The sequence below is a fragment of the Aeromonas sp. genome (genome assembly GCF_050633025.1).
In the GTDB taxonomy this organism is placed as follows: Bacteria; Pseudomonadota; Gammaproteobacteria; order Enterobacterales; family Aeromonadaceae; genus Aeromonas.
The window spans coordinates 1-45968 of record NZ_JBODRQ010000013.1; the positions used below are offsets into that span (position 1 = coordinate 1).

The 45968-nt window shown below is 59.4% G+C and carries 40 protein-coding genes and 1 pseudogene; 13 read left to right on the forward strand and 28 right to left on the reverse strand.

From position 1 onward, the window contains the following. The 3 genes from ACRAUW_RS03360 to yciA all read left to right on the forward strand — a co-directional run. Positions 1 to 280: hypothetical protein (locus ACRAUW_RS03360; protein WP_431361153.1), on the forward strand; the 280-nt coding region annotated here is incomplete at its 5' end. Between the two features lie 131 nt (positions 281 to 411). Further along, positions 412 to 1260 (forward strand): NAD-dependent epimerase/dehydratase family protein, encoded by an 849-nt coding sequence (locus ACRAUW_RS03365; protein ID WP_431361154.1) that lies wholly within the window; start codon positions 412 to 414, stop codon positions 1258 to 1260. 59 nt (positions 1261 to 1319) lie between these two features. Next, positions 1320 to 1724 carry an acyl-CoA thioester hydrolase YciA gene (yciA, locus tag ACRAUW_RS03370; RefSeq protein ID WP_005337875.1) on the forward strand — a complete coding sequence of 135 codons (405 nt, stop codon included), beginning with the start codon at positions 1320 to 1322 and terminating at the stop codon, positions 1722 to 1724. Here the strand turns inward: yciA and ACRAUW_RS03375 are convergent, their stop codons facing one another. After that, positions 1725 to 1949, reverse strand: a complete 225-nt coding sequence (locus ACRAUW_RS03375; protein WP_431361155.1) for a hypothetical protein — start codon at positions 1947 to 1949, stop codon at positions 1725 to 1727. It lies immediately after the preceding gene. A 106-nt stretch (positions 1950 to 2055) separates the two neighbouring features. Between ACRAUW_RS03375 and ACRAUW_RS03380 the strand changes: the two genes are divergently transcribed. Next, positions 2056 to 2901, forward strand: coding sequence for an endonuclease/exonuclease/phosphatase family protein (locus ACRAUW_RS03380; RefSeq protein WP_431361156.1), 846 nt, complete (start codon positions 2056 to 2058; stop codon positions 2899 to 2901). Between the two features lie 122 nt (positions 2902 to 3023). Here ACRAUW_RS03380 and ACRAUW_RS03385 read toward each other — a convergent pair whose 3' ends face one another. From ACRAUW_RS03385 to ACRAUW_RS03425, 9 genes are all read right to left on the reverse strand, one after another. After that, positions 3024 to 3320: a GrxA family glutaredoxin gene (locus ACRAUW_RS03385; RefSeq protein ID WP_223849348.1), complete on the reverse strand. Its 297-nt coding sequence runs from the start codon at positions 3318 to 3320 to the stop codon at positions 3024 to 3026. Positions 3321 to 3414: 94 nt separating this feature from the next. Next, positions 3415 to 4854, reverse strand: a complete 1440-nt coding sequence (gene dacB / locus ACRAUW_RS03390) for a D-alanyl-D-alanine carboxypeptidase/D-alanyl-D-alanine endopeptidase (protein WP_431361157.1) — start codon at positions 4852 to 4854, stop codon at positions 3415 to 3417. A gap of 115 nt (positions 4855 to 4969) precedes the next feature. Continuing rightward, positions 4970 to 6730: a DEAD/DEAH box helicase gene (locus ACRAUW_RS03395; protein WP_431361183.1), complete on the reverse strand. Its 1761-nt coding sequence runs from the start codon at positions 6728 to 6730 to the stop codon at positions 4970 to 4972. Between the two features lie 114 nt (positions 6731 to 6844). Then, entirely contained in the window at positions 6845 to 7882 is a 1038-nt protein-coding gene (locus ACRAUW_RS03400) for an HlyD family secretion protein (protein ID WP_431361158.1), read from the reverse strand. Between the two features lie 3 nt (positions 7883 to 7885). After that, positions 7886 to 8224: a DUF3302 domain-containing protein gene (locus ACRAUW_RS03405; RefSeq protein WP_127006840.1), complete on the reverse strand. Its 339-nt coding sequence runs from the start codon at positions 8222 to 8224 to the stop codon at positions 7886 to 7888. 209 nt (positions 8225 to 8433) lie between these two features. Beyond that, complete coding sequence (locus tag ACRAUW_RS03410; RefSeq protein ID WP_431361159.1) at positions 8434 to 9855, reverse strand: carbon starvation CstA family protein; 1422 nt, start codon at positions 9853 to 9855, stop codon at positions 8434 to 8436. 140 nt (positions 9856 to 9995) lie between these two features. Then, positions 9996 to 10700 (reverse strand): two-component system response regulator BtsR, encoded by a 705-nt coding sequence (btsR, locus tag ACRAUW_RS03415; RefSeq protein WP_431361160.1) that lies wholly within the window; start codon positions 10698 to 10700, stop codon positions 9996 to 9998. Further along, the gene (locus tag ACRAUW_RS03420) at positions 10697 to 12367 is read right to left on the reverse strand and encodes a LytS/YhcK type 5TM receptor domain-containing protein (protein WP_431361161.1); all 1671 of its coding nucleotides are present in this window, start codon (positions 12365 to 12367) and stop codon (positions 10697 to 10699) included. Before ACRAUW_RS03420 ends, btsR begins: the two co-directional genes overlap by 4 nt. Before the next feature lie 353 nt (positions 12368 to 12720). Beyond that, positions 12721 to 13956 (reverse strand): HD-GYP domain-containing protein, encoded by a 1236-nt coding sequence (locus ACRAUW_RS03425; RefSeq protein ID WP_431361162.1) that lies wholly within the window; start codon positions 13954 to 13956, stop codon positions 12721 to 12723. A gap of 230 nt (positions 13957 to 14186) precedes the next feature. Here ACRAUW_RS03425 and ACRAUW_RS03430 point away from each other — a divergent pair, with 230 nt between their 5' ends. Then, positions 14187 to 15803, forward strand: coding sequence for a phosphoethanolamine transferase (locus tag ACRAUW_RS03430; protein ID WP_431361163.1), 1617 nt, complete (start codon positions 14187 to 14189; stop codon positions 15801 to 15803). Positions 15804 to 15868: 65 nt separating this feature from the next. Here ACRAUW_RS03430 and nagC read toward each other — a convergent pair whose 3' ends face one another. From nagC to nagB, 3 genes are read right to left on the reverse strand one after another with little or no spacing between them, the layout of a single operon-like run. Next, entirely contained in the window at positions 15869 to 17083 is a 1215-nt protein-coding gene (gene nagC, locus ACRAUW_RS03435; RefSeq protein WP_431361164.1) for a DNA-binding transcriptional regulator NagC, read from the reverse strand. A 4-nt stretch (positions 17084 to 17087) separates the two neighbouring features. Further along, on the reverse strand, positions 17088 to 18233 hold the full coding sequence (gene nagA / locus ACRAUW_RS03440; protein ID WP_431361165.1) for an N-acetylglucosamine-6-phosphate deacetylase: 1146 nt from the start codon (positions 18231 to 18233) through the stop codon (positions 17088 to 17090). Positions 18234 to 18242: 9 nt separating this feature from the next. Further along, the gene (gene nagB / locus ACRAUW_RS03445) at positions 18243 to 19043 is read right to left on the reverse strand and encodes a glucosamine-6-phosphate deaminase (RefSeq protein WP_431361166.1); all 801 of its coding nucleotides are present in this window, start codon (positions 19041 to 19043) and stop codon (positions 18243 to 18245) included. A 273-nt stretch (positions 19044 to 19316) separates the two neighbouring features. Between nagB and nagE the strand changes: the two genes are divergently transcribed. The 3 genes from nagE (at position 19317) to glnS (ending at position 25575) form a co-directional block, all read left to right on the forward strand. Next, positions 19317 to 20774 (forward strand): N-acetylglucosamine-specific PTS transporter subunit IIBC, encoded by a 1458-nt coding sequence (gene nagE / locus ACRAUW_RS03450; RefSeq protein WP_431361167.1) that lies wholly within the window; start codon positions 19317 to 19319, stop codon positions 20772 to 20774. Positions 20775 to 20895: 121 nt separating this feature from the next. Beyond that, positions 20896 to 23559, forward strand: coding sequence for a beta-N-acetylhexosaminidase (locus ACRAUW_RS03455; RefSeq protein ID WP_431361168.1), 2664 nt, complete (start codon positions 20896 to 20898; stop codon positions 23557 to 23559). Between the two features lie 354 nt (positions 23560 to 23913). Beyond that, entirely contained in the window at positions 23914 to 25575 is a 1662-nt protein-coding gene (gene glnS, locus ACRAUW_RS03460; RefSeq protein ID WP_431361169.1) for a glutamine--tRNA ligase, read from the forward strand. 115 nt (positions 25576 to 25690) lie between these two features. Here glnS and fur read toward each other — a convergent pair whose 3' ends face one another. Then, entirely contained in the window at positions 25691 to 26119 is a 429-nt protein-coding gene (gene fur, locus ACRAUW_RS03465) for a ferric iron uptake transcriptional regulator (RefSeq protein WP_431361170.1), read from the reverse strand. A gap of 242 nt (positions 26120 to 26361) precedes the next feature. Between fur and ACRAUW_RS03470 the strand changes: the two genes are divergently transcribed. Then, entirely contained in the window at positions 26362 to 26835 is a 474-nt protein-coding gene (locus ACRAUW_RS03470) for a DUF4442 domain-containing protein (RefSeq protein ID WP_431361171.1), read from the forward strand. A gap of 90 nt (positions 26836 to 26925) precedes the next feature. Here ACRAUW_RS03470 and fldA read toward each other — a convergent pair whose 3' ends face one another. Genes fldA through ACRAUW_RS03490 form a run of 4 tightly spaced genes read right to left on the reverse strand, consistent with a single transcriptional unit; the run spans position 26926 to position 28841 of the window. Next, positions 26926 to 27450, reverse strand: a complete 525-nt coding sequence (gene fldA, locus ACRAUW_RS03475) for a flavodoxin FldA (RefSeq protein WP_431361172.1) — start codon at positions 27448 to 27450, stop codon at positions 26926 to 26928. Positions 27451 to 27482: 32 nt separating this feature from the next. Continuing rightward, on the reverse strand, positions 27483 to 27779 hold the full coding sequence (gene ybfE / locus ACRAUW_RS03480; protein ID WP_005334297.1) for a LexA regulated protein: 297 nt from the start codon (positions 27777 to 27779) through the stop codon (positions 27483 to 27485). A gap of 20 nt (positions 27780 to 27799) precedes the next feature. After that, entirely contained in the window at positions 27800 to 28021 is a 222-nt protein-coding gene (locus ACRAUW_RS03485; protein ID WP_005334296.1) for a DUF2788 domain-containing protein, read from the reverse strand. Positions 28022 to 28076: 55 nt separating this feature from the next. Further along, positions 28077 to 28841, reverse strand: coding sequence for an alpha/beta fold hydrolase (locus ACRAUW_RS03490; protein WP_431361184.1), 765 nt, complete (start codon positions 28839 to 28841; stop codon positions 28077 to 28079). Positions 28842 to 29133: 292 nt separating this feature from the next. Here ACRAUW_RS03490 and seqA point away from each other — a divergent pair, with 292 nt between their 5' ends. Together seqA and pgm are read left to right on the forward strand one after the other, a co-directional pair. Continuing rightward, a complete protein-coding gene (seqA, locus tag ACRAUW_RS03495; RefSeq protein WP_431361173.1) occupies positions 29134 to 29643 on the forward strand; it encodes a replication initiation negative regulator SeqA in 510 nt (169 codons plus the stop codon). Between the two features lie 58 nt (positions 29644 to 29701). Next, positions 29702 to 31351 carry a phosphoglucomutase (alpha-D-glucose-1,6-bisphosphate-dependent) gene (pgm, locus tag ACRAUW_RS03500; RefSeq protein ID WP_431361174.1) on the forward strand — a complete coding sequence of 550 codons (1650 nt, stop codon included), beginning with the start codon at positions 29702 to 29704 and terminating at the stop codon, positions 31349 to 31351. A gap of 103 nt (positions 31352 to 31454) precedes the next feature. Here the strand turns inward: pgm and mltB are convergent, their stop codons facing one another. The 10 genes from mltB to ACRAUW_RS03550 all read right to left on the reverse strand — a co-directional run bounded on the left by mltB (position 31455) and on the right by ACRAUW_RS03550 (position 41300). Next, positions 31455 to 32537 carry a lytic murein transglycosylase B gene (mltB, locus tag ACRAUW_RS03505; RefSeq protein WP_431361175.1) on the reverse strand — a complete coding sequence of 361 codons (1083 nt, stop codon included), beginning with the start codon at positions 32535 to 32537 and terminating at the stop codon, positions 31455 to 31457. Positions 32538 to 32668: 131 nt separating this feature from the next. Beyond that, positions 32669 to 33283 carry a CDP-alcohol phosphatidyltransferase family protein gene (locus ACRAUW_RS03510; protein ID WP_106843189.1) on the reverse strand — a complete coding sequence of 205 codons (615 nt, stop codon included), beginning with the start codon at positions 33281 to 33283 and terminating at the stop codon, positions 32669 to 32671. Between the two features lie 16 nt (positions 33284 to 33299). Continuing rightward, positions 33300 to 33950 (reverse strand): ATP-binding cassette domain-containing protein, encoded by a 651-nt coding sequence (locus ACRAUW_RS03515; RefSeq protein ID WP_431361176.1) that lies wholly within the window; start codon positions 33948 to 33950, stop codon positions 33300 to 33302. Positions 33951 to 33973: 23 nt separating this feature from the next. Then, positions 33974 to 35608, reverse strand: coding sequence for an ABC transporter permease (locus ACRAUW_RS03520; RefSeq protein WP_431361177.1), 1635 nt, complete (start codon positions 35606 to 35608; stop codon positions 33974 to 33976). Positions 35609 to 35685: 77 nt separating this feature from the next. Further along, positions 35686 to 36882: an ABC transporter substrate-binding protein gene (locus tag ACRAUW_RS03525; protein ID WP_431361178.1), complete on the reverse strand. Its 1197-nt coding sequence runs from the start codon at positions 36880 to 36882 to the stop codon at positions 35686 to 35688. 17 nt (positions 36883 to 36899) lie between these two features. Continuing rightward, positions 36900 to 39053, reverse strand: coding sequence for an FAD-dependent oxidoreductase (locus ACRAUW_RS03530; RefSeq protein WP_431361179.1), 2154 nt, complete (start codon positions 39051 to 39053; stop codon positions 36900 to 36902). Beyond that, the gene (locus tag ACRAUW_RS03535) at positions 39053 to 39634 is read right to left on the reverse strand and encodes a carboxymuconolactone decarboxylase family protein (RefSeq protein ID WP_431361180.1); all 582 of its coding nucleotides are present in this window, start codon (positions 39632 to 39634) and stop codon (positions 39053 to 39055) included. The genes ACRAUW_RS03530 and ACRAUW_RS03535 overlap by 1 nt, the downstream gene beginning before the upstream one ends. Positions 39635 to 39659: 25 nt before the next feature. Next, positions 39660 to 40334 carry a DUF1499 domain-containing protein gene (locus ACRAUW_RS03540; RefSeq protein ID WP_431361181.1) on the reverse strand — a complete coding sequence of 225 codons (675 nt, stop codon included), beginning with the start codon at positions 40332 to 40334 and terminating at the stop codon, positions 39660 to 39662. 179 nt (positions 40335 to 40513) lie between these two features. Further along, complete coding sequence (locus tag ACRAUW_RS03545; protein WP_033136755.1) at positions 40514 to 40792, reverse strand: peptidylprolyl isomerase; 279 nt, start codon at positions 40790 to 40792, stop codon at positions 40514 to 40516. 133 nt (positions 40793 to 40925) lie between these two features. After that, positions 40926 to 41300, reverse strand: coding sequence for a hypothetical protein (locus tag ACRAUW_RS03550; RefSeq protein ID WP_058056020.1), 375 nt, complete (start codon positions 41298 to 41300; stop codon positions 40926 to 40928). Between the two features lie 514 nt (positions 41301 to 41814). On the opposite strand from ACRAUW_RS03550, the gene tamA reads away from it, so the two are divergent. Together tamA and ACRAUW_RS03560 are read left to right on the forward strand one after the other, a co-directional pair. Then, positions 41815 to 43590, forward strand: coding sequence for an autotransporter assembly complex protein TamA (gene tamA / locus ACRAUW_RS03555; RefSeq protein WP_431361182.1), 1776 nt, complete (start codon positions 41815 to 41817; stop codon positions 43588 to 43590). A 61-nt stretch (positions 43591 to 43651) separates the two neighbouring features. Continuing rightward, positions 43652 to 45968 (forward strand): annotated as a pseudogene (locus ACRAUW_RS03560) (translocation/assembly module TamB domain-containing protein); the annotation flags it as partial.

Sequence of the window (45968 nt, forward strand, 5' to 3'; positions counted from 1 at the left end):
TATTAATGTAGCTAATCCAAGACTGCTGGATGCAGTAATTAGTAAGCGTGCAGGTAGTCAAGAACTATTGGAGTCTCTCCAAATGTCTGAAAGTTCAAATTACTCTGATAAGTATGCTATTGAGCGCTTGGCTGCAGTGATAGAGTTTGATCTCGCCTCGGAGGAACGTAGGAAGGTCATGCAGGATACCAGATTGGTAGAGTTCAGATTCGGACGGTTGCCGAGTCAAGTATTCGACTATTTCTATCGACTTTTAAACAACATTCAACCTGTGCGATGAGTTACACAGTTAGTAATTCGAGATATGTCGTTTAGAAGGAAAATGCTTTTAGACATATGTGGCCAAGGCTTTCTTTTCCTTTCAAGGCAGGTAAGCTGCGGGGCAAATAGCGTCAAGCAGGAGAAGGGACGATGACAGAGCAACATTTCGCCGGGACGATCGGCATTCTGGGGGCAGGGTGGCTGGGGCTACCGCTGGCGCGGGCCCTGCTGGCGGCAGGCAAGCAGGTGGCGGTGACGGTCAGCAGCGCCGAGAAGGCGGCCCGTTTGCAGGGGGAGGGGATCGCTGCCCATCCGCTGACCATCTCTGCCAACATGGGCTCTGCCGAGATGCCCGTAGCTGATCAACAAGCGCCGTGGCCCATCCCCTGCGAGAGTCTGGTGATCTGCGTACCGCCCAGCAAGACCGATGACTATCCGCAGGCGGTGGCAAAGGCCTGTCAGCTTGCCAAAGCGAGCGGCACCCGGCGAGTGCTGTTTGTCAGCGCCACCTCGGTATGGGGCGCAGGGCAGCAGGAGGGGGAAGAACCCCAACCCCGCCATGCCCGTGGCGAGCGGATGCTGGCGGCGGAGCAGGCGGTGCTGGCGGCCGGTTTCGAGGCGGTGATGATAGTGCGCCCCTCCGGCCTTTATGGCCCGGATCGCCACCCCGGCCGTTTCCTGGCGGGCAAGACTCTCGATGGCGGCGCTCAGTCGGTCAATCTGGTTCATCTGGACGATGTTGTGGCGGCCTGCATCTTGCTGCTGGAGCGGGGCAAGGACGGGGATGTCTTCAACCTGAGCGCGCCGGTGCATCCGCGCCGCGAGCAGTTTTATCCCTTTGCGGCCCGCCAGCAGGGGCTACCTGCGCCTGTCTTTATCGAGCCTGCCGGTGAATTTCAGCCCATCGACGGTCAGCTGATTTGCCAGCAGATGGGATTCAACTATCGCTGGCCCGATCCGGCCCACTGGTTTGCCGAGCTCGCCGCCTCGGGCAATTGAGGTTTGCCAAGGGGGTGATCGCCCCCTATCATGCCGCCATCCATGAGAGAGAGGCGGTAATGATGGTAGATACAAAACGTCACCCCGATGGGGAGTTGTTGCTGAGAACCCTGGCAATGCCAGCCGATACCAACCCCAATGGCGACATCTTTGGTGGCTGGATCATGTCCCAGATGGATATAGGTGGGGGCATTATGGCCAAGGAGCTGGCAAAAGGACGTATTTGTACCGTATCCGTCGAAGGCATGACCTTTCACAGTCCGGTCAAGGTGGGCGATGTGGTCTGCTGCTACGGCCGCTGCATGAAGATCGGCCGCAGCTCCATGAAGCTCAAGCTGGAGGTGTGGGTCAAGCCGGTACTGCGGGAAAACGATGCCCAGCGCTACTGCGTGACCGAGGGGATCTTCACCTATGTCGCCATCGACGAGCAGGGCAAATCCCGCCCGGTTCCGGTGAGTGCCTGATTAAATCAGCCGGGCATTGATGATGGATATTTCCTGCTCAAGCCCGGTTTTTTGCCGTATCATGCGTTCCAGCATCTCTTCCGAGCCCACATATTGCAGGGTGTCAAACAGGCAGAGATCGCATTGAGGGTCCCGTCTTATCTGATAGACGGTGGACAGCTCCACTTGATGACAATTTCCTTGTTGATCATAAAACGTCACGTTGTACCGAAGTTCTCTCGCCATTGACAGGCTCCTTCTGGTTGGGTGGAACAGGGACTATCAGCTTAGTCGGCGTGGATGACGTTTGTGATGGTCGCAACAAAAAGCAAAGGCGGGCGGTTGTTAGCCGATGAAAAATAGTTATCGCATTCTTGGTACCTCCCTGCTGACCCTGGGGTTGGTAGGCTGTTTCGAGGTTCCGGATCAGAACCATCTGGTCACAGCTCAAGGGATTGTGCCGGGTATCGACTGCCAGCGTCCGCCGCTGGTGGCGCTGGCGACCACGGCGCTGCCCCGTGAATTCGGCATCACGGTCTGGAACCTCTATAAGGGACAGCGCAAGAACTGGCGTGAAGGGATGGACAGTTATGCCAAGGGGCAGGATCTGGTGCTGCTGCAAGAGTCTGCCACCCGTCCCGACATGCTCGACTGGCTGCGCGCCGGTGATTTCCAGTGGCAACAGTTGCAGGCCTTCACCCAGGGCGGCGTGTCGTTCGGGGTGATGACGGTAGCCAAGACCCCGCAGGCGTTCGTCTGTGGCGTGCGCTCCCCAGAACCCTTGCTGCGCATCCCCAAATCCGGGCTGGTGAGCCTCTATCCGCTGCAGGGCGATCCTGACGGCGTGATGGTCATCAATATCCATGCGGTCAATTTCGAGCTGGGGATGGCCACCTTCCGCGAGCAGCTCAACGATCTGACTGCCTTGGTGCGCCGTCATCAGGGGCCGGTTATTCTGGCCGGTGATTTCAATACCTGGAGCGACAAGCGCCAGTTCTGGTTAAGCAAATTGGTGGACGAGCTGGGCCTGCAAGAGGCCGTGCCGGTGCCTGATCTGCGCCGCACCGCCTTCGGTCGCCCGCTGGATCACCTCTACTACCGCAATCTGGACCTGGTCGAGGTGAGTTCACCGGCCACCGACAGTTCGGATCACAACCCCATCATTGCGCGCTTTGCCGCTCAGTCTGTGACTCCCTGACCCCAGTCTGTGGCTCCCTACAAGGGATGGTGCGAGTTCCGCGTATAAAAAATCCGGCGCCTGATGGCGCCGGATTTTTTATATGCTCTGGCGGTCAACCCGCTCGGGATGACCCGCAGGCATTACTGGTAGAGACCCAGATTCGCTTTGGCGTAGGCTTCAAAATCAGTGCAGCCACCGATGTGCTGCTCATCCAGGAAGATCTGCGGCACGGTATTGACCGGCTTGCCGGCGCTCTTGGCCAGATCTTCTTTGGTGATCCCTTCTGCATGGATATCCACGTAGCGGAATTTGAAGTCATCGCGCTGTTCGGTCAGCTGCTCGGCGATCTGTACGGCACGGACACAGTAGGGGCAACCCGGGCGACCAAAAATCACTGCAAACATATTTTCTCTCCGTTTTTTAAGCCGTTTATGTATGGCCGTTGATATGAGGCAGGCAACAGCATAGCCCTGCCTCGTGGCGACTTGAAGCCGAAATTATCGATACCCTGATTCGAGTGGGCCTATTGGCTCAGCTCTCATCGGCGATCTGGATCGGCTGCTGCTGATAGATGCTCTCCAGCACCCCCTTCTCGAATACGGTCCAGGGCCACGGCGCCTTGCTGGCACGGTAGCGCTCATGGGTGGCCGGATCTTGGGACAGGCCGCGCTGGAACATCACGAACGCCTTGCGCTGGCCGCCTGCCGTGTCGATAAAGCCCACCAGATTGGAGGTGCCGGTGATGGTGCCGGTCTTGGCATGCACCTTGTTCTTCATCATGGGGGCGGTGACGCTGCGCCGCCACGCCAGGGTGCCATCCACCTGGGAGCTTGGCAGCAGCTTGATCAGGCCAAGCTCGGCATCATTTTTCTGGATGAAGTTCAGCACCGACATCATCTGACGGGCGCTGATGAGATTGTGAGCGGAGAGACCGGAGCCGTCTGCCAGAGTGGCGTTGCCCAGATCGATGCCGTTCTTGGTCAGGATGGCGCGCACCGCCATGGTGCCGCTGCGATAGCTGCCCGGCTTGTTGTAGTAGTGGCGGCCCACGGTTTTGAGGAAGGTATCGGCATAGAGGTTGTCCGATTTCTTCAGCATCTTGGCGAGCATTACCGGCAGGGAGACCGAGTAGTGGGTGCCGAGGGTCTCAGCCCCTTCAGGGGCCTTGTGAGTGACCCGCAGCAGGCCATCATGCTTGATACCGGCACGGTTCATCGCCCAGCGGATGTTGTCCCAGCCCCAGGCTTCCACGTCGTGGATGGCGAAACGCAGTCCCTGCGGCTCCTTGTTCGGGGTGATGCAGCCCTTGAGCTCGTAGAAGTTGCCCTTGGCCATGTCCACTTCCAGTGCGCAGAACTGGCGTGCCATGTCGCCATAGCTCATCACCTCCACGTTGTCGGCACCGATGCCGATGGGGACGCCGGTAGCCACATTGCCGACCGCCGGTTTGCCAATCTGGGTGGCAGTGATGGTGCCGTAGGCGCAGTTCTTGTCGATGATGACCGAGGAGACAGGAGCGGCGAAGCAGAGGGTCTGATCCCCCCACGACCAGCCGTTGCCGCGCTCGTAGCCGTTGTAGGCGCCGGTGTTGACGTAGACATTGCCCTTGATGCTGGTGACGCCGAGTTGCTTGAACAGGGCCAGCAGATCCATGCGGGAGAGGGTGGGGTCGCCGACGAAGTTGATCCAGATATCGCCGTTGATGGTGTCACCCTGTTTGGCACCGGGTTGGGCTTGAATGTCAGTGGCGAAGCGGAAATCGGCACCCAGCTCGAGGCGGGCCGCCAGCGCGGTGAGCACCTTCATGGTGGAGGCGGGGGCGATCATCTGATCCACGTGGCGGGCGAACTCGACGCCGTTATTGCCCTGCACCATGATGGCGTACTGGCCACCCTGAGGGGGCGTCAGCGGGGCGGCGTGAGCCGCCAGAGAAGAAAAGAGAGCACAAAAACCAATCAACAGCCGCTGCATAACATCCTCTAACGTGACGAAGGGGCCAGACCGATAGCACTGGCCCTGATAATTCAACCAGCCGATGCGGGATCGACGGGGGTAATGCAATTCATGCCATGTATGCCGGTCGCCATCACGCCAGCGAGTTGGCGGTGCGATAGCGACCCTCATAATCAAAAATCTTCTCTTTTATCTGCCAGAAGCGCCCCGATTTGCGGGCGATGACAAAATCCGGATGGCGAAACTGGCTTTGCGCGGCCAGCACGCTCGCCAGGGTGGCAAATTCGGGCTCCAGACCCGGGGCGGGCCAATGATGACGCACAAAGTGCTGTTGAAACAAGCGCCGCGCGCCCTCGGAGTGAAATCCGAAGTACTCATTGAGGGTGAGACCATCCTCATCGTGATAGATCACCTCCAGCCGCTCCCCCTGTCTGCCGCGTCCTGCGGTGAGGGTCAGCCCGGCGCAGCGGATCACCATGCAATCCTTGAGATTGAGCGCCTCTTTAAGCTTGTCGTCAGGGTCCACCAGCAGCTGATCGCAGCTCTGGCAGCGGCGGGCGGCAATGTCGTTCTCCGCGCCGCAGCAGGGACAGATCTTGGCGCGAAAGCGGTAGTCGCACTCCTCGCGGTTGCCCTCATCATCTTCAAACAGCCCCTGACAGCGGCGGCCGTAGTGCTCGATCACCTTGCCATCCTCGTCGGTCTTGCCCCAGAAGGTGTTGGCAAAACCGCAGGCAGGGCAGGGCACCTGCACCGGCTCTGTACCGGCGTGGGGGCGAGGCTCCCCCACTTCGGGGGCGAACAGGTTGAAGTTGTTGCCCGCATAGTCGAGCACCAGACAATCGGTCTTGCCCGGCGAGAGGCGCAGGCCCCGCCCGACGATCTGCTGATAGAGCGAGACCGACTCGGTGGGGCGCAGCATCACGATAAGGTCGACATGAGGGGCGTCAAAGCCGGTGGTGAGCACCGCCACGTTGACCAGAAACTTGAGCTCGCGCGCCTTGAAGGCGTTGATGAGGGCATCGCGCTCCGGCCCCGGCGTTTCGCCGGTGATAAGGGCTGCCTGCTGGCCTCTGGCACCCAGCAGACCGTGAATTTCACGGGCATGCTCGACAGTGGCGGCAAAGATCATCACCCCCTGCCGGTTGGCGGCATACTCCAGCACCTGACTCAGAATATGTGGGGTGACCCGCTCCTGCCGCTTTAGCTCGCCGTTGAGATCCGCCTCGCTAAAGAGGCCGTTCTCCCGCGGCACCAGCTTGCTGAAGTCGTAGTGGACTATGGGGGCATCCACCATGTGCGGCGGCGTCAGGTAGCCGTTTTTGACCATAAAGCGCAGGGGCAGCTCGAACACGCAGTCACCGAACAGTCGCTCACCGTGGCTTTTGACCATGCCGTGGTAGTGGCGCCGATAGATCCAGCCCAGCCCGAGCCGATAGGGGGTGGCGGTGAGGCCGAGGATCTTGAGGGCCGGATTGGCAGCCTTGAGATGGTCGATCACCTGATGGTACTGGCTGTCGTCATCCAGCGAGACCCGATGGCACTCGTCGATGATAAGCAGCGAGAACGCCCCGTCGAAGGCATCCAGATTGCGCGCCACCGACTGCACCGAGCCAAACACCACCTGGGCGCTCGCCTCCTTGCGATCCAGACCGGCAGCGAAGATATCGGCCTTGAGCCCCCACGCCTCGTACTTGGCGTGGTTCTGCTCCACCAGCTCCTTGACGTGGGCCAGCACCAGTACCCGACCACGCGCCTTGCGGGCCAGCTCGGCAATCACCAGACTCTTGCCGGCACCGGTTGGCAGCACCACCACGGCGGGATCCGGGTGTTTGCGAAAGTGGTTGATCACGGCGTTGACGGCGTCGGTCTGATAGGGTCTGAGAACGAACATGGGGGCGTGGAGTTTGGGCATGGTGCGGCGCAGGGTGGCGCCATTATAGGGTGCTTGCCGTCACAAAAACAGCGGGCCGGCATGATGCCGGCCCGCAGGGTGCTTGGGTGCTGATCAATGGAACGGGAAGATGTAGTTCATCCAGCTTGCCATGCGCAGCAGTACCTTGCGCATTACCGAGACGTGGTGGAAGTACTCGGTATAGACGGCGGCCTGGCCGCTGGCACCGGCAATCACCTGATACTTGGCCCACTCGGGGTCGGTGATGGAGATGAGCACTGGCATGCGGCCTGGGCGGATAGCGCTGGTCTGATCCAGCAGCATGGCGTTTGCCTGCACGTTACCGGCGGCGATGGCCGGGATCACTGCGGTCACCTTGCCCTTGAAGATCTTGCCGGGGATACCGTCGATCACCACTTCGGCCTCGTCACCCACCGCCAGACGCTGCATGCTGTTCTGCCAGAACCAGCCGACATAGGCGGTCTCATCCTTGTGGATGAAGGTCATCACCGGACGATACATGAAGGGGGTGGCGATCATGCCGGGACGCAGGGCCAGCTGCACCACATGGCCATCGCTTGGGGCATAGACCACGGTCTGGGCCAGCTGGTATTTGGCTTCATCGAGTTGGGCTTGCAGATCTTCCAGCATGGCGCGTTGCTGATCCATCTGGGCGGCGATCTCGTCCACACTCGCCTGGGTGACGTCGAGGTCGCGCTGCTTGCCGACGCCACGGCGCATCAGGTCGCTGGCGCGATCCCGGTCCAGCTTGGCGGAGCGCAGTCTGGCATCGATCGACTTGAGTTGATCCTTGTTGGCATTGAGCCGTGCAGTCAGGCTTTCCACTTTCAGTCTGAAAGGCTCGTCATCAAGGCGAAACAGTACGTCGCCCTTTTTCACCGGCTGGTTGGCTTGTACCGGCACCTCGACCACCCGGCCTTTGACCAGCGGCACAATCGGGGTTGAGAGGTAGTAGTTGCGCGCCATCTCGGAGTAGGGGTGGTTGTAGTTCATCAGCATGATGAGGGTGCCGATGAGCACGACGCCGCCGAGAGCTGCGGTCGGAACTGTCCACTTGTTGAGCGGGATCCGGAAGATTTTGAAGATGGCCACGCAGAGTGCCGTGTAGGTCAGGATCAGTAGCAGGTCCATGATTTATCCCTGTTGCTCTTGCTGTTCGATATGGTTGAGGCGGCCTTTCAGCTCGGCCAGCTCCTCTCTGAGGGCCGCGATATCATCTTCATCTTTTTGCAGGCGCTGGTTAAAGCCCCAGCCCCGATCGGGGCGATAGATGGTTGCCCAGATCCAGAGGAAGGGCCACAGCACATGCAGGGTAAACAAGCTGACCCAGCCGGCAACATGGATGGCATCCTGATGAGGGTGATTCCGATGTTTGGCGATTTCGTAAGGAATATCGTGGATCACGATGACTCCGTAGAAGATGACCAGCGCGACAAAGACGAGCAGGCCAAGGGCAAAGTAATCAAGGAACATGTATAACCTCCACTGGCTTTAAGCACAGCTTTATCATTAATTCATATATTCGGGAAATCAATTGAAAATCACATATTTATCGTCAGGCCACACGGAATCTTAAGGGCTTGTGCTGTATAGGAGCTTAAGGGAATAACGAGTTGTTTTATTGGTTTTTTGTCAATGTTAAAGGGGCCAGATGGCCCCTTTTTTATAACCGGATACCGGCATCACCCTTCGCTGGCATTGCTGACCAGCGGCTGGCGGAACTTCATCAGGAAGGCCACGGTAATGGCCGCCGTTGCTGTCAGGCCAATGATGGTGGAGATCCCCATCTCCAGTCCGAACCCGATGGGGGCATTGGCTAGATAGGTGAACACCACGGCAGTCATGAACATGGCGGGAATGGTGCAGACCCAGTGCAACTTGCCCTCTTTGATGAGGAAGGCGGCTGCGGCCCACAACATGATGACGGCGGTGGTCTGGTTGGCCCAGCCGAAGTAGCGCCAGATCACCCCGAATTCGGCCTTGGAGATGATGAAACCAAGGATAAACATGGGGATGGCGATTAGCAGACGCTTGGCCATCGGCTTCTGGGTCAGGTTCAGAAAGTCCGCCACAATGAGGCGAGCACTGCGAAACGCGGTATCACCGGAGGTGATGGGCAGGATCACCACGCCGAGGATGGCCAGAATGCCGCCCACTGTGCCGAGCAGGCTGGTGGAGACTTCGTGTACCACGGCAGAGGGGCCGCCATTTGCCAGGGTGGCGTTGAGCGCTTCGGGACTGTCGTAGAAGGAGAGGCCCAGGGTGCACCAGATAAGGGCGATGATCCCTTCACCGATCATTGCGCCGTAGAAGATGAAACGGCCGGACTTCTCGTTTTGCATGCAGCGCGCCATCAGCGGTGACTGGGTGGCGTGGAAGCCGGATACGGCACCACAGGCGATGGTGATAAAGAGCAGCGGCCAGAGCGGCAGTTCGGTCGGGTGCAGGTTGGAGAAGTTCATCCCTGTGTTGTAGAAGCCTTTGCCGGAGACAATCAGGCCAACGATGAGGCCGACCGACATGAAGACCAGCAGGGCGCCGAAGATGGGATAGAAGCGACCGATGATCTTGTCGATGGGGACTATGGTCGCGAGGATGTAGTAGGCAAAAATCGCCACAATCCAGTAGACCAGATCGGTGGAGGTGAGGTTGGCGAGCAGCCCTGCCGGGCTCAGCACAAATACCACGCCCACCAGCATCAGCAGCACCACGGCAAACAGGTTCATGAAGTGCTTGGCGGCGGTGCCCAGATGCTCACCGACCACGGTTGGCACAGAGGCCCCCTTGGCGCGTACCGACAGCATGCCGGAGAAGTAGTCATGTACCGCACCGGCGAAGATGCAGCCAAAGACGATCCACAGCATGGCGACCGGGCCGTAGAGGGCACCCAGGATGGGGCCGAATATGGGGCCGACACCGGCGATGTTGAGCAGTTGAACCAGATAGACTTTTTTGTCCGACATGGGGACATAGTCCACCCCGTCAGCCATGGTGATGGCGGGGGTTTTTCGCTCCGGTTTCGGGCCGAATATCCGTTCGATGAACTTGCCATAGATAAAATACCCGGCCACAAGTAAGCCGACACTGAGGAAGAACCAGATCATTGCTACGCTCCTGCATTGTTATGTTTTGATATGCATAGCGAGTCTAAAACGGTTGCTCCTCTCTGGCTGGTGAAACGGCCCGAGCGGCGCTTTGGCGTGCCGAGCGGTCAAAGGTTGTGATCCGGGGCACACTCCACGGCTCAGTCCAGCCCCAGCTGATCTTTGAGCTCCTTGAGATAGCGACGACTGACCGGCACCCGGGCGCCGCTCGGGGTGACAATCTCTGCCAGCTGGTTATCCAGCAGCCGGATCTCGAAGATGGCGTTGGGAGAGACCAGATACTGGCGGTGGCAGCGCAGCAGCGGGCTCTTTTCTTCCAGGGATTTGAGGGTGAGCTGGGTGTGGAACAGCTCGCCCTGACAGGCCACATGGACCCCGCCCAGATCGGAGAAGGCATATTCCACTTGCGCGATGGGCAGCAGCCTGACCCGATTGTGCAGATAGCCCGGAATATGTTCGATGGTGGGGGCCAGCCGCTCGATGGGCTGTGGGGAGATATCCTGCTTGAGGCGAGCGAGGGTCTTGGCGAGCCGGGCGGGCTCCACCGGTTTGAGCAGGTAGTCGAAGGCGTTCTCTTCAAATGCCTGAATCGCATATTCGTCAAAGGCGGTGACAAAGACGATGCGGGGCAGGGGGTCGAGCATGGCGACCAGCTCCATGCCGCTCAGCTTGGGCATCTGGATATCGAGGAACACCACGTCAGGCTTGAGCCGTTGAATAAGCGGCAGCGCCTCGATGGCGTTGGCCGCTTCTCCCACGAGCTCGATGGCGGGATCGCAGGCCAGCTGCAGCCTCAGCTCCTCGCGGGCGTAGTGTTCGTCATCGACAATCAGGGTGCGGATCATGGTTGCTCCTTGGGGATGGTGAACGAGACCCGGGTCCACTGCTCAGGCTCGCAGGCAATGGTCACGCCATAGCGCTCGCCAAAGGCGCTTTTCAGTCGCCGATCGACAATGGTCATGCCCAGACCGTCGCCAGCGGGGTGCGCTTGCCAGGTGCCTGCATTATCTTCCACATGGATGGTGACGCTGGTGGGATGCTCATCGGTCCAGAGGCGAATGCGCCCTTGCTCCAGCAGGGTCGAGACGCCGTGCTTGATGGCATTCTCGATCAGCGGTTGCAGGGTGAAGCTGGGCAGTCGCAGTGTGGCCAGATGGGGCGGGATCTCGTTTATCACCGTCAGCCGATCGCCAAAGCGGGCCAGCTCGATCTCCAAATAGGATTGGCAGTGCTCCTGCTCCTCTTGCAGGGTCGCAAGACCGCTCTGGCGTTTGAGGTTCTTGCGAAAAAACAGCGAAAGATGCAGCAGAAGGTCTCGCGCCTTGTCCGGATCGCGCCGGGTGATGGCACTGATGGTGTTGAGGGTGTTGAACAGAAAGTGGGGGTTGATCTGGGCCTGGATAAGTTTCAACTCGGACTGGACCAGCAGCCGCTGATGCTGCTCCAGCCGACCGGCCAGTAGTTGCTGTGATAGCAGGTTGGCAATCCCTTCCCCCAGGGTGTGGTTGATCTTGAGAAACAGCCGCTTCTTCGGCTCGTAGAGCTTGATGGTGCCGATCACTCCTTTGTCCCCCTGCAGCGGGATCACTAGCACCGAGCCCAGCTGGCAAGCGGGGGAGAGGCTGCAGCGATAGGGCTGGCTGTTGCCATCGGCAAACAGCACCTTGTTGTGGGCGATGGCCTTCATGGTGATGGCCGATGCAATGGGGGTGCCCGGCAGATGGTGATCTTCACCGGTGCCGATAAAGGCGAGGATCTTCTCGGTGTCAGTGATGGCGACCGCCCCTACGCCGGTCTCCTCCTGAATGATGCGGGCAATCTTGCTGCTCGCCTCTGGCGTAAAGCCCTGACTCATGATCCCCACGGTGCGGTTGGCGATATTGAGCGCCTTGGCGGAGAAGACCCGGGAGAACTTCTCATACATCCGCTGCTGGTCGCGGATCATGCTGATAAAGAGGGCGGCCCCGCAGGAGTTGGCCAGAATCATCGGGGTGGCGATGGTGCGCACCAGCAGCAGGGATTTGTCGAACGGGGTCGCCACCAGCAGGATGATCACCATCTGCATGATCTCGGCATAGAGGGTGGTAAAGAAGGCGATGCGTGGTTCAAACAGGGCATCCGTTCGCCCCGAGCGCATCAGGTGCCAGTGCACTATACCCCCGAGCAACCCCTCGCAGGTGGTGGAGATGGCGCAGGCGAGATCGGTAAATCCCCCCAGCGTATAGCGGTGCAGGCCGCCGGTCAGCCCCACCAGAAAGCCCACCTGTGGTCCCCCCAATAATCCCCCCAAGACGGCGCCGACCGCCCGGGTGTTGGCGATGGCATCGTCGATATCGAGGCCCACATAGGTGCCGAGGATACAAAAGCTGGAAAAGATGATGTATATCAGTATCTTGTGAGGTAGTCTCACGGAATAGTTAGCAAGCGGGCGCAGCAGCGGGCTTTTCGAGAAGAGATAGGCGATCACCAGGCTGACGCTCATCTGTTGCAGCAAGGAGAGGACCAACTGCATAAAAAACGCTCCTCATAAGCCAGCTGAAAAAATAGCCAGCTCGTGAATAAGTGTGATCAGGATCTTGTTCTGTTGGCCCAACTGGGCGCAACGGGCCGTCAGTTTGCCAGAACAAGTGGATAAAACCATATTAAATCAGCATGTTAAATTGATATTTGTGTAAGCGGCTGCAGGTTGATATTGATGGATGGAGCATGAATGTATCCGCTGGATACGCCACACGGAGGTGGCATGCTCCGCCCGGCCCCTTGGCTGGGCGTTTTTTATACATGGTCAGTTGGCAACCTTCTGATGGGGGTTTGAGCAATTATTCCGGTTTGTCCAATGAGTTATCCCCAGCTTCTGGGGATAACTCAGAATGCAAAGTAGTAGCAGAAGCGGCGGGTCAGGTTGAAGAACTGCCGTTGTCCCTCATCGAGCTCTTCCTGTTTGATAAAAGCAGTGATGGTGCGTTCATCCTCCCGCAGATCGATCATGGCGACGGCTTCCGGCCGCTGGGCCTTGATATAAGGCAGGATCTTCGGCTTGAGGGGCATGGTGGGCTCGGTGGAGAGCACCAGCGCTATGCTTTCGTCCGAGAGTTTCACCAGTGATCCTGGCGGATAGACCCCCAGCACCTTGACCAGCAACTTGACCAGATCCTGGTCGAACTTTTTCTGGGATAACTTGTAGAGCTGGCTGATGGCCTGACTTGGCGCGGCCGGGTTGGTGCTGCTGCGGGGATGGAGCAGTTCATCGTAATAGTCGACCAGTCCAATCAGCCTGGCTAGCGGCGGGATCTCCCCGCCCTTGATCCCCAGTGGATAACCGCTGCCATCGAGTCGCTCGTGGTGCAAATGGGCGACCTGACGGATTTTGGGTTCAAAGGCATTGAGCTGGGTTAACATCTCCAGCCCGTACTGAGGATGCATATTGAGGAAGTTCTGCTCGGCCTTGCTGAGATCTCCCCGTTTTTGGGTGATCTGGCTGGGGATTTTCAGTTCACCGATGTCGTGGATAAGTCCGGCAAGTCCGGTCTCCTCCAGTTCAATGGGATTCATGCCCAGCTCGCGTGCCATCAGCATGGCAATGAACGCTACGTTGAGGCTGTGCTGCAGCAGGACATCTGTGTGGGGGCTGCGAATAAGGTGGAGCCCGAGCGGCCCTTCGTGTTGACTTAGCGCGAAGGCGGTATTGCGGACGATCTGGGCAGTGTTGGCCAGTCCCTCATCCGGTTTGAGGTTGAGCGCTCCGAGCGCATCGCGCAGCTCGCTCATGGATTGGCCAAAGGCTTTGTCGGCGGCACGCATGGAGCGGCGAAAGGCTTTCTCGTCAAAAGGGGGGGGGCCTGAGGCAATCTGCTCCTCCAGCTCGTCAAGGTCGGGCGCTGCCTCTGGGATCTCTCCGCGCAGCAGCGGCTCGATGGGCAGATCGCTCTTGTCGGGGTCAACCATCAGCAGGGTGAGATCAAGATGACGGAGAATATCGAGTTGTTGCTGATCCTTGATCTTGAAGGTATTGAACATAAACGGGTGATTAGTCCATCCCGTGGGAAGATGGATATAGTGGCCGACTCTCAACTGTTCTATCGAGGCTTGGATCAGTGCCATCGGTTGACCTGCATTTCGTGAATGCCTACACAATAAGCTAGCAAAATCCGATGGATAGACAACTAAAAATCCATTTCGTGGCAGCGGAGCTCCCTGTGCTGTGATGGGGCGCACGAGTGCCGTGCTTTCCCTCTTAATTTGCGCTTAAGTTTTACTTCCTACGCTGGCCCCGTCGTTTTTGTTGGCTTGACCGGCCCGCTGCACTGCAGGCCGGTATGTAGGAGTTATTTATGCGAGTAACGCTCGGGGTATTGCAGACCAATCTGTTGCTGGTGCTCTTTTTCGTTCTGGTACTGAACTGGCCAATCTTTTTGCATTTCTATACGGTGCTCAGTGGCCTGTCCCATGTCAAAGCAGGGTTTGCCATCTCGATCCCGCTGGTGCTTATCGCGGCGCTCAATGCCGTGTTCATTCCTTTCACGTTCCGGTATGTGCTCAAACCTTTTTTTACCGTGCTGATACTGACCGGCTCCATCGTCAGCTACGCCATGCTCAAATATGGAGTCATCTTCGATGCCAGCATGATCCAGAACATAGTGGAGACCAACAGCGGGGAAGCCACCTCCTATCTAAATGGGTCGGTCGCCCTCTGGTTCTTGCTGACCGGCATACTGCCGACCCTGGTGCTCTGGTCACTGCGGATCCGCTATCCGGCTCGCTGGTATCAAGGACTGGCGTTGCGGGTTGGTGCACTGGCCATCTCTCTGCTGTTTATCGGGGGAGTGGCGTCACTTTACTATCAGGATTACGCCTCGGTCGGGCGCAACAACAAGTCGCTGGCCAAAGAGATTGTGCCTGCCAACTATGTGCACGGCCTCTACAAATATGGGCGGGATGTGCTGTTTGCCACGCCGATCCCCTACCAGCACTTGGGGACCGATGCCAGGGTAGTCGCACGGGGAAGCAAACCAACTCTGATGTTCCTGGTGGTGGGGGAGACGGCGCGCAGCCAGAACTACTCCCTTAACGGGTATGGCAAGGCGACCAACAGCTTTACAGCCAAAGAGCAGGGGGTTGTGTCGTTCAAAGATGTGCGCTCCTGCGGGACTGCAACCGCCGTCTCGGTGCCCTGCATGTTCTCCAACCTCACACGCCGTGGCTACGATGACCAGCTTGCCAGCTCCCGTGATGGCCTGCTCGATGTGCTGCAACATGCCGGAGTCTCGGTATTGTGGAAAGAGAACGATGGCGGCTGCAAAGGGGTGTGTCGCAATGTGCCGACCATCGAGATCCTTCCCAAATCCTATCCGGCGCTCTGTCAGGGGGAGTCCTGCTATGACGAGGTGCTGCTGGAGGGGCTGGATCAGCAGATTGCCGGCATGAAGGGCAACAAGTTGGTGGCTTTTCACCTGATGGGCAGCCATGGTCCAACCTATTATCGCCGCTATCCCGCCAGTGAACGGTTTTTTGTGCCCGACTGTCCGCGTAGCGATATTGAAAACTGCAGCAACGAAGAGCTGGTCAACACCTATGACAACACCATCCGCTACACCGACAAGGTGGTGGGGCTGCTGATCGACAAGCTCAAGTCGCTGGAGAGCCAGTACGATGTGGGACTGGTCTATCTCTCCGATCACGGTGAATCCCTTGGGGCCATGGGGCTCTATCTGCACGGCACCCCCTACAAGTTTGCGCCAGATGATCAGACTCGGGTGCCGTTGCTGACCTGGTTCTCACCCCAGTTGCAGGCAGATCGCCAGCTGGATATGGGTTGCCTGGCGGCGGAGGCGAGCAGCAAGCGCTTTTCCCACGACAACCTGTTTCACTCCATGCTGGGGATCATGGATGTGCAGACCCGTGTTTACGACAACAAGCTGGATCTGTTCAAGCCATGTCGGGCGGGCTAAACCGCCAGACACAATAGAAAACGGCAGCCACTGGCTGCCGTTTTGTTGTCTCGCAAGGTTGTGTCTTACTTCTGTTCCATGATGATCTGCAGCAGATCTCCCTCCAACAGGGCGCGTTTGACCAGCGCAAAGCCGCCATAGGTTGGCTGGTTCTGGAAGCGCGCCTTCACGATGGGCAGGCCGCGGTGAAAGCTCGGCAGGGATTGATGCTCGACGCAACGGCGGATTGCGGGGAAGAGGATTGCCTCTGCCGCGGTGATTTCCCCGGCGATCAGCACCTTCTGCGGGTTGAACAGGTTGACCGTGATGGCCACCGCTCGTCCCAGATGCTCACCCACGTTTTCGATGACGCTGCGAGCCAGTTCGTCACCCGCCAGCGCCGCCTTGCACACCTCCTGAATGGTGATGTGCTTCTCCTGCAGCGAGCTATGGTGGCCGCGACTGATGAGCTCCTTCACCTTGTCGATGACGGCTTCGTTGGAGGCGATGGTCTCGAGGCAGCCGAAGTTGCCGCAGTGACAACGCTTGCCGAGGGGCTCGACCTGGATATGGCCGATTTCGCCGACGTTGCGGTTCTGACCGAGGAACACCTGCCCCTTGGTGATGATCCCCGAGCCCGTCCCCTGATGGACGCTGACCAGAATGGAGTCCATACAGTCGCGTGACTCGCCGAAGAAGTGTTCGGCCAGCGCCAGCGAGCGGGTGTTGTTACCCACGTAGCAGGGGAGGTTGAAGTGGTTTTCAAGCAGTTTCGCCAGCCCCAGATTGCGGATCTGGTACTTGGGGGTGTAGATGACAGTACCTGATTCCGGGTTGACCAGACCCGGCATGGTGAGCGCGATGCTGATGAGGTTGCGACAGCGTTCGCGGTTGGCATCGATAAAGGCGCCAATCTCCCGCAGCAGCATGTCGACCACGGGTTGCTGGTCGATCTCGGTCACCTGAATGACGTGCTGGTCGAGCTCCTTGCCATCGAGGTCATAGAGACTCAGTTGCAGGTAGCCGCGGCCCAGCTTGGCGGAGACAAACTGAAAGCGATGCTTGATGGTGGTCAGGGAGATGGCGCGCCGCCCGCCGGTGGAGGCTTGCGGAGAGGTCTCCTTGATCAGGCCATGCTCGATCAGTTGCCGGGTTATTTTGGTTACGCTGGCCGGGGCCAGCTGACTCAACTCGGCAATTTTGACCCGCGAGATGGGGCCTTGCAGGTCGATGAGCCGATACACGGCTGCACTGTTGACCTGCTTGATGAGATCTACGTTTGCTATTTGTCCGCCAGTCATGATGTCACTGTTGTGTGTAGTGTCCGTTAACCACGGTCCCACGGACCGTGAAGTCCTGATCGAAGACAGTGAGGTTGGCTACTTTACCGACCTGGATACTACCGAGACGTGAGTCCCATCCAATGGCGCGAGCGGGGTAGAGGCTGGCCATTCTCAGTGCTTCATCGAGCGGTAATCCGACCTGCTTGACCAGATTTTCCACCCCCTCAATCATGGTGAGGGAGGAACCGCCGAGTGTACCATTCTCGTCGACACACTGACCATCGCGTAAAAAGACGGTGGTGCCACAAAAATCAAATTTCTCAAAGCCTTCCGGCGCTCCGGCTGCTGCGGTGGCATCGGTGACCAGCACCAGTCGCTCCCCCAGCGCCTTGTGAGCCAGACGCACGTTGGCCCAGTGCACATGGTGGCCATCGACGATGACGCCGGCGTAGACATCCTTGCGGTCATAAATGGCGCCCACCACACCCGGCTCGCGACCGTTGAGGGTCGGGGTCATGGCGTTGTAGAGGTGGGTGGCAAAGCGAATACCGTTATCGAATCCGGCCATGGCCTGATCGTAACTGGCGGCAGTGTGACCGGCCGAGACCAGAATGCCCGCTTCCACCAGACGGCGGATATGGGCCGGTTCGTTGCGCTCCGGTGCCAGGGTAATTTTGGTGATGGCATCCGCGTTGGCACAGAAGAAGTCGATCATTTCGTCCGCTGGCTGGCGAATTTGCGCGGCAGGGTGGATCCCCTTTCGCTTGAGGTTGGTGTAAGGCCCCTCCAGATGGACGCCCAGCACCTCATTGGGGTTGGCTGCCATGTAGTCGCGGGTCACCGCAACGGCCTGCTTCATATCCGCATCCGGACTGGTGATCAGGGTCGGCAGGAAGCTGGTGGTACCGGATTTGAGGTTGGCCGCCTGCATGGTTGCCAGGGTCTCGACCGTGATGTCGGTGTTGAACATCACCCCGCCACAGCCGTTGAGCTGCACGTCGATAAAACCGGCGGTCAGGTTGGCGCCCTTGAGGTCAATCTGCTCGATGCCCGCAGGCAGTTCGGCCTGGTGAGAGATGGCGACAATCTTGTCGCCCTCGATAAGCACCCCGTAACCGGTTAGCACGCAGCTGCTGGTGTAGAGGGTGCAGTTGGTCAATGCGTACATGACGACTCCTTACAGACGGCCGATGTTGGCGGCTTCCAGTTGCTGGAAGTAGCGAACGGTCTTGACCTTGAGCTCCATGGTGGAGGGCTCGTCGCACACCATCATTCCCTTCGGATGCAGTTGCAGGGTAGAGATGGTCCACATGTGGTTGACGCTGCCTTCCACTGCGGCCTGCAGGGCCAGTGCCTTGCCGTGACCGGTGACCAGGATCATGATCTCTTCCGCATCCATCAGGGTGCCGACACCCACGGTCAGGGCCAGCTTGGGCACCTGCTCCATGTCGCCACCGAAGAAGCGGGAGTTGGCGATACGGGTGTCTTCGGTCAGGGTCTTGACCCGGGTGCGGGAGGAGAGAGAAGAAGCCGGCTCGTTGAATGCGATGTGGCCGTCGTTACCCACGCCACCCATGAACAGGTGGATCTTGCCATAGGACTTGATCTTGTCTTCGTAGCGCTTGCACTCGGCCACCAGATCCTCGGCATTGCCGTTGAGGATGTTGATGTTCTCGGGACGAATGTCGATGTGGCTGAAGAAGTTGTTGTGCATGAAGCTGTGGTAGCTCTCCGGGTGATCTTCCGGCAGGCCGACGTACTCGTCCATGTTGAAGGTGACCACGTTCTGGAAGCTCACTTCACCGGCTTTGTGCAACTCGATCAGGCGCTTGTAGGTGTTGAGCGGGGTGCCGCCGGTGGGCAGGCCCAGTACGAAAGGGCGCTCTGCAGTAGGCTTAAACGCCTTGATACGGTCAACGATGTAACGAGCAGACCAGAGGCCTACTTGGTTGGCAGATTTCAACGGGATCAGGCGCATGATGGATACCTCTGTGTCGGGTTGCGGCCGGTTTGCTGGTGGCAATGGGCTAATACGGATTTCAGTTGTTTTATAGCGTAAATAAAGATTGCGGACTAAGCCACATCTATCCACCACCTTTATCTTGTTTGGGTGATAAAGATCACGATTATCGGTTTATTAATTTGCGCAGCGAAATAAAAGCCCTAGACTGCCAATCAAGCCTTGATGGCTTATGCGTCAAACGTGATAAGCACTTAATTTCTAGAAAAACATTAACTAAGGAGAGGAACCGTGAACATTCTCGGTTATATGCAAAAGATCGGCCGTGCCCTGATGGTGCCGGTAGCGGTATTGCCTGCCGCCGCGATCCTGATGGGGGTTGGCTACTGGATTGACCCGAATGGCTGGGGCGGTGGTAGTCCGCTGGCGGCTTTCTTGATCAAAGCGGGTGCCGCGATCATCGATAGTATGCCAATCCTGTTTGCTGTCGGCGTTGCTTACGGCATGTCCAAAGATAAAGACGGTTCTGCCGCACTGGCCGGTCTGGTCGGTTTCCTGGTAGTGACCACCCTGCTGAGCCCAGGCGCCGTTGCCCAGATCCAGGGCATTCCGCTGGAGCAGGTACCTGCTGCGTTTGCCAAGATCAGCAACCAGTTTGTCGGTATCCTGTGTGGTGTGATTGCCGCTGAGTTGTACAACCGCTTCAGCAGCGTCGAATTGCACAAAGCGCTGGCCTTCTTCTCTGGTCGTCGTCTGGTGCCGATCGTGACCTCTGTCGTGATGATGATTGTCTCCTTCATCTTGATGGCGGTATGGCCGGTGATTTACGGTGGCTTGGTCTCCTTCGGTGAGTCCATCGTCAGCATGGGTGCCAGCGGTGCCGGTATCTACGCCTTCTTCAACCGCCTGCTGATCCCTGTTGGTCTGCACCACGCCCTGAACTCCGTGTTCTGGTTTGACGTGGCTGGTATCAACGACATCCCGAATTTCCTGGGTGGTCAATCCTCCATCGATGCTGGTAAAGCCGTTGTTGGTGTCACCGGTATGTATCAGGCTGGTTTCTTCCCCATCATGATGTTCGGTCTGCCGGGTGCAGCACTGGCCATCTACCACGCCGCCAAGAAAGAGAACAAAGAGAAAGTAGCTTCCATCATGATCGCTGCTGCCTTTGCTGCCTTCTTTACCGGTGTTACCGAGCCGCTCGAGTTCTCCTTCATGTTCGTGGCGCCAGTGCTCTATGTCATCCACGCCGTGCTGACCGGTATCTCCGTGTTTATCGCTGCGTCCATGCACTGGATTGCCGGTTTCGGTTTCAGTGCCGGCCTAGTGGATATGGTGCTCTCCAGCCGTAACCCGCTGGCGACCAACTGGTACATGCTGATTGCTCAGGGTCTGGTCTTCTTCGGTCTCTACTACGTGGTGTTCCGCGCAGTGATTGCCAAGCTGAACCTGAAAACCCCGGGTCGTGAAGATGAGCAAGACAGCGTCCCGGCTGCTGCCCAGACCACCGACCGTACCGAGCTGGCCAAGCAATACCTGGAAGTGCTGGGTGGTCAGGACAACCTGGTTACCATCGATGCCTGCATCACCCGTCTGCGTCTGACCCTGAAAGACCGCAGCATCGTTGATGAGCGCAAGCTGAAAGCCCTGGGTGCGGCCGGTGTGGTCAAACTCGGTGAGCAGAACCTGCAGGTGATTCTGGGCCCATTGGCCGAAATCATCGCCGGTGAGATGAAAGCCCTGCGTTAATCGAGCGACTCGCTCACCTCAAGTCTAAGTCCATTGTTGACATAACTAAGGGCCCCGCTCAGGGGCCCCATATAAAAAAGCCAAGAAAATCCAACCTTTACTTCAAATGAGAGCAGCAGTTATGAACTTGAAACATTCTCTGTTAGCCATTGCCATGTCTACCGTTTTTGTCAGCCAGGTCCAGGCTGCCGATGCCGCCAAGCAGGCCGTGGTCGACTCCCTCGCCAACAACCTGGTGGTCAAGTATGAAGTGGTCACCAACGACGGTGCCGGTGCCGGCCTTGATTGCCAGGCGCTCGGTTCCGAGTGGGCGAGCTGTGGCGTTGCCAGGCTGCACCTGACCAATACCGGTGCTGACGTGACCTCTAAAGACTGGAGCATCTACGTCTCCTCCATCCGTCGTATCCAGCGTGTGGATAACGACCAGTTCACCATCACTCACCTGACCGGCGATCTCTATCGTTTGACGCCAACCGAGAAGTTCCAGGGCTTTGCCAAGGATGCCACGGTCGAAGTGCCGCTGGTGGTCGAGTATTGGGTACTGTTCGAATCTGACATCATGCCGAACTGGTATGTTGCCAGCGAAGGTGCCGAGCCGAAAGTACTGGCCAGCATGAGCAACATCAATGATGCCAGCACCTACGAGAAGCCGATGCCGGCCGATGGCTGGAAGCGTACCAAGGATGACAACAACATCCTGATGAACAGCGAGACCCGTTTCGCGGCCAACCAGACCAGCACCCTGCTGCCTGCAGGCAAGATTGACAACCAGATCGTGCCGACGCCACTCAAGCAGGTTGTGAAGGCGGGCCCACAAATCGACTTCTCCACTATCAAGCTCAATGCCCTGGACTTGCCGAGCGATCGCGCCGAGGCCCTGAAGGCTCAACTGACCAAGCTGGGTGTTACCCTCTCCGACACCGGCTACCCGGTTACCATCAAGCTCGGCAGCAAGCTCAAGCAGGCTGAAGGCTATGATATGACCATCGGTCAGAAGGGCACAGTGATCCAGGGCCGTGACATCGACGGAGCATATTGGGGCGCACAATCCCTCATCTCCCTGCTGGGTGTGGATGACAAGCTGGTCTCTCCGATGAGTGTCGAAGATGCACCGCGCTTTGAATACCGCGGCATGCAGACTGACGTGGCTCGCCACTTCAGAAGCACCGAGACCATGAAGAAGCTGGTTGACCAGATGTCTGCCATGAAGCTCAACGTGCTGCACCTTGGCCTGACCAACGATGAAGGCTGGCGTCTGGAGATCCCGGGTCTGCCGGAGCTGACCCAGGTCGGTAGCCAGCGTTGCCACGACGAGTCTGAAACCAAGTGCCTGATGCCGCAACTGGGTTCCGGCCCGACCAGCGACAACCAGGGTTCCGGTTTCTACAGCAAGTCTGACTACGTGGATCTGGTGCGTTATGCCAAGGCCCGCGGTGTGACCGTGATCCCCGAGATCAACATGCCAGCTCACGCCCGTGCTGCCGTGGTCTCCATGGAAGCGCGCTACAAGCGTCTGATGGCGGAAGGCAAAGAAGCGGAAGCCAACCAGTTCCGTCTGACTGATCCGGCTGACACCTCCAACGTCACCTCGGTCCAGTTCTACGACAAGATGTCCTTCATCAACCCTTGCCAGCCGGGTGCTGCCACCTTCGTGGCCAAGGTCATGGATGAAGTGGCCCAGATGCACCAGGCCGCCGGTCAGCCGCTGACCGCATGGCACTACGGTGGTGATGAGGCGAAGAACATCATGCAGGGCGGTGGCTATCAGGATCCGGCCGTCACCAAGAAAGAAGAGCTGGTCGCCTGGAAAGGCAACGTCGACTCCAGCAAGCAGGACAAGCCGTTTGGCAAGTCCCCGATGTGCCAGAAGATGATCGACGAAGGCAAGATCAAGGAAGTGGGCGAGCTGCCGGTTTACTTCGCCAAGGAAGTGGGCGAGATGGTCAAAGACCGCGGCTTCTCTACCCTGCAGGCGTGGGAAGATGGTCTGAAGTACGCCAGCGGTGCCAAGGACTTCGCCACCGACAACACCCGAGTCAACTTCTGGGAAACCCTCTACTGGGGTGGCTTCAACGAAGCGATGAAGTGGGCGCACAAGGGTTACCAAGTGGTCCTGTCCAACCCGGATTACCTCTACTTCGACTTCCCGAACGAAGTACACCCGGCCGAGCGTGGCTACTACTGGGCAACCCGTTTCAACGACACCCGCAAGGTATTTGCCTTCGCCCCGGAAAACCTGCCGCAGAACGCCGAGACTTCGGTTGACCGCGACGGCAACGCCTTCGTGGCCAAGGGTGACCAGGATCCGGTCAAGTTCAAGGGGATCTCAGGTCAGCAGTGGAGTGAAACCGTGCGTACCGATGCTCAGTACGAGTACATGGTCTACCCGCGTATCTTCTCCGTAGCCGAGCGTGCCTGGCACAAAGGTGGCTTCGAGCTGAACTATGTGAAGGGCCGCGAGTTCTCCGGCGAGACCAAGCATGTCAACAAGGCCACCCTCAACAAAGAGTGGAACCAGTTTGCCAACGTCTTGGGTCAGCGTGTGCTGCCGAAGCTGGATCAGGCCGGTGTTGAATACCGCCTCTCCGTACCGGGTGCCAAAGTGGTGAACGGTAAGCTGGAAGCAAACGTGGACCTGCCGGGTCTGCCCATCCAGTACAGCCTGGACGGTACCAACTGGAGTGCCTATGACGCCGCGGCCAAGCCGAGCGTAGATGGCAAGGTCTACCTGCGTACCACCAGCTTCGATGGCAAGCGCACCAGCCGCGTCACCGAACTGAACTGATAGCAGTCAACCGTTAACATGAGGTGGGTCGCAAGACCCGCCTTTCCCAAGGGCGATGGCGCATCGGGTTTGGGAAAGGTTGACTGTGCGTGTGAGCCTTTGTTGTGTGTAAATGTCTGTTTTGTTTTTCATCACTTTCAGCCCCGCCCTGTGCGGGGCTTTTTTTATCCATTTTGTGCGCAAGGTGCCAACCCCTCCCGTTTTTCGTGGCGCAATGGCCGGGAAATGGCCCGGAAGGGCCAAATTCAGGTTGAGGCAGCGCCCGTAATGAGGGATCATACCCGGCTTGACGGCGGGGGGATGAGGGTGCCAGCCGGCACAACTTCCGCCAGTGACGCTTTTTTGAGGTGAGCCATGAGTCAGGCGAACAGCCCAACTAACTTTATTCGTCAGATCATTGATGAAGATCTGGCCAGCGGTAAGCACAGCAGCGTGCATACCCGTTTTCCGCCCGAGCCGAACGGTTATCTCCATATCGGCCACGCCAAGTCCATCTGCCTGAACTTCGGCATCGCTCGTGACTATCAGGGCCAGTGCAACCTGCGTTTTGATGACACCAACCCGGTGAAAGAAGACATCGAGTACGTCGAGTCCATCAAGCAGGATGTGCAGTGGCTGGGCTTCCAGTGGAACGGCGAGATCTGCTACTCCTCCGACTATTTCGACAAGCTGCACGGCTACGCCATCGAGTTGATTGAAAAGGGCCTGGCTTATGTGGACGAACTGACTGCCGAGCAGATGCGCGAGTACCGTGGCACCCTGACTGAAGCAGGTAAAAACAGCCCGTTCCGCGATCGCAGCGTGGAAGAGAACCTGGCGCTGTTTGCCAAGATGAAGAACGGCGAATTGGCTGAAGGCACCGCCTGCCTGCGCGCCAAGATCGACATGGCCTCTCCTTTCATGGTGATGCGTGATCCGGTTATCTACCGAATCAAGTTTGCCCACCATCACCAGACCGGTGACAAGTGGTGCATCTACCCGATGTATGACTTCACTCACTGCATCTCGGACGCGCTGGAAGGGATCACTCACTCCATCTGTACCCTGGAGTTCCAGGATAACCGTCGTCTGTACGACTGGGTGCTGGACAACATCAGCATCGACTGCCACCCCCGTCAGTACGAGTTCTCTCGTCTGAACCTCGAGTACACCGTCATGTCCAAGCGCAAGCTGAACCTGCTGGTGACCGAGAAGCACGTCGACGGTTGGGATGACCCACGCATGCTGACCGTTTCCGGTCTGCGTCGTCGCGGTTACACTCCGGCCTCCATCCGCGAGTTCTGCAAGCGCATCGGCGTCACCAAGCAGGACAACATCGTCGAGATGAGCATGCTGGAAGCCTGCATCCGCGAAGACCTCAACGAGAATGCGCCGCGCGCCATGGCCGTGCTGCATCCGGTGAAAGTGGTCATCGAGAATCTGGCGGCTGACGAAGTGCTGACTGCCCCGGCCCACCCGAGCAATGCCGAGATGGGTACCCGCGAGCTGAACTTTACCCGCGAAATCTTCATCGACGAAGCCGACTTCAAAGAGGAAGCGAACAAGCAGTTCAAGCGTCTGGTGCTGGGCAAGGAAGTGCGTCTGCGCAATGCCTACGTCATCAAGGCCGAGCGCATCGAGAAGGATGCCGACGGCAAGGTCACCTGCATCTACTGCAGCTACGACCCCGAGACGCTGGGCAAGGATCCGGCCGATGGCCGCAAGGTGAAAGGGGTGATCCACTGGGTCAGCGCCACTCACGCCCTGCCAGCGGAAGTACGTCTCTACGACCGTCTGTTCAAGGTGCCGAACCCGGGTGCCGAGGATGACTTCGAAGCCGCGTTGAACCCGGAATCCCTGGTGATCATCGAGGGTGCCCGTGTCGAGGCTTCCCTGAAGAACGCCAAGCCGGAGCAGGCTTACCAGTTCGAGCGTGAAGGTTACTTCTGCGCCGACAACAAGCTCTCCAGCCCGGAGCATCTGGTGTTCAACCGCACCGTTGCCCTGCGTGACTCCTGGGGCAAGGTAGAAGGCTGATACAGTGGGGCAGGGGAGACTCTGCCCTCCATGGTGCTTCTATCCTGTTTCGGACAATAAAAAAGCCAGCTGATGCCGGCTTTTTTATTGTCCGTGATCTGATGTTGCAGCCGACTTAGTCGTTGTGCTTGCACTCACCGCTGGCACAGTGCCCGTAGAGATAGAGGCTGTGGTTGGTGAGACGGATATTGTGCTTTTTGGCGATCTCGCGCTGGCGCTGCTCAATCACCTCGTCGGAGAACTCGATTACTTTGCCGCAGTCCAGGCAAACCAGATGGTCGTGGTGCTCCTGAGTGGCCAGCTCGAATACCGACTTGCCCCCTTCGAAGTGATGGCGGGTAACGATACCTGCATCATCAAACTGGTTGAGAACGCGGTAGACGGTGGCTAGACCAATCTCTTCACCCAGATCGATCAGGCGTTTATAGAGATCTTCGGCGCTGGTGTGTTGGCAGTCCGGTTGTTGCAGGATTTCCAGGATCTTGACCCGGGGTAAGGTTATCTTGAGCCCGGCCTTTTTTAACGCTTGGTTGTTGTCTGCCATATTCTACTTATTCGCATTCTCGAAGGTGGGGTTATTCTGATGGACTGCCGCAGTAATGGCAACCTTCAACTCGCTTGGCTTGTCATTATAGGTCGTAGCCTCCCTAAAAATAAACCCGGCAATTCAAGGGGTTTAGTCATAAATGGCCGGTTGGATTGAAATAATGAATCGTGTCGTCCGACTTGCTGGCATGGCAGATGTTGATAAGATGTAACTTTCATATTTCTGGTCGGATGAGATCAATGGATTGGCTTTTTGACAATGCGGCCTGGGTGCGCCGCGCGCTCAACGCCTGGCCTCCCTTCTGGGGCGCCGGTATCAAGATAGAGACCCTGAGCGATGATTTTCGCTACTGCCGGGTGACCCTGAAATCCCGCTGGTGGAACAAGAATGCCAACCGCACCCAGTTTGGCGGCAGCATGTTTGCCATGACAGACCCCATCTATCCGCTGATGCTGATGGGCTACTTCAAGAATCGCTACTACGTCTGGGACAAGGCGGGCAGTATCAATTACATCAAGCCGGGCAAGGGCAAGCTGGTGGCCGAGTTCAACCTGACCGAGGGCACGTTGGCCGAAATCGTGGCGGCGACTGAAGGTGGCAACAAGCACTTCCCCGAATTCGAAGTAACGGTGCAGGACAAGAGCGGCGAGCTGGTGGCACAGGTCAAGCGCACCCTCTATGTACGGGCCAAACCGGAGCACAGAGGTGAATAACAGGGGAGAATAAAGGCAGACATCGCAACAAGCAGATACACCAAGGGCCCCGTCGGGGCCCTTGGTGTCAGAGAGAAGAGGGGAGGCGGATTACTCCAGCTCGCCCAGGCACATCTCTTCGTGCAGCTGCTTGCACCAGCCCTTGACGCGCTCGGCGGTCAGCTCCGGCTGGCGATCTTCATCGATCCCCAGACCGACGAAGTGCTTGTCATCGACCAGTGCCTTGGAGGCTTCGAACTCGTAGCCGGCAGTCGGCCAGTGACCGATGATGATGGCGCCTTTGGCTTCGACGATGTCACGCAGGGTGCCCATAGCGTCGAGGAAGTACTCGGAATAGTCTTCCTGATCACCGCAACCGAAGATGGCGACCAGCTTGTTGGTGAAGTCGACTTCGCCCAGATCGGGGAAGAAGTCATCCCAGTCGGCCTGGGCTTCGCCGTAGTACCAAGTCGGGATGCCGAACATCAGCAGATCAAAGCTGTCGATGTCGGCCTTGCTGCTCTTGGCGATGTCACGGACTTCAATCAGGTTTTTGCCCAGCTCTTTCTGGATCATCTTGGCGACAGCTTCGGTGTTACCGGTATCGCTGCCAAAAAACAGACCTACACTTGCCATAGTGTTTAGTTACCCGTATTTGGTGTTAATGCTCAGACTGCAATGTCCACCGCAAAGGCGGACTCAATCTGTTGTTTCAGGATAGATTGGATCAGCTCGGCTCGGCTGATGTTCTGTTGTAACGCAAGTTGGTTCAGGCGCTCCAGCAACTCGGCCTCCACCTTTAACTCTACCCGCTTCAGCCCATTTTCCCGATCGCGCTTAAGCTGGTTACGCTTGTTGATCTTGAGCTGGGTCTCGCGGGGGAGTGGATTGGTCTTTGGCCTGCCGGGGCGCTTCTCATTTGCGAACAGATCCAGTGTTGTTCGATCAGTTTGCTGTTTGGCCATACATCACAGATGAAAATAAGTTAGCCGAGTCCTGAGCCTTCCCAGCCCAGTTCGATCAGCCCCTTGGCGACAAAACCCGCACAACCCAGAAACAGTACCAACCAGACGATGAAACGACCGAAACGGGGCACGTTGCCGCGTTTGAGCACGTCCTGAATGGCCAAGCCAATCAAAATAAAAATGGCCACGAAGAATAACTTGAGGCCCAGACTCTCGATCAGGTCAATATGTTCACTAAGCATGGATTGCGCACACTCCTTATGACGGGCGCACTATATCACAAAGGATTTGGAACTGTTAACCGCCTGTGGACAGGAAATCCACAACCAGTTTGTTGAACAAAGCCGGCTTTTCCGCATGCAGCCAGTGGCCCGTACCGGCGATGACACGCACCTTTGCCGCCGGGAATTGCGCCAGTGCCGCCTCGCTGTATTGCGGTTGCATATAGTCAGAATCCCCCCCCTTGATAAAGAGCACAGGCCCCTCGAAGCTGTGTTCATCCTCGGGCCAGCCCATGATGTTGGCGTAGTTCTCCTCAAGAGCGGGCACATTGAAACGCCAGTGCCAGCCATCATCGCCTTTGGTGAAGGATTTGAGCAGGAACTGGCGCACTCCCACGATCTCGATATACGCGGCCAGAATGCGTTCCGCATCGTTGCGGCTCTGGGGCTGAGCCGCCAGAGTGGCGTTGAGTCCGACAAAGACACTTTGGTGGCGGGAGTGGGGATAGGCGACCGGCGCCATGTCGGCAACCACCAGCTTGGTCACTCGTGCGGGTGCCAGCTTGGCGACCTGCATCGCCACCTTGCCACCCATCGAGTGGCCAATCAGGGTCGCTTCAGCAATATTCAGCCGATCCATCAGGGTCAGGATATCGGCGGCCTGCGCCGGATAGCTCATGTCATCGCTGCGAAACGAGGCGCCGTGGTTGCGCAGATCGACGCTGATGACCCGGTACTGCTCGCCGAGGGCGCGGGCCAGCAGACCCAGGTTGTCGAGGCTGCCAAACAGGCCGTGGATCAGAATGACCGCCGGGCCCTGACCCTGCTCTTTGAAGTTCACTACGCTCTTTTGTTGCAAAATGACACCTTGTTCGGTCATGAGTGCGTTGCCCATATGATTTAACGTACTGGAAAGAAAAGGATTTCGTATGAAGGATGGGAAATTTGTGTGGTTTTTTTTCTAAAAAATCCCGTTCAGATCGGCTATCAGTGCGGCCGATCACACACTTGGTCCACTATTATGCCGTATTCTCGATGCGATTCATGTACATCTGCCAGCCCCTTGCTTGGGCTGTCGGGTTTGCCTATGTATAATCGCCGCATCTGAATTTCGACGAGTCCTGCGCATTCCTATGAAAACCATCGAGCTTGATGACGATCTCTACTTCTATATCGCCAGCCAGACCCGGCACATTGGTGAGAGTGCCTCCGACATTTTGCGCCGTCTGCTGGAACAGCCTGCTCACCAAGGTGTGCCGGTTGCCAAGCCAGCTGCCGTCGCGCAGCCCAGTGCGGTAGCCACCCGGCAAGGGCTGCAAGCCCTGCTCGATTCCGGTGATCTGCAAAAAGAAGAGAAGTCCATCAACCGCTTCATGCAGGTGCTGAGTACCCTCTACCGGGATGACCCGGTCGGGTTTACCCAGGCCACCGAAATCAAGGGTCGCAAGCGCGTCTATTTCTCGCGGGATCCCGAGGCTCTGCGTGCCAGTGGCAGCACCACCAAGCCCAAGCCTGTACCGGAAACCCCGTTCTGGGTGATCACCAACACCAACACCACTCGCAAGCAGAATATGGTGACCCTGCTGATGGTCAGCATGGGTTACGGCGATGAGGTGATCGCGCAGGTGTGCGGCGCAATCTAACGGTTTTTCAAGACTCAGGCCTTGCCCGGCAAGGCCGCCATTACGCAAGGAAAACGCCATGGCTCAGCACTCCCACGCCGGTCAGCCGGCCCGTTTAAGCGACCTGACCAATATTCCCCGTCTGGTCAGCGCCTACTACCTCAACAAGCCGGACATGAGCCGCCCTGAACAGCGGGTGGCCTTCGGTACCTCCGGCCACCGTGGCAGCGCCCTGCACAGTGCCTTTACCGAATCCCATATTCTGGCGGTGACCCAGGCGCTGGTGGAGTATCGCCAGCAGGCCGGTATCACTGGCCCGCTGTTTGTCGGCATGGATACTCACGCCCTGTCCGAATCTGCCTTTGCCAGTGCAGTCGAAGTGCTGGCCGCCAATGGCGTTGAAACTCGCATTCAGGCTGGCCTTGGCTTTACCCCGACCCCGGTCATCTCTCACGCCATCCTGCGCCATAACGCGGGCAAGCCTGCAGCGCGCGCCGACGGCGTGGTGATCACTCCGTCCCACAACCCGCCGGAAGATGGTGGCTTCAAGTACAATCCGCCCCACGGTGGCCCCGCCGAAGGGGAGATCACCAAGTGGGTGGAAGACCGCGCAAACGCCATTCTGGAAGCGGGTCTGGCCGGTGTGAAACGGATGCCGTTCGCCGAGGCGCTCAAGAGCCGGTTCGTGGCCCTGCACGACTATGTCACCCCCTATGTGGATGATCTGAAGAACGTGCTGGACATGGACGCCATCAAGAACGCTGGCATCAAGATCGGTGTCGATCCGCTGGGCGGCTCCGGCGTCGCCTACTGGGACGTCATCGCCAAGACCTATGGTCTGAACATCGAGGTGGTGAACTACAAGGTCGACCCGACCTTCTCCTTCATGACCCTGGATAAAGACGGCAAGATCCGGATGGATTGCTCCAGCCCGTTCGCCATGGCCAGCCTGATCGCGCTCAAGGACAAGTTCGACATCGCCCTTGGCAACGACCCTGACTACGACCGTCACGGTATCGTTACCAAGTCCGGCCTGATGAACCCGAACCACTATCTGGCGGTGGCAATCCAGTATCTGTTTACCCATCGCACCGGCTGGTCTGCCGATGCAGCCGTCGGCAAGACGCTGGTCTCTTCCTCCATGATCGACCGGGTGGCTGGCGAGATTGGCCGTACCCTGAAAGAGGTGCCGGTCGGCTTCAAGTGGTTCGTGGATGGCCTCTACAGCGGCGAGTTTGGCTTTGGCGGCGAGGAGAGCGCAGGCGCCTCCTTCCTGCGCAAAGATGGCACCGTCTGGACCACCGACAAGGATGGTTTCATTCTGGCGCTGCTGGCGGCGGAAATTCTGGCTGTGACCGGCAAGGATCCGCAGGCCCACTACGACGCACTGGAAGCCAGGTTCGGCCGCTCCAGCTACCGCCGTATCGACGCCCCGGCCAACAGCGCCCAGAAAGCGGTGCTCTCCAAGCTGGATCCGGCACTGGTGGAAGCCTCTACCCTGGCCGGTGAGCCCATCATCGCCAAGCTGACCAAGGCACCGGGCAACGATGCAGCCATCGGCGGCCTCAAGGTGGTGACCGAGAACGGCTGGTTCGCGGCGCGCCCTTCCGGCACTGAGTCTATCTACAAGATCTATATGGAGAGCTTCAAGGGCGACGCGCACCTGGACCTCATCCAGCAGGAAGCCCAGCAGATCGTCTCTGCCGCCCTGGCCAAGGCAGGCGTCTAAATCAGGTAGCCATCCTTGAGCCCGTGATGGGGTTGAACGCTGGATATAAAAAAGGAGCCATAATGGCTCCTTTTTTCATTGTCTGTTTTATGCCTGCGAGTTGTCAGCGCGTCGCCTTCACCGCCAGCCCCAGCTGCCATACCGCCATGGCGTAGTGGGTGCTGTGGTTGTAGCGGGTAATGGTGTAGAAGTTGGGCAGGCCGTACCAGTATTGGTAGCCGGTGCCGACATCGAGGCGCAGCAGGCTCGACTCGCTGTGGTTGCCCAGGCTGCTGGTGGGGGGCAGCCCCGCGCGGCGCAGGGTGGCCACCGGGTAGCGGGTCTGGAAGCCATGTTCATAGCCTGGCAGTTGGCCCTGACCACGCACCGCCACCGGTTGCCCTTTCTCCCAGCCATGGGCCTTGAAGTAGTTGGCGACGCTGCCGATGGCATCCACCGGATCCCACAGGTTGGTGTGGCCGTTGCCGTCAAAGTCCACCGCATAGCGCTGGAAGCTGGAGGGCATAAACTGGCCGTAGCCCATGGCGCCCGCATAGGAGCCCTTGGGTTCGGTGGGATCCATCCCCTCGTCGCGGGTCATCACCAGGAAGGCTTCCAGTTCGCTGGTGAAGAACTCGGCGCGGCGCGGGTAATCAAACGCCAGGGTGGCCAGCGCATCCAGAATGCGGGTCTTGCCCATCACCCGTCCCCAGCGGGTCTCGACCCCGATAATGCCGACGATGATCTCCGGCGGTACCCCGTAGGTCTGCTCCGCCCGGTTCAGCTCGCTTGCGTATTCACGCCAGAAGTTGACGCCGTTCTGTACGTTGTCCGGGGTGATGAACTTGGCGCGATAGCGGTTCCAGGCGCCGGTCGGGCCGGTGGGCTTGGCGGTAGTCGGCGCCTGGGCATCCATCAGGCGGATGATCCAGTCGTAACGCTCTGCCTGTGCCAGCACCTGATGCAGCTGGGCGTTGTCAAAACCGTGCTTCTCGACCATCTTCTGGACGAACCTGTCCACGTTGGGGCGATTAGCGAAGTCCCCCTTGCTAACCCCTTGTGTATAAACGGGTTTGCTCGATGGTGCCTGATTGATAAAGGCGCTCTTGGGTTGGGGGACGACCACGGGGTTTGGCGCTGGGGCGCTGCTGCAGCCACCGAGCAGGGGGAATAATGACAGAGTGAGAAGAGAGGCAAGGCGACGCATAGGGTTCTCAAAGAGACTGATAAAAGTGTCGTCATGGTAAAACATTGCCATCCCCGTGCAAGTGTTCCGTGCGCCTTGTTTGCCGCCAATTCATCGTGCGATAGATTAGTCCTCGGTGAGGGCTGTGTTGTTTAGGGCTGGGGAGGACGTAGCGTGTGGTAGCCGCTCCAGAGCCTGGTCAGGGTGGTGATGGCGCAGAGCAGGGCAAAGCCATAGGCGAGCGGGGCGAAGGCGGCGGGCCACAGGCACATCAGCACAAAGAGGGCGATGGTCTCGCTCCCCTCGGTGAGGCCGCCCAGATAGTAGAGGGATTTGTGGTGGTAGACCGGATTGTCGATCCCCCGCTTGCCCGCCATGATGGCAAATGCCAGAAAGCTCGAGCCGGTGCCCATAAAGGCAAACAGCAGGGTGGCGGCGGGCAGCGCATTGGCGGGGGCGGCGAGGGCAAAGCCCAGCACCACGGCGGCGTAGAAGATGAAATCCAGCGTGATGTCGAGAAAGCCGCCGCAGTCGGTGATGCCGGTTTCCCGTGCCACGGCGCCGTCCAGCCCGTCCAGCAGCCGGTTGAGCAGGATGGTCGCGAGTGCCCACTGATAGCTGCCAAAGGCCAGCAGCGGCAGCGCCAGCATGCCGATGGCAAAGCCGGTGAGGCTGACCTGATTGGCACTGATCCCGGCACGGCAGAGCGGTTTGGCAAGCTGGGTGAGGGGGCTGCGGATCACGGGGATCAGATGGCGATCAAACAAGGTGAACACTCCTCGGTTAACAGTGGCATTCGGTGAGGTTGAGTATGGTGCCCGGCGCGTCTTCCGCATCGTGGGTCACCAGAATAGCGGGGATGGCCAGCGCCTTGATCTGCGCGAACACCAGCTCGCGAAAGGCGGCCCGCAGCGGCTTGTCGAGGCGGGAGAAGGGCTCGTCCAGCAGCAGGGCGTCGGGTTCGGCCAACAGTGCCCGCAGCAGACTGACCCGCGCCCGCTGACCTCCTGACAGCAGCTGCGGCAGCTTGTCAGCCTGATCCGCCAGCGAGACTTGTGCCAATGCGGTCAGTGCCTTTTCCCGCCGCGCGCGTTTTCCCTTGATGGTCGCTGGCATGCCGAACATCAGGTTCTCCGCCACCGTCAGATGGGCAAACAGCAGGTCATCCTGAAACAGCATGCCGATGCGCCGCGCTTGCACGGGCAAGGCGTTGAGTGGCCGCTCGCCGAGCCTTATCTCCCCCTCCAGCCGGATCGGGCCATTTTCTGTCAGTGCGCCGGGCAGTACCCCGGCGATCCCCGCCAGCAGGGAACTTTTACCACAACCGCTGGGGCCCATCAGGGTCAATACCTCGCCGGGGGCCACCTGCAGGGCAGGGAGCGAAAGCAGCAGATTTTCATCAAGGTAAAGCCGAAGAGGCGTGGTGCTCAGCATATGGCTGTTTCCATCGTGAGAGATCATCGTTGGCCGCTCCCCTGGAGCGCTGGATTGATCCGCGCTGGCAGCCAGAGCGCCAGCAGATAGATAACGAGCGGTAGCAGCAGTTGCAGCAGGCCGTAGAGACCCGCTAGCCGCCGGTTGAGGCCGCTGCCGATGGCCACCGCTTCGGTGGTGATGGTGGCCACTCTGCCAGCGCCAAAGAGCAGGGTCGGCAGATACTGGGCCAGGCTCACCGCTGCCCCGACGCCGAAGGCAAACAGCAGCGGGCGCGCCAGCAGCGGCGCTTTGACCTGCCACCAGGCTCGCCATGGCGTTGCCCCCAGCAGCAGGGCGCTCTGGGTGATCCGCGGATCGAACTGGCGATAAGGGCCGTGCAGGCACAAATAGACATAGGGAAAGACAAACAGCAGCTGACTCCAGAGCACCCAGCCCCAGCCAATGCCGCTGCTTATCGAGTCATGTGCAAGCCAGTCCAACCCGAGCCGGATACCAAATAGTAGGCTCGCTTGTGGCAGCAACAGCGGCAGGCAGATAAGCCAGAGCGGCCAGGGGTGGCGGCCGGCTTGTGCCTCCAGACTACACACCGCCATCATTAGTGCCAGCAATCCGCTCGTCAGCGCCAGTAGTGCGCTGGTTGCCAGCAGCGGCAGCAGGGTTGGCAGCAGATCCAGCCAGTAGTGACTGCTCCATTGGCTGGGCCAGAGGGCGGGAAAGGGCCAGCGGCGCGTCAGTGACCAGATCAGCAGGGCCGCCAGCACCGCCAGATTAAGGGTGAGCAGGGTCAATACAAAGCCTGCTGCGAGGCGGTTGGCAAAGGCGTGGGGCGCTGCCCGTTTGCCATCGAGCCAGCAGCCTTTGCCCACCTCTTTATGAAGCCACTCCAGTAATCTGAGCAGGGCGATGAGCAGCGCGGTGATGGCGAGCAGCAGCAGGGCGCCGCTGGCGGTGGCGCTGCGCCAGAGCAGATCCGGGTCCTGATACCAGAGCCACAGCCGTACCGCCAGCGGGGCGGGGGCATCGGGCCCGAGCAACTGGGCGAGATCCACCACCGCCACTCCATAGGCCGCCACCGCATAGATGGGTAGGCGCAGGGCTGGCCAGAGTGCTGGCAGCAGCAGGCGCCACCAGATCTGGGGGGCGCTGAAGCCGAGGCTTGCCCCCAGCCACTGCTGGCGTGCCAGTTGGATGGGTTGCTGTGCGGCCATCGCCATCAGCAGCAGAAAGGGGGTCTCCTTGAAAACGAGCAGTGCAATCAGCCCGAGCCCCAGAGGGTCGCGAATGGTTTGCCAGTCGGGGGGCAGTTCAAACCCCGTCAGCGCTGGCGAGACGAGCCGCAACAGCCAGCCGGAGGGGGCGAGCAGAAAGGCAAAACCGATGGCAAAGGCGACATGGGGCATGGCCAGCATGGGCGAGAGCAGATGACGGAGCAGGCCGAAAGCCCGGCTGTCGCTGTGGGCCAGCAGCAGGGCGGTCAACAGCAGACTACCGAGGGTCGAGGCGGCGCCAATCCACAGACTCAGCGCAGCTGAGTGCCATAGGCCAGGCTGAGCCAACAGCAAGGCGAGATGAGAGGCGGTCATCCCCTCCGCCAGCAGTTGCCACAGCCCCGCCAGCAGGGGGATGACGAAGATCGCCAGATAAATGACCGCCATCCCAATACTCATACTGGGGTGGCGTGTCAACCGGCGCCACGGTCGGGAGCGGGAAAGCGGGTGACCAGCGGCACTCATCAGTGGCCGTAACGCTCGGCCCAGGCTGTTTCCAGCTTGAGCTGCCAGCTGGGGTGAGGCTCGGCTACCGCTTTGAAGCGCAGTGCCGGTTGCCCCTTGGCTGAATCAGGCAGCGCATCGGCCCGCAGCACGCTGGGATCACCCCAGAAGGCCGGATTGGCCTTGCGCGCCTGCGCCGCCGGGCTTAACAGAAAGTTGGCCACCACCTTGGCACCCGCACGGGCGCTGGCATTGAAGGGAATGGCGAGAAAGTGGCTGTTGGTGAGCGCCCCTTTCTCCATAGCGACGGCTTCCACGCTGGGGGGCAGGGCGCCAATCTGGGCGGCGCTTTGTGCCTCCTGCGGATTGAAGCTGATGGCCATGGCCAGTTCGCCATCATCGAGCAACTGGCGGGTTTCGGCGGCGCTGGTGGGGAACAGTTTGCCCTTGCGCCAGAGTGTCGGATGCAGCTCATCGAGCCAGGCCCAGAGCGGGGCGGTGAGCTTGGCAAAGTCGCTCTCGGTCGCCTCCCGATAGAGGGGGGTGGGATCCGGCGTCAACTCCAGCAGGATCTGCTTGAGAAAGCTGGAGCCATGGAACTGGGGCGGCTTGGGATAGGTGAAGCGGCCGGGATGGGCCTTGGCCCACGCCAGCAGGGCTGCAGCCGAGGTGGGCGCTCTGGCGACCTCTTCGGTGTCGACCATCAGATTGAGCTGGCCGATGCCCCAGGGGGCTTCCAACCCTTCCACCGGCAGGGTGAAGTCCTCACTTACCGGCAGGGTGCTGTCTACCAGCGCCATGTTGGGTAGCTCGGCGGTAAAGGGAGCGCCGAGCAGCCCCTGCTCCTTGAGCGCCTTGAAGTTCTCGCCGTTGACCCAGAGCAGATCGATGGGGCCGCCAGCTTGCTTGCCCGCCTGCTTGTTGGCCAGCAACTGGCTGACGCTCTGGGCGATGTCATCCACCTTCACCTGCACCAGCTTGACCTGATAGTCGCGCGCCAGCTTCTGCCCAGCCCACACCAGATAGGCGTTGATCTCCGGGCTGCCGCCCCAGGCGTTGAAGTAGACAGTCTGCCCCTTCGCCTCCTCAAGGGTTCGTTGCCAGTTGTCATCAGGAGTGGCTAACAGCGGGCCGCTGGCCAGCAGTGGCAGGGCGCACAGCAGGGCGTTTAGCCGCTGTTTGAGCTGTGAGTTGAGTTGTGAGAATGGCTTGAGCATAAACGTTTCTCTGGTTGTCAGGCGCCACGGCGCCAGCGGTGATAACGGGCCAGCAACGCCAGCACCCGGGTGGGCTGGTGGGCCCGTTTCCATTCACCTGCCACGTATTTGTTCCCCTCCATCAGGGTGGGATAGGCGTGAATGGTGCCGAGGATCTTGCCAAGGCCGAGGCGGTGACGCATGGCGAGCACGAACTCGGCGATCCGTTCACCGGCGTGAGTGCCCACTATGGTGGCGCCAAGGATAGTATCCTTGCCCGGGACGGTGAGCACCTCGACAAAACCCTGGCGCTCCCCATCGGCAATGGCACGATCCAGCTCGGCCAGCTCGAAGCGGGTCGCCTCGAAGGGAATCCCCTGCGCCTCGGCCTCCTTGCGATTGAGGCCGACCCGGGCAATCTCCGGCGTGGTGTAGGTGGCCGCCGGAATGACCCGATAGTCGGCCCGAAAGCGCTTGAACTGGCCAAACAGGGCATTGACCGCCGCATACCAGGCCTGATGGGCGGCGAAGTGGGTGAACTGGTAAGGGCCCGCTACGTCTCCCACCGCCAGTATGCTGGGGAAGTTGGTGGCGAGGAAGCCATCGACCGCTATGGTGCCGCGGGGGGCAAGCTCGACCCCCAACGCTTCGAGCCCGAAGCCGCTGACGTTGGCGACCCGACCCAGTGCCAGCAGCAGTTGATCCCCTTCCACCACCTGTGTCTCATCGCCCCGGCGCAGTTGCAGCCGGATGGGGAGAGCCCCCTTGGCTGCGGGCAGATAGTCGGCTCGTTCGGCGCGCCAGCCGGTGAGTAGCTGCACGCCATCTCGGCTCATTTGCCCGGCAAGGGCGTCGGCTACCTCACTATCTTCGCGGGGCAGCAGTTGCTCCGAGAGTTCCACCAAGGTCACGGGAATGCCGAGCAGAGCGAAGCTCTGGGCCAGCTCGCAGCCGATGGGGCCACCGCCCAGCACCAGCAGGCGGCGCGGCGGGGTGCGCAGCTGCCAGAGGCTATCCGAGGTGAGGTAAGGCACCTGATCAAGCCCCGGCAGCTTGGGCACCAGCGGCCGGGCGCCGGTGGCGATAACGATATGGCGGCTGGCAAGGCGCTGGCCGTTAACCTCCACCTCCCAGGGAGAGACCAGCCGCGCCTCTCCTTCGATGCACTCCACCCCAAGCCCCTGATAGCGCTCGATGGAGTCGTGGGGCTCGACCTCCTTGATAACCTCAGCCACCCGCTCCATCACGGCGGCAAAATCGGCGCGGGAGTGGCTTGGGCTAAAGCCCAGCTCGTCGGCTTTACGCTGCTCTGCGGCAAAGCGGGCGCTTCGGATCAATGCCTTGGAGGGGACACAGCCACTGTTGAGGCAATCGCCCCCCATCTTGTGCTTCTCGATGAGCGCCACCTTGGCCTTCACCGCTGTCGCGATATAACTGGTAACCAGCCCACCTGCACCGGCACCGATCACCAGCAGGTTGTAGTCGTAGCGAGCGGGTTTGCGGTAGGGGGAGAGCAAGCGGCGCAGCGCGAGCTTGGCGGTCAATTTCTTGACCAGCCAGGGCATCAGCCCCAGCAGGGTCAACGCGACCATCAGGCCGGGGGAGAGGATATTGCCGGTGCTGGTTAACTGGCCAAGCTCGCTCCCTGCCAGCACGTAGACGAAGGTGCCGGGCAGCATGCCAAGCTGGCTGACCCAGTAGTAGGTGCTGACTCTGATGGGGGTGAGCCCCATCAGCAGATTGACCAGAAAGAAGGGGAAGATGGGGATGAGGCGCAGGCTCAGCAGATAGAAGACCCCCTCCTTCGCCATGCCGGACTGAAAGGTGGCCAGCTTGTCGCCAAAGCGGGCGGTGACCCAGTCGTGCAGCAGAAAACGGGCGCTGAGAAAGGCCAGGGTTGCGCCTATGGTGCTGGCGAAGGAGACCAGCAGCAGCCCCCAGGCGACGCCGAACACCGCGCTGCCACCCAGGGTGAGCAAGCTGGCGCCGGGCAGGGAGAGAGCTGTGCTCAGCACATAGATAAGCACGAACAGCAGGCTGGCCGAGACAAAGTGGCTGTCGACCCATTGCGCCACTGCAGCCTGCTGGGCCTGCAAGGCGTCCAGAGTGAGGTAACGACCGAGATCGAGGGCAAAAAAGGCGCCGATAAGGCCCCCCATTACCAGTGCAAGCAGCAGGCGGGTTCGGTTCATCAGGCGTCCTTGTTGTCTGGCTGGGCAGGGCGTTCCGGTTGCACCGGCAGCTGGCAGAAGCCCTGCGGCGCGATATCGAGGGCGGCGTTGAACTTGGCTGACATGTTCTGAAAGGCGATAAGACCGGTCAGCTCCACCATGGCGTCGTCATCGAACCAGGGCTTGAGGCGGGCCGCCTGTTCATCGCTTACCCCATCGAGGCCAGTCATCGCCTCGGTATAGTCGAGCACCGCTTTTTCCCGCTCGTCGAACAAGGGACTTTCGCGCCAGTTGGCTAGTGCCTCCACCTTCTCGCTTGAACCTGCTCTCTTTACCAGGGTCATGGCGTTGATGTCGACGCAAAAACGACACCAGTTGAGCTGGGAGACCCGCACCGTCACCAGTGAGCGCAGCACGGGGTCGATGGGGGAGCGCTTGCGGTTGATGACGCCGTAGAGGGTGGCGACGGCGGCAAAGAGGCGCGGCGAGCGGCCCCAGCATTTTCCCGGAATAAGCACCTGACCATAGTTGCGCTGTTGCAGCCAGAAAAAGGGGCGGATAAACCAGGCATATTCCCGGTCGGGTTTGACCTCAACGCGCATCAGTTACCTTCTTGTTGTTTCACTCTTACGGTTTCAAATTGGGTTTGTAGGCCTGGCCGAGGCGCTCGTTCAGGCGGGTCAGGAAATCCTCGATCCGCGCCCGGTTGGTGCCCAGATCGCTTTGCCCCTGACGGGAGGCTGATCGCATATCGATGCGGGTCTCTTTGGGGCCGGCAAAGACCCGCAGCGCCACATCATCCTGAAAGCCGAACCAGCCGGTGGTAACCACCGCATCCAGACCATCCGGGCTGGGTCGTACCTGCCAGCCCAGCTCCTGCATCAGTTCGCTAGCTTCAATCAGCACTTCGGCAGGAGAGGCCCTAGTAAAGAGAGGACCGGGTTTTGCCTCAACTGCTTTCAGCGGGGCGCTATTAATTGGCAGATCCTGCGCGGTTCTGAGCTCTGCCGCCCAGCGCAGTTGGGGGGGATTGTAGGGATCTGTGCTCACATCGTTGATCAGCGGCATGCGCAGCGCCTGCAGCACAAAGGTCAGCGGCAGCAGCAGTGGCAAGGCGCCAAGGCCGCTGGCGTAGCGGTTGCGGCTCCAGGGCAGGCGCACCAGCAAGATCAGGGAGACAAGGGCTCCGATGAGACAGATCGCAAAACCGATCCACCAGGGCCAGAGATGAAAGCGGCTGCCGAGGGCGCCAGCGAGCGGGAGTAACCAGGCCAGCAGGGGCCACAAGCAAGAGCGGGGCATAGCACGGGATCCATCGTCGAATGTGGACAATGCCGAGAAGGATAAACTTAATTGCCTGATAACGTTAGTAAATTGATGAGGGGTTGGCGTGGTTTTGGTCAGTTTTGCGAGGGAGATGCAGAGGGAGGTGAAGCCCGCCTGACGGGAGCTTCACCGAGAAGATGGTCAGTTGCGATGACTTAGTTGCGATAGAGCACTTTGATCAGATGGAAGCCGAACTTGGTGCGCACCGGCCCCAGCACCTTGAGCAGTTCACCCTTGAAGACTGCATCGTCAAAGGGCTTGACCATATCCCCTTTATTGAACTCCCCCAGATCACCGCTGCGTTTTGAGGAGGCACAGGTGGAGAAGCGCTTGGCCATCTGGCCGAAGTCGGCTCCCTTCTCGATCTTCTCCTTGATCTCCAGACACTGTTTTTCGGTCTTGACCAGAATGTGCTGGGCACAGGCTTTTTTCATCGGGGCGCTCCTGGGAGTGATGGCGAAGGTTGTTAACGCCAAGAGTGGTAGCAAATCGGGGCGCAAGAGTACCCCAATTTGCCACCGGCGTCAGCCATCACAGCCCGCCATTTACCGGCGCTCGTCAGCCCTGTTACTGGCGAGCGCGGGTGGCCAGCATGGCGCGGGGACGCGCTTGCCAGATGATCTCCAGCCCGAGCAGGGCGTAGAGGCTCCAGATCGCCAGTGGATTGAGCCACTCTCCCCCCAGTTGCAGGGTCATCAGGGCGCAACCTGCCAGCAGCAAGGTGATGCCCGGCAGCCGCCAGTGGACGGGCAGGGGGGCCAGCATCGCCATCGCCAGCAGAATGCCGAGGCCAAACGGCAGGTTCAGGGCAGTAAAGGCCAGCGCCTGCTGGCCACTCATGCCGGTCAGCAGGGCCAGCAGGGCGCTGCAACAGGCGAGAAAGGTGATGAACTCGAGACGATCGGCAATATAGTCAGCCATCTGTTCGCTACGTGCATGCATGATGTGTCTCCTTCAGTTGATGGTTCAAGTGTGAGGGAGGAGCGTCTGCAAAGGCAGCGGGATAATTCGATTGCGCTGAACGAGCAATTCTTAATCACCCGCTACGGCTGGCCTTGGCGTGTGCCGGGCCTGTTAAACGGTGAGGGTGGGGCTATGCCGACAAACTCTGTCGTGGTGGGTTTCTGGTGGTACAGAGAGGGGGAGAGGTGACAAAGGGGGCCTGACGACGAAGTGAAACATGTTCAGGGCAGGTCAGCTCGCTCCCATCGGGAAAGCGGGCGGTGTCATTGTCAGCAAAATGTGTGATTTGTGGTCAACCTCTTAAAAGATATGGCGAATTTGCCAATGGCGCCGCGCTGTTGCTGGCGGATGCCTATGTTAGGATAAGGTTCGCCATTTTTCTGGCGCGCATTTTTGTGTCACGACCATGCTTGGCATGGCGTGCTGCGCCGCATTCGGGGTTGGCCCGAAAGGGCGCCGGTTTCCTTCACCACAGATTCAGGAATATTGACCTTTGACAGGATGCATTTCATCCCTGCTGGCAGGGCGTTCACTGTCCGGCCCTGCGTTTCGCCGCGGTCTGCGGGTACTGGGGGTGGGCCTGTTGCTGTCGCTGCTGGCTTCGCCCGCGTTTGCCGCCAAGCTCACCTATCAGGTCAAGGGGTTGAAAGGGGAGAACAAGGATAACGTTGAAGCCTACCTCAATGCCCTGCCGGTCTATCAGGAGCGGCAATACCGCCCGGCTCGAGCCAAAATCACCGAGAGTGTGCAAAAGGCGCTGCAGGTCTATGGCTACTACCAGCCGAAAATCACCCTGAGTCGCGATAAGAAAACCCCGTCCAAAGTGGTGATTGAGGTGGACAAGGGGGAGCCGGTCATCGTCTCCCGCCTCGATATTCTACTGGAGGGGGATGCGGGCAGCGACGAGCTCTACAGCGCCCTGCTGGACAAGTTGCCCCTCAAAGAGGGGGAGCCCCTCAACCACGCCAAATATGAGTCCATCAAGGCCGATCTCGGCAGCCTCGGGCTGGCCCGCGGTTACTTTGATGCCAAGCTGAGCAAGAGTCAGGTCAAGGTGTTCCCGGACAAGGGGACGGCGGAGATCTTTATTCTGTTCGAATCGGGCCATCGTTACCGTTTTGGCGAGATCCGCTACGATGCCACCCCCGAAGCGCTTCACCTTATTCGCCCGCTTATCAACATCAAGAGCGGCGACCCCTATCTCGCCATCCGTCTGGCCGAGATGTCGCAGGATGTCTCCTCCACCAAGCTGTTCCGTCAGGTCGATATCAAGCCAGTATTGAGCGAGGCGAGCAACTATCGGGTGCCCATTGCGGTGACGCTGGATAACCGGGTCGATCACGAAATCGAGACCGGTATCGGTTATGCCACCGACGTGGGACCGCGGATGAGTGCCACCTGGGAGAAGCCCTGGGTCAACCGCTACGGCCACCGTCTGTTTGCCACCGCCAAGGTGTCGGCGCCGGAGGCAGAGCTCAGCTTCGACTACCAGATCCCGGTGGGTAACCCGCTGCGGGACTACTACTCCATCCAAACCGGTTACCAGTACAAGGACAACAACGATACCCGCTCCGATCTCACCACTATCGGTGTGCACCGCTGGACGCGGCGGCCGGAGAGCTGGGATCGGGATGTCTTTATCCGGCTGGAGAACGAGATCTATACCCAGGGCGTCGACGAGGGGAACAGCTTGCTGCTGATCCCCGGGGTCTCCTGGTCCCGACTACGGGTGCGCGGCACTCTGGTGCCCGACTGGGGCGATCGCCAGCAGCTCACCCTGGAGTTCTCCGATCCCAGATGGGGTTCCGACATCAGCTTTATGCGGGTGTGGGGGCGCAGCAAGTGGCTGCGTACCCTCGGCGATGACCACAGATTCCTGATGCGGGCCGAGCAGGGGGCCATCATAGGTGACAGCTTCTCGCTGGTGCCGCCGTCCTTGCGCTTCTTTACCGGTGGCGATCAGACGGTGCGCGGCTTTGGTTACGAGAGCATCTCGCCGACCGGCCCGGACGGCAAGCTGACCGGTGGCCGCTACACCAGCGTCGCCAGCATGGAGTACAACTACCGCTTCAGCGAGAAGTGGCTGGGAGCCCTGTTTGTGGATGGAGGTACCGCCACCAACGATTACAGCGAGCCGTGGAAGATTGGTACCGGTGTCGGTGTGCGTTGGGTGACCCCCATCGGTCAGGTCAGGCTGGATCTGGCGGTCGGGGTATCGGAAGAGGACAAGCCCTTGCGGCTGCATTTCGCATTGGGGCCTGAATTATGATCTTGTCTAAACGCTTTTTTCTTTGGCCGCTGCGGCTATGTCTTGCGCGGGGGTCTGCATTGTGATCTGGCTAAAACGCATCTTTCTCTGGCTGATGGGGCTGATTTTCCTGCTGCTCATCGGCATCAGCCTGCTGGGCTTTACCCATCAGGGCAACAAGTGGTTGTGGCAACAGGCCAAGGGGGCGCTGCCCTCTCTCAAGGGGGAGCTGGTGGCGGGTCAGCTTGGCTATGGCTGGACTCTGGAAGGGGCGGGTTGGCAGGATGAGCTGGTGGATGTCACGGTGGATCGCGCCGTGCTCGACTGGGATCTTGGCAAACTGCTGCAGGGCAAACTCTGGATCAAATCTCTTGAAGTGACCCATCCGGTGGTGAAGGTGGCCGACTCGGAGCCTGCGCCGGAAGAGCCTTCCGAACCCTTTGTCTGGCACCCGCTGCCACTCAAGATCCAGGTCGACAGTCTCAAGGTGGCCGATCTCGATCTGGCAGTGCCCGGTGTGGCTGTGACGCTGGGGTCCCTCGATATCGGCGCCACCCTCAACCGCAAGGGGCTGATTGTGCGCGGCCCGGTGCTCGATAACCTGAAAGTGACGCTGGATGACGCGGCACCCGCCAGCCCAGCCAAATCCGCCAAGCAGCCGACTGCTAACGAGAAGCAAGCCGGTGCTGCGGTTGCGCACAACGACAAGGTCAGCGCCAAGACCGTCAAACAGGGTAAAGGGACGCCAGCTGCAAGCACGGTAAAGGCAGTCCCCATTCTCCTGCCCGCCATCCATCTGCCATTCCCCATCCAGCTGGAAGGGGTCAGCGTGACCCGGGTGAAATATAAGCAGGGCGAGCTGATCGAAGGGCTCGACAAGCTACTGCTCTCGGCCACCGCCGTCGATGATCGTATCGAGGTGCGCGAGCTCTCGCTGCGCCACGCCATGGCCGATCTGGCGCTCAAGGGGCACATCCAGCTCAGTGATGACTACCCGCTGACGGTGACGCTGGATGCCAAGGCCCGCAAGGGACTGCTGGATGGCGAGTTGCAAGGGGAGCAGGCCACGCTGGCGCTGAGCGGTTCGGTCGGCAAGCTGGGGCTGGTGTTGTCGGCCAAGGGGCCGGTCGCCGCCAATCTCAAGGGTTCTCTGGCCGCCCTCGACCCGGATCTGCCCTTTGATCTGGCCCTCGACTGGAAGAGCCTTGGCTGGCCTCTTCACAAACCTGCCAAAGATGAGCCGATCTATCGGCTGGACAAGGGTAGCCTGATTGCCAAGGGCAAGCTCTCTGGTTATCAATTTGCTCTCAAGACGTCCGGCAAGGGGACCGATGTGCCCCCCTTCAAGCTTGCGTTGGACGGGAAAGGAGATCTGGAGCGACTCAGCAAGATCGCCTTGCAGCTCAACGCCCTCAAGGGGGAGCTCAAACTCGATGGCAAGCTCGCCTGGAACAAGGGGATCGAGTGGCAGGGGACCACCCTGTTCAAGGGGATCAATCCGGCCGAGCTGCTGCCTGAGCTGAAAGGGACGCTGGCCGGTGAGCTGGAGAGCCGTTTCGTGATGAACGAAGCGGGCCACTGGGAGCTGAAACTGCCCAAGCTCAAGGTGGATGGCAAGCTCAACCAGTACCCGCTGACCCTCAATGGGGAGCTCAGCGGCAACGACAAGATGGAGTGGCAGATCCCGGCGCTCTCGCTGCAAAGTGGCCCCAACCAGTTGCAGGCCAAGGGCAGTATCAGCAGCGCCCAGTGGAAGCTCGATGCTAACCTGCAGGCTCCCCAGCTGGGGGGCATCTATCCCGGCCTGAAAGGGGATATCAAAGGACAGGTGAAGGTCAGTGGCAATCAGCAGACGCCAAAAATCGATGCGGATCTGGCCTCCGAGCGGCTCTACTATGCCGGCACCGACCTGAAGGGCATTAGCCTCAAGGGCAATGCGGTGATCGGTGCCAAGCCGGCTGGTGAGCTCGCGTTGTTGGTGGCGCAGCTGAAACAGGGGGAGACCAAGCTCAGCCAGCTGGCCCTGAACCTCAGTGGCGATATCAGTGAGCATCTGTTGACCCTGACCATGAAGGGTGACCCTGTCGCCGCCAACCTCAAACTGGGTGGCGGCGTGCGGGGGGATCACTGGCGTGGTGCGCTCTCAGAGCTCAAGCTGAAAACCCCGCTGCGCCGTTGGGATCTCGCCTCGCCCTGGGATCTGGATGCGGATCTGTCGCGTCAACGGCTGGCGATGGGGGATCTCTGCCTCGGCTCGCAAGGTGCCAGCCTCTGTGTCAAGGGGAGTCAGGTTTCCGCTGCTCAGGGCGCTCTGGAGTTTGCCCTGAGCGAGTTTGATCTCAAACGGCTGCGCCCCTGGTTGCCGGACAACTTCCGCTGGCAAGCGATGCTCTCGGCCG

Coding starts and splice junctions, on each gene's coding strand:
- mltB (WP_431361175.1), bottom strand. CDS start 32,537: ATGCGTCGCCTTGCCTCTCTTCTCACTCTGTCATTATTCCCCCTGCTC.
- ACRAUW_RS03365 (WP_431361154.1), top strand. CDS start 412: ATGACAGAGCAACATTTCGCCGGGACGATCGGCATTCTGGGGGCAGGG.
- ACRAUW_RS03550 (WP_058056020.1), bottom strand. CDS start 41,300: ATGCATGCACGTAGCGAACAGATGGCTGACTATATTGCCGATCGTCTC.
- ACRAUW_RS03405 (WP_127006840.1), bottom strand. CDS start 8,224: ATGTTCCTTGATTACTTTGCCCTTGGCCTGCTCGTCTTTGTCGCGCTG.
- ACRAUW_RS03375 (WP_431361155.1), bottom strand. CDS start 1,949: ATGGCGAGAGAACTTCGGTACAACGTGACGTTTTATGATCAACAAGGA.
- ybfE (WP_005334297.1), bottom strand. CDS start 27,779: ATGGCCAAACAGCAAACTGATCGAACAACACTGGATCTGTTCGCAAAT.
- ACRAUW_RS03410 (WP_431361159.1), bottom strand. CDS start 9,855: ATGATCTGGTTCTTCCTCAGTGTCGGCTTACTTGTGGCCGGGTATTTT.
- ACRAUW_RS03455 (WP_431361168.1), top strand. CDS start 20,896: ATGAACTTGAAACATTCTCTGTTAGCCATTGCCATGTCTACCGTTTTT.
- dacB (WP_431361157.1), bottom strand. CDS start 4,854: ATGCAGCGGCTGTTGATTGGTTTTTGTGCTCTCTTTTCTTCTCTGGCG.
- ACRAUW_RS03380 (WP_431361156.1), top strand. CDS start 2,056: ATGAAAAATAGTTATCGCATTCTTGGTACCTCCCTGCTGACCCTGGGG.
- fur (WP_431361170.1), bottom strand. CDS start 26,119: ATGGCAGACAACAACCAAGCGTTAAAAAAGGCCGGGCTCAAGATAACC.
- nagA (WP_431361165.1), bottom strand. CDS start 18,233: ATGTACGCATTGACCAACTGCACCCTCTACACCAGCAGCTGCGTGCTA.
- ACRAUW_RS03545 (WP_033136755.1), bottom strand. CDS start 40,792: ATGAAAAAAGCCTGTGCCCAGCACATTCTGGTCAAGACCGAAAAACAG.
- ACRAUW_RS03525 (WP_431361178.1), bottom strand. CDS start 36,882: ATGCTCAAGCCATTCTCACAACTCAACTCACAGCTCAAACAGCGGCTA.
- ACRAUW_RS03420 (WP_431361161.1), bottom strand. CDS start 12,367: ATGCAGTTGGTCCTCTCCTTGCTGCAACAGATGAGCGTCAGCCTGGTG.
- ACRAUW_RS03395 (WP_431361183.1), bottom strand. CDS start 6,730: ATGTTCGTTCTCAGACCCTATCAGACCGACGCCGTCAACGCCGTGATC.
- ACRAUW_RS03540 (WP_431361181.1), bottom strand. CDS start 40,334: ATGCCCCGCTCTTGCTTGTGGCCCCTGCTGGCCTGGTTACTCCCGCTC.
- pgm (WP_431361174.1), top strand. CDS start 29,702: ATGGCTCAGCACTCCCACGCCGGTCAGCCGGCCCGTTTAAGCGACCTG.
- fldA (WP_431361172.1), bottom strand. CDS start 27,450: ATGGCAAGTGTAGGTCTGTTTTTTGGCAGCGATACCGGTAACACCGAA.
- btsR (WP_431361160.1), bottom strand. CDS start 10,700: ATGATCCGCACCCTGATTGTCGATGACGAACACTACGCCCGCGAGGAG.
- ACRAUW_RS03430 (WP_431361163.1), top strand. CDS start 14,187: ATGCGAGTAACGCTCGGGGTATTGCAGACCAATCTGTTGCTGGTGCTC.
- seqA (WP_431361173.1), top strand. CDS start 29,134: ATGAAAACCATCGAGCTTGATGACGATCTCTACTTCTATATCGCCAGC.
- ACRAUW_RS03535 (WP_431361180.1), bottom strand. CDS start 39,634: ATGCGCGTTGAGGTCAAACCCGACCGGGAATATGCCTGGTTTATCCGC.
- yciA (WP_005337875.1), top strand. CDS start 1,320: ATGATGGTAGATACAAAACGTCACCCCGATGGGGAGTTGTTGCTGAGA.
- ACRAUW_RS03515 (WP_431361176.1), bottom strand. CDS start 33,950: ATGCTGAGCACCACGCCTCTTCGGCTTTACCTTGATGAAAATCTGCTG.
- glnS (WP_431361169.1), top strand. CDS start 23,914: ATGAGTCAGGCGAACAGCCCAACTAACTTTATTCGTCAGATCATTGAT.
- ACRAUW_RS03400 (WP_431361158.1), bottom strand. CDS start 7,882: ATGGACCTGCTACTGATCCTGACCTACACGGCACTCTGCGTGGCCATC.
- ACRAUW_RS03470 (WP_431361171.1), top strand. CDS start 26,362: ATGGATTGGCTTTTTGACAATGCGGCCTGGGTGCGCCGCGCGCTCAAC.
- ACRAUW_RS03425 (WP_431361162.1), bottom strand. CDS start 13,956: ATGGCACTGATCCAAGCCTCGATAGAACAGTTGAGAGTCGGCCACTAT.
- ACRAUW_RS03530 (WP_431361179.1), bottom strand. CDS start 39,053: ATGAACCGAACCCGCCTGCTGCTTGCACTGGTAATGGGGGGCCTTATC.
- ACRAUW_RS03485 (WP_005334296.1), bottom strand. CDS start 28,021: ATGCTTAGTGAACATATTGACCTGATCGAGAGTCTGGGCCTCAAGTTA.
- nagB (WP_431361166.1), bottom strand. CDS start 19,043: ATGCGCCTGATCCCGTTGAAATCTGCCAACCAAGTAGGCCTCTGGTCT.
- ACRAUW_RS03520 (WP_431361177.1), bottom strand. CDS start 35,608: ATGGCGGTCATTTATCTGGCGATCTTCGTCATCCCCCTGCTGGCGGGG.
- nagC (WP_431361164.1), bottom strand. CDS start 17,083: ATGACTGGCGGACAAATAGCAAACGTAGATCTCATCAAGCAGGTCAAC.